Source organism: Mesorhizobium intechi (assembly GCF_002879535.1).
Classification (GTDB): Bacteria; Pseudomonadota; Alphaproteobacteria; order Rhizobiales; family Rhizobiaceae; genus Mesorhizobium; species Mesorhizobium intechi.
The window spans coordinates 1-46,035 of record NZ_PNOT02000187.1 but is presented as its reverse complement, the minus strand read 5'-3'; the positions used below and the strand labels follow the sequence as shown (position 1 = coordinate 46,035).

The following is a 46,035-nucleotide window of genomic DNA, read 5'->3' as shown; positions in this document are numbered from 1 at the left end:
ATGTCGTTCCCGCCGAGTAATTCGCGCAGTCGTTCAGCAATACGAATGGCCGGAGGCAGCGATGCCTCCGGCCATTTTCACATGGGTGACGGTGTCAGGTGGCGCGGGTCTTGCCGAACGGCGTCAGCGCTCGGCCATCGGCAGCGCCGAGATGGCAGTGGCACGGGGTCGACCTGCATGGCGATGGAGCTGTGCAACGGGTGGTGTCGGGCGTCGCGCTCGGCCACCAGCAGGCCGGCGATCTTCGGCGCAAAGCCATGTTTTCCGCTACGTTCATAAGCGGACAGAGCGCGGAGGACCGGAAACACCATGCCAACGCCGCACTCGGACGGATCGACCTCGTTGATGCGCGCCGTCGAGCATGAGGTCACCCGTTGTAGTCCCTCCTCGCTTCCGGAAACGTGCTTGGACCGACGGGCATGCGGGCTGCCAGGCTGCCATCGTCGAACAGGACAAGGCTGGCGGCGCCGACCAGCCCGGCGTGGCGGCCCAGTTGCGCCTGGACCACCGGGACGTCGCGGTAGGCGCGCATGGCGCGTTCGCGGATGGTCGCCTCGATGACCGGATGCATCAGGTCGAGCCCATTGGCGATGCCGCCGCCGACGACCAGCACGTCGGGCGAATAGAGGTGCAGCAAATTGGTGAAGCCGACGCCCAGCCAGCGTGCTTCTTCTTGGAGCAGGGCCAGAGCGAGGTCGTCCTGCAGCCGCGCCGCCTCGACCACGTGGCGGCCGGTGACCTCGGCGTTGGCCGAAAGGCGGCGCAGCGTCGACCCGTCAAAGGCCGATGTCGCGGCGTTGGCGCGACGGCCTAGTGCCGTGCCCGAGGCGATGGCCTCAAAGCAGCCGATGACACCGCACACGCAGCGCTCGCCTTCATTGGTAATGGTCATATGGCCGATCTCGGCGGCCAGCCCGCGGCGGCCATGCAAGATGCGCCCGTCGGCAACGACACCGCCGCCGATGCCGGTGGAAACCGTGACGAAGACCAGCGAGCGGGCGCCATGGCCGGCACCGAAGCGCCATTCGCCAAGTGCGGCCGCATTGGCATCGTTCTCCAGCCGCACCGGCAGGCCGAGCCGGCGCTCGAGGATGTCGGCCAGCGGCACGTCCTGCCAGCCGGCCAGCGTCGGCGGTCCGACGGCGATGCCGGCCAGCGGATCGAGCGGCCCTGGCGCGCCGACGCCGACGCCGAGAATGGCGAGGCCCGGCGCCTCCGCATGCACGGTCGCCGCCAGGGCCTCGATCTGGCCGATCACCACGTCAGGCCCGGCCTGCGCTCGCGTCGGCACGGCGGCGAAGGCCAGGATCTTGCCGTCACGATCGACCAGCGCGGCACGAAGCTCGGTGCCTCCAAGATCGATCGCGAGAGCGGCTTCAGTGCTCATGCCGCGACCTTCAGCCCATGCAGCCAGCCGATGCGGCCGGCGAGATCCTTGTCGCCGAAGGCGAGCGAACCCAGAACCACGGTCTCCGCACCCGCCGCACGCAGCAACGGCACGGTCTCGTGGCGGATGCCGCCGTCGGCGGCCAGCACCACCTCTGCCTCACGACCGGCTCCTCGCAAGATGGCACGGGCAGCGCCCAGCCTGTCGCACGCCTTTTCCGACAGACTCTGGCCCTTGACGCCGATGGCGGTGCCGAGCAGCGTGACGAAGCCGACCTCGGAGACGAAGGGCTTCACCGCCTCGACCGGCGTCTCCAGTCTCAGCACGACGCCGGCTTCGGCGCCGAGTTCGCGCGCCAGCCGCACGGCGCGCAATCCTGCCTCGCCATTCTCGGCATGGACGCTGATCATGTCGGCACCGGCCTCGATGAACTGGCGCGTCTGCGCTTCGACGATTCCCGCATCGACCATCAGATGAACATGGATAGGCTTGGCCGTCAGTCCGGCGATGCGTGCAACGAGATCGGGGAAGAATAGGAAGGACGGCGCGAAATGGCCGTCGGCCACGTCGATGTGATGCAGATCGACATGGGGTTCGATGCGCCTGAGGTCGCTCTCGAAATTGGCGAGATTGGCCGACCAGAGCGAGAATTCGGCGATCAAGCGATCGCGCGGCAATGCAGCAATGGCGGCAGGGCCTGTCAGCGGCTTGGAAGTCATGATTGGTCCTGATTGTTGAAATGTCTGTTGAGAAATCCGCCGATAGCGGCGCGGATTTCGGCGAAATGGCGATCCTTGTCGGTGGCTTTCGGCGTCGCCTCGACGAAGGCAGCGTTGGGGATGGTCTCGGCAAGCTCGCGGGCGGTCGCCAAGGGATGGACGAGATCGATGCCGCTGCCGATGACCAGCGTGGGGATTGCGAGGCCCGCGGCTGCCGCTCGTGTCACACCAGTCCCATCATTGGCGATGGCCTGCATCACTTCGGCGAAGACGGCCGCATTCTCGCGCGCGAAGAAGCCGAGCAGCGAGGCGAGATTGTCCGGGGCTTCCGCGCGAAAGCGGGCCGATGTCGCGGAGGACTCGAAGACATCGCTGGCCTCCGCCAGTGGAAGCCGGCGGATGAGTTCCGCCACTTCCGTGTAGGGACACATGTTGCGCGGCGCCGCGTCGAAGGCCCAGGCAGGACGCACCAGCACCAAGCCAAGCACGCGTTCCCGGTGGCGGGCGGCAAGCCGCAGCGCGATGGCCGCGCCCATCGAAATGCCGCCGGCAACGAAACGGTCGAGGCCGGCCGCATCGGCGGCGGCCAGCACATCGTCGGCGAACATGGCGATCGAGAACGGACGCTTGCTGCCGGCGCTGGAGCCGCCCTGCGCGCGGCATTCCACGGTCAGCCGGCGATATGATGGTTGGTCGGGAAAGTTCTGCGCCACCTGGTTGGCATCACCGCCGAGACCATGCTGAAAGACGACGGATAGCCTGCCCTGCCCCGTGTCGAAGACACGAAGCGCGGCATCGTCGCGTAATATGATCGTCGGCGCGGCGCCCATCAGAGCAGTCCCCGCAGGAAGGTCGCAACATCGACCGCCTCTTTGGCCGACAGTCCGTGCGTGACGAGCGCACCGTCGAAACCCACGGCCTTCAGCCGCGTGACGAAATCCGGAAAATCGACGATACCTTGCCCTGCCGTGGCGAAGCGGCCGTCACCATGCCGGTCCTTGGCATGCGCCATGGCGATGTGGTCGGCAGCCTCATCGATCGCGGCGGCGACGATGGCACGCGCTTCGTCCCGCGTGGCATACTCGAACAGATTTGCCGGATCGAGCACGATCTTCAATCGCTTCGAGCCCATGTCGGCGATCAGACGTGTCGCGTCCCTGGCCGAGGTGACGATGTTGGCTTGCTCGGGTTCTATGCCGAGATCGACGCCTGCATCCTCGGCCAGCGCCAGCGCCTTGCCCATTTCGGCAGCCATGTCGCACCAGGCGGAAGGCGTGGCATTTTCGGGATGATAGGCCCATAGGTCAGCGATATTGCGCGAGCCGGTGCACAGCGTGACCAGCGGGATGCCGACAGATGCCGCCGTCTCGATGACGACGCCAAGGCGTCGTAGGCCGTCGTCGCGCACCGCCCTGTCGGGATGCGCCATGTTGTAGGTGCCCGAGAGGGCTGCAAGCGAAACGCCTGATGATTGCACCGCGGCACGGATGGAAGCGATGGCATCCACCGGTACCGCATCCGGCATTGACGGCAGCCCGGCGCAAGCAAGATTGAACTGCGTCGTCTCATATCCGGTCTGCTTCACCGCAGCCAGCACGGCTGCGGTATCTGTTCCCGGGAAAGTCTTGGCGAAGATGCCGAGCCGCATCAGACCGCACCCGAAACCGAGGCGAGTTCGACCCGCTCGCCTGCCTCGACGGAGCGGGCAATGGCGATCATGGCACGGATCGAGGCGATACCGTCCTCGACATTGGCTCCGCGCATCGGCGTTCCGTTCAGCACCGTGTCGGCAAGACCTTCCAACTGGCGGCGGAAGAAATGGCCGTCGGCGCCAAGCGGCCTGCGCGAGGTCGCATCCCGCTCGTGAAAAATATCGACCTCACTGGCGCGGAAGTACCAGGGGTTGAAGGTTTTTGCGATGACGGAACCGTTCTCGCCATAGAGCTGGAACCCTTCGTGCCAGTCCATGCGCACGGCGACGGTGAGGTCGAGATGGCCGAGCGCGCCGCTGGCGAATTCGGTCTCGACGAACCAGCAATAGGCGCCGAAGCGTTCATTGAGACGGGCGCGCACGGCGGTGATCTCACCGCACAGGAAGCGCGCCGTGTCGACCAGATGCGAGCCATGCGCCAACATGAAATATTGCCGCAGGTCCGCCTTCGGATTGCCCGAAGGTTTCCTCGCCAGCTTGCTGGTGACCGGCAGCGGCTGCACGGCATCGGTGTTGGTGTAGCGATGGGTGGAATCGCAATACCAGGCCTTCAGCGCCAGAACCTCGCCCATCTCGTCACGGACGAAGTCGCGCGCGGCCTCCAGTGCCGGGTCGAAGCGCTTCATGTGTCCGACCTGCAAGACCTTGCCCGAACGCTTCACCGCCGCCGCCAGCGCCTCGCCTTCCTCCACCGAAGTGCCGATCGGCTTTTCACACAGCACATGCTTTCCGGCATCGAGCGCCTTGATCGACATCGGTACGTGGAAGGCGTCCGAAGTGGCGACGATCACCGCCTCCAGCTCAGGATCGGCGAGCATAGCGTCATAGTCGGCATACATTTTCCGCGGCTCGTAGGTAGCGCCCATGCGGGCGAGCAGGTCGGGAGCCGCGTCGCAGATGGCGTAGAGATCGGCATTGCCGGCTTTCACGCAGGATTCCAGATGCGCGAACTGCGCGATCGGGCCGCAGCCAAGCACACCGACCCTGAGGCGTCTGTCTTGTTTCTTGATCATCGTCTCGCTTCTTCAGGCGCCGTAGCTGCGCATCGTCTGGCGGTTGGTCTTGACCGCGCCGGCGGGATCGGCGGCGGCCGTTTCGGATTCCTCTTCGAGCACCAGCCAGCCGTTGAAACGCGGCGCGGCGCCGGCGATCTCGATAACGGCCCGCGTGTCGCAGACGCCCTTGCCCAGCATCGCCCAGGTGCCGTTGGCGTCGACGTCCTTCAAATGGATGTACCGGATGCGATCGCGATAGGTGCGCAGCGTGTCAGCCATGTCCTTGTGGCCGCGCAAGATATGGCCGGTGTCCGGCACCCAGCCGACGAGATCGGGGTCCAGCAAGGCAAAGATCCTGTCGTAATCGGCGCGGTCGAACAGCAGCGTGTTGTGGTGCGAGCTCGGATGCACCGCCACCTGGACGCCAGCCTTGCGGCCGAGTTCGCCGGCTCTGTTGTAAACCTCCGCCGCTATGGCGAACTTGTCCGCGCGCGGGCCGTCGGACACCACGGTTGCCGACCCCATCGACACCAGCGCGCCGGGAAAGGCGGAAACGAAATCGATCCAGCGCTGCGCCGCATCGAGGTCGGCGCCAATCTCCTCCTTGAGCGTAAAACCGCTGTTCGAACCGAAGGCGAAGGAGACGAGCGTCAGGCCGGAGGATTTCAGCGCAGCAGCGAACTGCGACGGCCGGTCGGCGTAGCGGCCGATCATGGTGTCGGTGATCTCGATGCCGGAGTAGCCGCCGTCGGCAATCGCCTTCAACAGATCGTCGGGGCCGCCGACAAAACGGTCGCCGAGCATTTCCCATGTAAAGGTCTGGCAGCCGACTTTGATGTCTTTCACGTTCATCCTTTCAATCCTTGATACTGCTTATTACTCGGTGCCACGCTGCGTCGCCCTGGGGAGGAACATCCTATTTGACCGAACCCGCGGTCATCCCGGCGAGGAAGTACCTCTGCGCGACGAGGTAGATCAGCAAGAGCGGTAGCGAGCCGAGCACGCTCATCGCCATCATTTGGTTCCATTCGAAGGCGTGCTGGCCCATCAACAGCTGGATGCCGATCGGGACGGTGCGCATGGACGTTGACTTCGTCAGCGTCAGCGCAAACAGAAATTCGTTCCAGCACAACAGGAAGGTGTAGACCGACGTCGCCACGATGCCAGGCAGTGAAATCGGGACGATTACCCGCCAAAGCGCTGTCCAACTGGTGCCGCCATCGACAGCCACGGCTTCATCCAGATCGCGTGGCAAGGTGTTCAGATATCCCGTCATCAGCAGGATCGCATATGGCAGTGTAAACACCAGATAAGTCAGGATCAGTGCGACGTAGGTATCGAAAATACCGTATGATACGACAAGCCCGAAGAAGGGGATCAAAAGCGTGATCGGCGGAATCGTCTGGGTGCTGATGATGAGTGTGTTCAGGCTGCCCTTGCCGCGGAAGTTGAAGCGGCTGAACCCGTAGGCCGCCAGCAAGGCGATCAGCACCGTCAGCACGGTCACCGCTCCCGCCACGAAATAGCTGTTGAAGAAGAAGCGCAACTTTACAGGGTCGCCGAGGATGGCTGCATACGCTTCCAGCGTGAAGGCCTTCGGCAGGATGCTTGGCGGCAGGGCAAAGATTTCGGTGTTCGATTTGAACGAACTGTTCAGCATCCAGTAGATCGGGAATGCCGCGAAAAAGAGCCCCGCCGCGAGCGCTACATGGAGCGCGGCGGTGATCAGCCTGTCTTTCGGCGTATGCCTTTTCCTCATGGGACTACCGAGCCTTTTGATAGCGAATATAGAACAGCGTCAGGCCGAGAGAGATCAACAAGATGACCACGGCGCTCGCTGAAGCCTGCGAAAGGTTGTAGCTCGAGAACGCCAGCTTGTACGTGTAGGTGCTGAGAACCTCGGTCGAGTAAATTGGGCCACCGCCCGTCGTTATCCAGATTAACGGGAAGACCTGCATGGTCCAAATGAAGTCGAGCAGCGAGATGCTGATGATGATCGGCATCAACTGCGGGATCGTGATGAAGATCAGCTTCTGGTAGGCTTTCGCACCGTCGATATCGGCGGCCTCGTAGAAATCCTTGGGAATGCCCTGCAAACCCGCGAGCAGGCTGACCATGAACAGCGGATAGCCCGCCCAGATATTGGCGAAGGTGACGGCGTGCAGCGCGGTCTCAGGCGAGGAAAACCATTCGACCTTGGAACCGATGATGCCGATTTGCATGAGAATGCTGTTCACGACACCGTTCGGCTCAAGCAGGAGGCGCCAGATCACCGCGATAATCACCGCGGTGAAGAGCCAGGGCAGTATGTAGAGCACGCGCAGAATATTGCGCAGGGTCGGATTGATGCGGTCGCTGTTCAGCATCAGCGCGAAGACCATGCCGATGGTCATGTGGAAAATGACGCTCATGCATGTGAAGTAGAGCGTGTGCCACAGCGAAGCCCAGAACACGGGGTCGTCGAAGATCGCCTGATAGTGTTTCAGTCCGGCAAAGGATGGGTCGCGACGCAGTACCGCGCTGTTCTGGAACGAATAGGCGATCACCGTCACCATCGGCAGCAGCATCAGAAGCCCGATTATGAGCAGCGAGGGCGACAGATAGAGGTAGGGTGCGACCGCTCGTTTCAGCTTGTGGTGGGAGCGTTTTTGCCGGGTCATGTGCCAACCTTGGGATAGGCCTTCAAGAGAAGGTGAGCTTCGGAAACAAGTCCATCTCAAATTGCCGATCCGTTATTGCCGGGTGGCCCGAAGTCAGGCCACCCGTAGAAACAGCAGACGAGAACGGGCCGATCAGAATTTCGCCATCCAGCCCTTCTGAGCGGCGGCAGCGGCCTGTTCCGGAGACTGCTCGCCGGCGAGCATCTTCTGGGCCTGCACGTCGAACTGGGTCATCAGGTCTTCGGCGACCGGCAGGCCCGTGAACTCATTGGCGAGGTAACCGGTCTTGAAGATTTCAAAAGCCTTGGCGAAAGCCTTGTCCGAGGTGACGAAATCGGGCTTGGCGTTGACGTTGCCCGGGAAGGCGTTCGCAAGCGACACGAGCTTGGCGTTCACCTTTTCACTCATCAGATATTGGACGAGCTTCCAGGCCTCTTCCTGATGTTTCGAAACAGCAGAAATGCCGATGCCCCAGGAGGCATAGGGAAGGCCCCGCTTGCCGGTATAGTTTTCCACGACCGGGACCGGGATGAGGTCGAAGTTCAGCTTGGGATTGCGCTTGCGGATGAGGTTCACATGCGCGAGCGAGTCGATCATCATCCCGACGCGGTCGTTGACGAATTCCTCGACCTTTTCCTGCTCGGTCTTGGTGGCGATGCCAGGCGAGATGGTGCCGGCGTCGTTGAGTGATTTGACGAAGGCGAGCATATCCACCACCGGCTTGCCCTCGAGGGCGGGCTTGCCGTTCGCCATCATCGACTGACCCGATGCCCAAACCCACGACATCATGTCGTTCTGGACGCCGGATGGCGTTTGCAGCGACAGTGGCAGCACCCAGCCATACTGGTTCTTGTCGGCGTGCGTCATCTTCTTGGCGGCTTCGAGAAACTCCGCACGAGTCGACGGCAGCTTGGTCACACCCGCCTGGGCGGCGAGGTCCAGATTGACGAAGACCGGATAGACGAAGGAAGCGACGGGAAACATCACCGCCTTGCCGTCCACCTTGATGATGTCCGCGACTTGGGCTTTGTCGAACTTGCTCGCATCCATCATCGGGTTCATGTCGGCGAGTGCGTTCTGCGCGTTCAGATTGTTCACCCAGGCGCCGTCGAGACCGACGACGTCGCTGAGCGTTCCGGTTGCAGCGCCAACCGAGATCTGGTCTCGCGTGGTCGCGTAGGGGCCGCTGACCAGCGTCACCTTGATTCCGGGGTTTGCCGCCTCGAAGTCATCCATGATTGCCCTGAGCGAGCCAGCCGGCAATTCGGGCTCCCACCATTGGGTGAATTCCAGCGTCGTGTCCGCCGCCATGGCGCCGGTTGCGCCAAGCAACCATGCGGCCGCGGCTATTTTCAACATCGCGGGTTTTATGCGAAACGTCATTTTCTCCTCCTTCTTTTGGGATCGACCGCACAATGCGGCCGATCGTCTGGTTATTCAGAAGTCTTCCTGTGCAGGCGCCTCACCTTCGCCCGCCGGTTTCGTCGCGGATATTCAGATGGCCAGATGCGTCTCGGGATCGAAGAAATGGAGCTTGGCGTCATCCAGGGCCAACCTGATTTCCGAGCCGGAGCGGACTGTGCTGACCGGCTCGAATTTCGCCACCGCATTCGACGCCAGGCCGAAATCCTGCACCGCGTCAGGGTCGCCGGAGTCCACCCGGACCGCGTCGATGCTGAGATGGACGATATGTTCGGATCCTAGTTCTTCGATCGAGGTCACCCTTGCCGGTATCGTCTGATATTTGCGGCCGGATTGGAGGCTGCTGTCATAGAGATGCTCGGGCCGGATCCCGAACACGACCTTGCGCCCCGCATATGATCTTAAACCCGGCCTGCGCACGAAGGCCGCATCCTGCAGCCGGATGGTGAAGGCGCCGGCCATAAGTTCGTCGCCCGTCAGGGTCGCTTCGAAAAGGCTCATCGAAGGAGAGCCGATGAAGCCCGCAACGAAGGCATTCACCGGTGATTCATAGAGCCTCTTGGGCGTGTCGACCTGCTGAAGCACGCCACCCTTCAACACCGCCACCCTGTCGCCCATCGTCATCGCTTCGGTCTGGTCGTGGGTCACGTATATGGTCGTGACGCCGAGCTGCTTTTGCAGGCTGGTGATTTCGGCGCGCATTTGTACGCGCAGTTTCGCGTCCAGATTGGAAAGGGGTTCGTCCATCAGAAAGGCGGCCGGCTCGCGAACCATGGCGCGGCCCATGGCAACTCGTTGACGCTGTCCGCCGGAAAGGTTGGCGGGTTTGCTGTCCAGCAGCGACGTCAGCTGAAGGGTCTTGGCGATCTCGTCGACGCGCTTCTTGCGCTCGGCCTTCGGCTTGCCTGCCAGCCGCATCGAAAAGGCGATGTTTTCGAACACCGTCATATGCGGGTAAAGCGCGTAGCTCTGGAAGACCATCGCGATGTCGCGGTCCTTGGGCGGCATGTCGACGACGTCGGTACCGCCGATGCGAAGGCTACCGCTGGTGATGTCCTCCAATCCCGCGATCATCCGTAACGCGGTGGATTTTCCACAGCCCGACGGCCCGACGAGAATCAAAAACTCACCGTCCTCGACCGACAGGTTCAATTGGTCGATTGCGCGAAAATTGTTCCCGTATGTCTTGCATATATTCTCAAGAACGACTTCTGCCATATTCCTCCCTCCACAAGTCTAAGCCACTGATTTTTATTATCCTTCTTGGCCCTTTCGCCTGTGCAGATGTTTCCTCGGATAGTTGCAGGCTATGTTCCGGTATCGAGTTGCGCATATTTCAGTTCGACCGCCGACGGCGCGTTCGTCGATGCCAGGAGTGCCTTGACTTGGTCGCTGGTCGGAAGCGCCTCGCGCCCGCCCCGCCCCGTTATCGAAAGAGCCGCGGCAGCAGCGGCGAATGCGACGCAGCCGGCGGTGTCGGCCCCGCGCGTCAATGCCTGGGCATATGCGCCATGAAAGCAATCGCCGGCGCCGGTGGAATCGACGACTTCAACCCGGTGCGGAGGCAGGTGCCAGAGCCCTGTCTTGTCGCTTCCGCGGTAGTAGACGCCCCTGCCGCCATCCGTCAGAACCACGGCGGACCGCGACGGCAACCACAATGCATCGAGTATCTCGGCCGGCGAGTGGCGGCCCGTTGCGCTCCGTGCAAAGCCGAGGGGGAGAATGAGATGATTGCAGAGCGCGATCAGCCTCTCGGTGGCTGGACCGCCGCTCCATTCGACATCGCCGAGGATCGCAAGGCCGAGACCCTGGGCCCGGGCCACGACATCGAGCGACCCGATCGCGTAACCGTCGACGATCAGCACGGTCGCGCGGTTGAGAACCTCGTCCGGGAAGTCTGGAGCGGTGCCCAGCATCGCTTCGTCGTCATACGCAATGAACCGATCTCCATCCGAACCGACGGTGATGCGTGAGCGCACCGGTCGCGCATCGGCGTGGCGCGGCGCGAACGCGGTTTCAACACCACTCGCGACGAGATCGCACAGCACGGCATCGTCGGACGCACTGCCCAGCCATCCGATGAACCCGGCGCTTCCGCCGAGCCGCGCGACGGCGGCAAGCGCCGTCGCGACATTTCCACCGAAAGCCCTGGCGGTCTGCAGAACCTTCCCCTTGCCCGCCGACAACGGCTGATCGACATAGACGATGTCGTCGATCGCGACCGCTCCGAAGCCTAGGATTGAGGGGACGGTGGGCATGGTTCAGACACCCGCCTTGGCCAAGGCGTCCTGCGCCGAAAGCCCGTCATGGATGACGCCACGGAAAGCGATCGCCGCCTTTTGCGGATCGCCGTGCCCCCAGAGATTGCGGCCGACCACGGCGCCGCGCGCTCCGGCACGGATGGCGTCCGCCGTCTGCTGAAGCGCGCCGAGCAGCGTATCGGTCTTCGGCCCACCGGCGATCACAACCGGCACCGGGCAGGTCCGGACGGTCTCTTGGAACGACTCGAAATCGCCGGTGTAGCCGATCTTGATCACGTCGACGCCGGACTCGTAGCCGATGCGCGCCGCATAGGCGATCTCGTCGGGGGTGAAGACGATTTTTGCGCCGTCGGTGAAATCGCGAGGGTAGATATGCGCCACTACCGGCATGCCGTAGCGGGCCGCCGCATTCACCGAATCGGTCAGCCAGCGAATGTATTTGCCCTCGGTCGCGCCGCGCACCGGAATGGCCACCGCCAACGCGTCGGCGCCGGCGCGCACCGCATCCTCAGGCGTTGCAATCAGTTCGCTGATGCGATCGTCCGGGGTGAAGCAGCCCGCCTGGATCACCAGGGAAGCCTTGCCCGCATATTGCGGCCACAGATGACGCGCCGTGCCGGGCTGGATGCTGACGTAGTCTGGTTTGCCGACCATGACGCGTGCCAGCGCGCCCGGCAGATCGGCAAGACCGCCTTTGCGCACGTCGCCATAGCCGACAAAGTGGTCGACCGCGCCGCCAAAAAGGTTCCCCGATGGATGTGAGAAGAGGCGCGCCAGGCGCACCTTGGTTCCGAGGCTCATGAGTCCAAAACTCTCCAATCGATTAATTTCAAAATCCCGGACCCAGTGTTTGCGAAAGAAAGGATAAATGCAATCTTTCGAAATCTTTCGAATTTGGGTATTTTCGGTAAAGTGAATCGAGGCCAGGGCGATCGCCTGGCGCATGGAGGCAAGGATAGGGCAATGTTGTCAGAGCAGAGACGCCAATCGATCCTGGGTGAAGTGCAACGCAGCGGACAGGTTCGCATCAAGGACCTGTCAGACGATTTTGGCGTGTCGGAAGTCACGGTGCGCTCCGACCTCGAGATACTGGACCGAAAGGGGCTGCTGACCAAGACCCGTGGGGGAGCGGTGACCCGCACCACAGATTCGACCACGGCCGCGTTCGCCCGGCGGATGCAAACGAACCTCGATGCAAAGAAACGCATCGCCCGGGCAGCGGTAAAACTGTTCGAGGACAACCAATCGGTCATCTTCGACGGCGGCTCGACATTGATGCAGGTTGCCATGCTGTTACCGCCGCTCAGCAATGTCGTGGTCGCGGCCACGGCGATGAATATCGTGCAGCATCTGATGCATCGGCCCGGGCTCGACGTTCACATGATCGGTGGCCGTGTCTATCCTGACACGGTGAGCACGCTGATCACCGATGCCGACACAGCTCTCGGCGGCTTGGTCGCGCATCAGGTCTTTGTTGGAGCGCATGCGATTGACTCGTCACTGGATGTGGTCGACGTGAACGAAGACATGGCGCGAACGAAGCGAAACCTCGTGCGCATGGCCCGGCGCGTTGTCCTCCTTGCGGATTCGAGCAAATGGGGTGTCAGCGGAACCTCCAAGGCATTTTCGCTGTCGAGCGTCGATGTTGTGATCACCGACGATGGCCTGTCCGGCCCGATACGCAGCCAGCTTGATAGGACCGGGGCCAAGGTGATCTATGCCTGACCTCGCCGCGGTCCCTGGCCGCGACGGAAGTATCCGATGCCCTGATGGCACGCGGAATCCGCATCGGCGGTCGGCCGTTTCTTGATGTCCGTCATTCTCTCCTCCCAGGGCTGGCCGCCTCCCGATATTGCGCCAGCATTTCCGCATGGTCTATAAAAATTTTACGCGCGTCAAGATTTAAAATGTTGTATAGCACTCGTCCACCACGATCCGTTCCCCGGCGCAGCGGATCCGGCAGAGCATGACCCTATTGGGAGGACCGACCAGAAATGCAGGCTAGATCAAAGGCGAAGCTGGGAATTGGCGTCATCGGGTGTGGCAACATCTCGATGACCTACCTGCGCAATGCCGCCCTCTTCGATGGAATCGAACTTAGCGCCTGCGCCGATATCTCCGCCGACATGGCGGCGTTGCGGGCCAAGGAATATGGCATCCGGGCGCTCGGTGTCGATGCGCTTCTGGCCGACCCAGAGATCGATCTGGTCCTGAACCTGACCATTCCCGCCGCGCATTTCGACATTTCGTTTTCAGCCCTTTCGGCGGGAAAACACGTCTTCACCGAAAAGCCGCTGGCGACGTCGGCCAGCGACGGACGCCGGCTGGTAGCGGAGGCTGCCAAGCGCGGCGTGCTGCTCGGCTCGGCGCCCGACACCTTCCTCGGCGCCGCCGGACGCCGAGCTCGCCGCCTGATGGATGAGGGCGCCATCGGTCGCCCGGTCACCGGCACCGCCTTCATGATGGGGCGTGGCATGGAGCATTGGCACCCCAATCCGCAATTCTACTATCAGCCGGGCGGCGGCCCGGTGTTCGACATGGGTCCCTATTACCTGACCATGCTGGTCAACCTGCTCGGCCCGGTCGCGCGCGTCATGGCTATGGCGACACGCGGCCAGGAGGAACGCCTGATCACTGCCGAAGGCCCGTTCAAGAACACGACATTCAAGGTCGGGACGCCGACCAACGTGCTGTCCCTGCTCGAATTCCGCTCGGGCGCCACCGTTACCTTTGGCGCCTCATGGGACGTCTTCAAGCATTCCAACCATCCGATCGAATTGCACGGTACCGAGGGCTCGCTGCGCCTGCCCGATCCCGACACGTTCGGCGGGACCGTCTCGTTGTCCGAACGTGGCGCGGGATGGAAGGATTTCGCCAGCGACGGCGAGCTCTACGGCACCCGCAACTGGCCCTATGCGGCGCCTGATCGTGCCAATTACCGCATGCTCGGCGTCGCCGATCTGGTGCGTTCGCTGAAGACAGGCGCCGCACCCCGTGCGTCCGGCAATCTGGCGCTGCATGCGCTGGAGATCATGGAGGCCATTCTCCACTCCGGCGAAACGAGAAGCTCCGTCGCCATCACCGCCGATGTCGTCCAGCCGGCGCTGTTGACCGAGCACGAGGCGAGCAGCCTCCTCGCCTAGCACGGTTCGCCGTTTCGCGGAAACGGCGAACCGCCCTGGCTCTTGTTTTCGCAATTCCCAGGGGAAAACGCTCTGCGCTTTTCCCGGGAAGCCGCTGTACACTTTTCCTGGAATTGCTTTCGATGGAGATGGCAATGACGCTTGACCCTGATGCCTTGCGCGTCCTTGAAATCGGCCGTGCGGCCGGCGGCGAGCCCTTCGAAGACGGTAGCGTGGCGGCGGCTCGGGCTGCCTATAACGCATCGTTCCCGACACTGCAGGGCGAACACGAGCCCGTCGCGGCGACCTTGCGGCAAGAGATCGATGGCCCGAACGGCCCGGTCACGATCCGCATCCATCGCGGCATCGGCGCGCCACGCACCGGCGCGCGTGCCGTGCTCTATCTGCATGGCGGCGGCTGGGTCCTGGGCAATCTCGCCTCGCATGACGAGATCTGCAGATGGCTGGCCAATCTGAGCAACGCCGTCGTGGTCTACCCCGATTACCGACTGGCGCCGGAGCATGAATTTCCCGCCGGGCTCGAGGATTGCACGGCTGTGCTCCGCTTCATGGCGCAGAATGCCGGGGCGCTCGGCATCGACCCGGCCCGTATCGCCGTAGCCGGTGACAGCGCCGGCGGCAACCTTGCCGCCGTTCTGGCGTTGCTTGCCCGCGACGGGCTGGCGCCGCCGCTTGCCGCGCAGGTCCTGATCTATCCCAACACCGATGCCCGCCAGACGGCGGACAGCTATCGGCGCTTCGGCGACGGCTTTGGACTCACCGCTGCCACCATGGCCTGGTTCCGCGACCACTATGTGCGGACGCCGGACGACATCACCGACTGGCGCGTGTCGCCGCTGCTGGCCCCAAGCCTTGCCGGCACGGCACCTGCATTCGTCGTGATCGCCGGCCATGATATTCTCGCCGACGAAGGCACGGCCTATGCCGAGCGCCTGCGGATCGAAGGCGTGCCTCTGGTCCTGCGGCCGTGGCTGGGCCAGATCCACGGTTTCGTTTCGATGGGCCGCCATATATTGGCCGCGCGGCAGGCGGTGAGCGAGGCGGCGGCCTGGCTGCAATTGCAGACGCGTGTTCAGGCAGACTGACGCATCACCAGCGTCGCGCCGAGCTTGACGTTGCGCGCCAGACCCTGGCCTGGTGAATCGGCCTCATCCAGCAAGGCCAGCAGGATCTCTACGCTGCGGCCGGCCATGGCGGCGAAATCCTGCGCCATGGTGGTCAGCGCCGGACAGGTGTAACGGCTCAGCGGATGATCGTCATGGGCGGCGACACGGAAATCGCAATCGGCCCGGCGGCCGATCTTCAGCCCGCGCGAGAAGGCGGCTGCCATGACGCCGAAAGCGAGGCGGTCATTGGCGCACAGCAGCGTGCGCGCCGGCAGGCCGCCTGTCTCGAGCGTCCTGTCCATCCATTCATGGCCGATGCGCTCAAAATCCCAGCTGTAGTCGCCTGCCGCCTTGAGCACGACGGGCTCAAGGCCGGCGGCCCGCATCGTGTCGATATAGCTCTGCAGGCGCTCGCCGGAATTGTGGTTGACGTGCGGAATGTCGACATAGGCCGGCGGTTCGCCGGACCGGCAGAGATAGTCGACAATGGTCGACGTGCTCTGGTGGTTGTCGTTGCCGACGAAAGGCGTGTCGCCCTCGATGTAGGTGTCGAAATAGACGATCGGAATGTCCTCGCTCATCCGCTCGAAGACGCCGGGTTCGGAGACCAACCCCAGCGGAGCGACGATGGCGCCGGCAACCTTCAGCGACATCAGCGTCCTGACCGATTCCGCCTCCAGCTTCGGCGAGCCGTGCGAGGAGATGACGATCGGCCAGAAACCTTCGTCGCGGCAGCGCAGTTCGATGCGGCTGACCATTTCGGCATAGAACGGATCGGTGAGCGCCGGCACGACGATGCCGACATTGCGGGTGCGCTTGCGGTTGAGATTGCGCGCGAAAACGTTCGGCTGGTAGTCCGAGGATCGCAGCGCCGCCTCGATGCGCGCCCGTGTCGCCGGCTTAACACTGGCCGGATCGTCGAAATACTTCGACAGGGTCGGCCGCGACACGCCTGACGCCCTGGCGAAATCATCCATCGTGCGGTGGGTCTTCTCCGCCATCGATCTTTCCAACCCCCTTGCCCAGGCCCGCCAACCTTCCCGGTCGGGGCCAGAATCAGCCTTGCGGCCGTTGCCATGAGGCAGCATTGCTTGACCGACTTTGTTCAGTCAAATTTCTTGCGTTTCCAGTACAACGCAAAAGAGTTGCGCGCGTCAAATTATTTATTGACGCTCCAAAAGCTGCGACTTAGGTTTTGAAACTGAACGACATGGAAGGGCGCTCGGCAACCGGCCGCCGACCATCCGGCAATGGTGAGGACATGAAGAAACTGGTTTGCGCCGGCGAGATCCTGGTCGAGATCATGGCCGAGCGGATCGGTCAGAGTTTCCTTGCCCCCGGCCCGCTCGTCGGCCCGTTTCCATCGGGCGCGCCGGCGATCTTCATCGACCAGGCGGCGCGGCTCGGCCAGCCGGCGGGCCTGATCGCTGCCGTCGGCGACGATGATTTCGGTCATTTGAACATCGAGCGCCTGCGTGCCGACGGGGCCGACATCTCGGCCATCAAGGTCCATCGGGGGGCTGCCACGGGCACGGCTTTCGTTACCTATGAAACCGATGGCAGCCGGCACTTCGTCTACAACATCAAGCACAGTGCAGCCGGCCTGATCGAGATCGGCGCCGAGGCACGCACGCTGCTGGCCGGCGCCGACCATTTTCACGTCATGGGCACCTCACTGTTCTCGCCCGAGGTGATCGAGGTCGTGCGCACCGGGATCGAGGCGGTCAAGGCTCGTGGCGGGACGGTGTCCTTCGATCCCAACATCCGCAAGGAGATGCTGGATTTGCCGGGCGTGCGCGATGCCTTGCATTTCGTGCTGTCGATGACCGACATTTTCCTGCCGAGCGGACCGGAACTGTTCATCTTCGCCCGGGCGACGGACGAAGAGAGCGCGGCACGCGAAATGCTGGACCGCGGTATCTCCGCCGTGGTCATCAAGAAAGGCGCGCAAGGTGCCGTTCACTACGAAAAGACCGGACGCACCGCATCACCCGGCTTCATCGTCGACGAAATCGATCCGACCGGCGCCGGCGACTGCTTTGCCGCGGCCTTCGTTTCCTTCTGGCTGCGCGGCGACGCGCCGGAAAAAGCACTGCGCATCGCCAATGGCTGTGGCGCGCTGGCGGTGACCAAGAAGGGACCGATGGAGGGCATCGCCTCGCTTGCCACGGTCGAGGCTTTCCTCGCGACCGCCCGGACCGGGGCGCCGGTATGAGCCAGGCGACGGACAGGCTGGCGGCCATCGCGGCGCGCCGTGCGGCCGGCGAACGCTGCGGCATCGCTTCGATCTGCTCGGCCCATCCGCTGGTCATCGAAGCGGCGCTGCGCCATGGCAAGGCGCGCGATGCCGACGTGCTGATCGAGGCCACCTGCAACCAGGTGAACCACGAGGGCGGCTACACCGGCATGACACCGGCGGATTTCCGCCGCTTCGTAGAGGCCATCGCCGGCAAGATCGGCTTTTCCCTCGACAGGCTGGTGCTCGGCGGTGACCATCTCGGCCCCAATCCGTGGAAACAACTGCCGGCGCCCGAGGCGATGGCGAAGGCTTCGCGCATGGTTGACGCCTATGCCGAGGCCGGCTTCACCAAGATCCATCTCGACGCCAGCATGGGCTGTGCCGGCGAAGGCGCCGCACCGCCCGATGCGACGATCGCCGCGCGCGCCGCCGAACTGGCCGCGGTGGCGGAGGCCGCCGCCGAACGAATGGGCGGCACAAAGCCAGTCTACGTCATCGGCACCGAAGTGCCGGTGCCGGGGGGCGCCCTGGAAGCGATGGACCATCTGGCGGTGACAACGCCCGAGGCGGCACGAGAGACGGTGCGTATCCATCGCGATGCCTTCAGCCGGCGAGGCCTCGACCAGGCCTTCTCGCGGACGCTCGGTGTCGTCGTGCAGCCGGGTGTCGAATTCGGCAATGCCGAGGTGATCACCTATAAACCGGAACGCGCCCGTGCATTGGCCGGCACGCTGCGGGATCTGCCGCAATTCGTCTTCGAGGCGCATTCGACCGACTACCAGCCGGTATCGGCACTGATCGCGCTGGTCGATGACGGCTTCGCCATCCTCAAGGTCGGGCCGTGGCTGACCTTCGCGCTGCGCGAAGCGCTCTATGGCCTGAGCCATATCGCCGACATTCTGGCCCCCGACCCGGCGAGGGAAAGCCTGCCGGTGGCCATGGAACGCGTGATGCTGGCGGCGCCGGGCAATTGGAATAACTATTATCACGGCTCGCAGGCCGAACAACGCATCGAACGCCATTTCTCCTACAGCGACCGCATCCGCTACTACTGGCCGGCGCCGTCGGCCCAGCAGGCCGCCGACGCGCTGATGCAGGCGCTCGGCGACCGCGACATCCCCCTGCCCCTCATCAGCCAGTATCTCGGCCGCCTGAACGGCGCGGTAGCGAACGGGTCGGTCGCGCCAAAAGCCGAGGCGTTGCTGATCGCCAGCGTGACGGAGGTTCTCGACATATACGCCAGCGCAACCGCCTGATCCACGGTTACAGCTGAGTTGGCGGGACCAGCGCCCCGTTGTGCGACGGGCTTCCAGATCGCGGTGCGCGTCGGGGAGGCGCCGCCTCCCCGATCCCGGGATCTCACTCGCCGCGCATTGTCGCCTGGAAGGTCGGCAGGTGCTTCTTCTGTGCTTCCAGCATGCGTTCGCGGTAGACGCCGTAGATAACGTCGGTGTCGTGCAGCGTCACGCCTGATATCGTCGGTGAGGCGAAGACCGGCAGTTCGATGCCGCGCTTGGCGAGTTGCTCGGCGGTGCGCGCGATCAGCTCATGCGCGAGGATCATGGCGAGCACCGTCGACGAGCCCGACACGGGACGGCTCCAGCCTTCGACCGGCACGATGGCGTCCTCGATCGGTGAACACGTGTCGATGACGAGGTCCGCCGCATCGGCCAGCCGCTTGCCGGAGGAATGCGTCGCCGGTTTGTCGAGATTGTTCTTGCTGGTCACCGCGACGACGAAAATGCCGCGCTTCTTGGCATAGAGCGCGGTATCGATACCGGAGGAATTGCGGCCGCTGTGGCCGAAGATGATAATCGAATCGCCCTTGTTGAGCGGCTGGTGGTCGAGGAATTTCTCGGCGTATTTCTCCGTCCGCTCCAGCCACAAGAGCTCGCGCACGCCACCGGCGCCGAGCACGTTGTGCCACATGACACGCGGGTCGGTCAGCGGGTTGAAGCCGACATAGCTGCCGTAGCGCGGGAACACTTCCTGCACCGGCAGCACCGAATGGCCCGAACCGTAGAGATGAACCAGCCCGCCGCCCTCGAGCGAGTCGGCGAAGCGGCTGGCGGCCTGGCCGAAGGCCTCTTCATTGGCTTTCGCCGCCTGGTCGATAAGAGCGGTGAGACGGTGGATGTAGAGATCGGACACTTGGGTACTCCTGTTATGTGTCGGCTTGGAAAGGATCAGCTCCTGGGGGTCGACGGGACACGACCGGCGCGCAACGTCGAGCGGATTTCATAGCGGTCGCCCCGCATGATCGAGACGGTGAATTCGAACGGGCCGCGTTCGTCGGTGGTGATGCGCTCGACGACGAAAGCGGGGCTGCCGGCCGGGAGATCGAGCAGTTCGGCATCCGCCGCGCCGACGGCGCCAACGCGGTAATTCTCCCGCGCGGCCACCGGCACGATGCCGTAATGGCGCTCCAGCGCCTCGTAGAGGGAGCCCTGCAGCAGGCCGGCGTCGAGGAAGCCCGGCACCCGCACGGCCGACAGCTGCGCCGTTTGGATGCCGATCGGCTCATTGTTGCCGAGCCGCAGGCGCCGGATGCGCACCACCGGATCGCCCTCCTCGATCTCCAGCGCGCCGGCGGCGGCGGCATTGGCCGTGGTCAGGCTGCAATCGAGAAGGCGCGAGCCGGCGACCACGCCCATATTGCCCATCTCCTGGGTGAAGCTGGTCAGCTCGCGGGTGCCGGCCACCAGCGTGGTCGAACGCACGAAGGTGCCGCGGCCATGCTCGCGGCGCAGCAACCCCGCCTCCTCGAGATTGCGCAAGGCATGGCGCAAGGTGATGCGGCTCACGCCGAACAGCGCGCACAGCCTGTCCTCGGCCGGGATCTGGTCGCCCGTCGCCCATTCGCCGCTCTTGACGATGGCGCGGATCGCTTCCTCGACCTGATACCAGAGCGGCTCCGGCCTTCTGCGGTCCGGCTGCTGAAAGCTCGCTTCGCTCATCGCACCTGCCTCCACCCTTCCCCCACACGGCCAGCCAGTGCCGCGCCGACTAGTCCCGCCCCCGGGCCGAACTGGCCGGGCCGGATCTCGATACCGCGCAAATGCGAGGGCAACTGGAGGCGCAGCGCCGCCAGCATCGGCGGGCGCATCACGTCCAGCGCCTCGGCCAGTCCGCCTGAAATCAGCACCGCCTGCGGGTCGAGCAGCGCCACCGCACCGGCAAGCGCTGTGCCGAGCTGGCGTGCCGGCGCTTCAAGCAAGGTCTGCGCGGCGAGCTCGCCGGCGCGGGCAGCGGCGATCAACTGGCGGCCGTCGGCGAGCCCGACCTGGCCAGCAAGCGCATCGAGCGCCCTGCCGGAAGCGACACGCTCCAGCCAACCGCTGCGTTCCGCGCCATGGTCGTTGATGTCGGCGCAGGCCCAGCCGAAGGAGCAGGCGCCGCCATGCGCGCCGGCAACAATGCGACCATTGGCGAGCACCGCCGAGCCGATGCCGGTGCCGATGGCCAGCAGGATCGCGTCCGACATGCCTTTCGCGCTGCCTTCGACGGCCTCCGCCAGCAGCGCGATCTGAGCGTCATTGCCAAGCGCGATGGGCAGGTCTGGAAACAGCGCCTGGAGGTCGACGCCGTCAAGGAATGGCAGGTTCGGAATCCAGCGGCAGGCCGAGGCCTGGACCAGCCCCGGCACGGCGATGCCGAGCGCCTCGACCGGGCCGGCTTCCCCGCACAGCGCGTTGATGCGAGCGACAAGAGCATCGAGGCTTGCCGGCGCCGGCTCACGGCTCAGCACCTTCAATGCGGCGATGTCGCCGGTTGAGATGGCGGCGCGCAGATTGGTGCCGCCGAGATCGATGGCCAGAACCCGCGTCATCGGCTCGACCCTTTGCCGAGGGGTGGCGAGAACAGGCCGCTGCCGGCATTCCAGGAATGCGACGCCGCCGCGAAAGCCTGAGCATGGCGCGTGCCGCGCAGGCAGCCGCGCAGCCGGTAGAGCGCGCTGTAATAGTCGACATAGGGAAAGCTGCTCAAGCCACGCGCCAGCTCGTATTCCTTGACCGCCTCATTCCAGGCTTCGAAGCCGTCGCTGACATCGACGAGATTTTCGGGGCGGAAACCGTCATCGTCCTCCCAGTTCTCGCCGAACAGCAGCAATTGCGGCGTGTGCGCAGCATGATCGCTGGCAATGGTCGGCAGGGCGGCGAAGAAGATGCCGGTCTGCGTCAGATGCGCGGCGGCGCGATGGTCCTTGTGCCAGCTGCCGTGCCAATGGGTTATGACGATCTCCGGCTTCAGCTCGCGAATGACGTCGCACACTTCCAGCGCGGCCTCGTCGTTGGAGGGCAGGAAGGCATCGCGCAGGCCAAGACCGCGCGCGGTGACGCCGAGACGCGCGGCCGCCCTGCCCGCTTCCTCTTCCTTCTGCGCGCAATAATGCTCGGGGATGAGGCAGGGGTGGCCCTGTTCGCCCATGGTCAGATGCAGGAAGGTTACCGCGGCCCCGCGCTTGACGGCGGTCGCCGCCAGCGGCCCGGCGATCACCTCTGCGTCGAAGGCATGCGCGCCGATCACCAGGATGGAGTGCGCGGCGTAGATCCTGTCCTCGATCATTTCATGCCTCCCCCGGCGCCGACGCCCTCGCGAATCTGGCGCGCCAGCAGACAATACATGATCAGGATGGGCGCCATGGAGATCGCCAGCGAAGCGAAGACCAGGCCCCAATCGGTGCGAAACTGGCCGACGAAGACGCTGATCGCCAGCGGCACCGTCTTGTAGCGGTCGTCGAAGATGAAGATCAGCGGGAAGAAGAAATCGTTCCACACGGCGATTGCCGTGAAGATGGCCACGATCGACACCGCCGGCTTCACCATCGGCAGGATGATCTGGAACAGGATGCGGACCTCGCCGGCGCCATCCATGCGCGCCGCCTCGTCGAGTTCGGAGGGTAGGACGCGCATGAAATTGGCGAAGATGAAGACGGCGAAGGGAATGCGGATCGCCGAATAGACCAGGATCAATCCGGTCAGCGAATCCAGGAGGCCGAGATTGCGCATGAGAGTGAACAGCTCGACCGAGGCCAGCCGGATCGGCAGCATGATGCCGGACAGGAACAGGCCGAGCATGACAGCGTTCCAGCCGAGCCGATAACGGCTCAGCGGATAGGCGGCCATGGCCGAGACGACGATTGTGAGGATCACCGCACCGCCGGTGACGATCAGGCTGTTGATGAAATTATGACCGAGATCGGCGCGCGTCCAGGCATTGACGAAATTGTCGAGAGCCCAGCTTTGCGGGAGGCCAAGCCGGTTGTCGTAGATTTCGGCCGTGGTCTTGAAGCAGGAGACGACGAGAATGTAGAGCGGCAGCAGCACGGCCGCCGTCCATACGGCGAGCACCGCCCAGCCCGGCAGCCGCGCCAATTGCCGCGAGATCATCGGCCGGTCTGAAATCGCCAGCGCGTTCATAGCTGCACCGTGCGGCGGTCGAAAAAGCGCAGCATCAGCAGCGTGCCGACGCCGAGGATCAGGAACAGCATGGTGCCAAGTGCCAAAGCGAGACCGATATCGGTGATGCCGACGGCGCCTTCGGCGCCGAAGGCCAGCCGGTAGAAATAGGTCACCAGCGTGTCGGTCGAATAGCTCGGATTGCCCTGCACGCCCTGCATGACATAGACGATGTCGAACTGGTTGAAGGTATTGATGAAGGACAAGGTCGTCAGCGTGCCCAGCGCCGGCATCAGCAGCGGCAGCGCGACCGAGAACAGCATGCGCGCATTGCCGGCGCCGTCGAGCTTGGCCGCCTCGAAAATCTGGCCGGAAATCTGCCGCAGACCCGCCGTGTAGATCAGCACCGGCAGGCCCATCCAGTTCCATGCGTCGACGGCGATCAGCATGCCAAGCGCGGCGTGGCTGTTGCCGAGCACGGTGAGGCTGCCCTGGTGCATTCCGAGCCCATTCAGAGCCCATTCGACGACGCCGCCCGGCGCCAACAGCAGCCGCCACAGGGCGCCGACAATGACGGGACTCAACACCGCCGGGAAGAAGAACACCGACTGGAAGAAGGCGGCTCCCTTGTCGCGCAGAAACAGCAGCCAGGCCAACAAAAGCCCGATGCCGTTCTGGAAGACCATGATGCCGAAGAACCAGGCGGTGTTGTGCCACAGCGCGCCGTAGAGCCGCGCGCCGCTGGGGAAAACGAACAGCCGCGAGAAATTCGACAGGCCGGCGAATTCCACCATGCGCAGCCCCTTCCAGATGAAGAAACTGCCCCACAGCGACATCGCCAGGGGATAGAGGACGAACAAGGCATAGACCGCCAGCGCCGGTAGGATGAACAGCACGGCCATGCGCTGCTGCGTGCGTTTCAGGCTGCTTGTGCGGCGAAGGGTGGTCATACGCTGTTTGTGTCCAGACGAGAGGCCGGCCGTGATGCGACGGGCCGGCTCCTTACTGTTTCGGCTTGAACCAGGTGGCGACGGCGGCCTGCATGTCGGCTGCCAGTTTCTCCGGCGCGATGTTGCCTTGGACCATGTCGATGATCTCCGACTGCAGCACCGAAGAGGCCGTCGGCGACTGCCAGCGAAAGCCGACCAGCGTCAGGTAAGGCGTCGAGTTCTTCGACATCGCCATCATCTCGGCCAGCACCGGATCCTTCACCGTGACATCGGCGCGGGCCGGCGGCCAGCCGAGTTCGTCGGCGAACATCTGCGCGAATTCGGCCGAGGCCATGAAGCCCAGCACCTTGGTCGCGGCCTCCTTGTTTTGGCTCTCCGACACCAGACCATAGGAGCCGTCGGAGAAGGCCGAGGTGTACAGCTTTGCCCCGGCATCGTCGGCCGGGAACGGGAAGATCGAGAATTTCAGCTTCGGGTTCTGCGCCTTGAAGCTGCCGTTCTCGAACGAACCGCCCAGGAACATCGCCGCCTTGCCGCCAATGAACTGTTGCGTGGCGGTAGTGTAGTCGATGCCGGCGAAGCCATCAGGAAAATAAGGCTTCAACTCGGCGAAGCGCTTCAGCGCCGCGACATAACGGGGATCCTCGAAGGTGGCCTTGCCTGTCATCATCTCATCGTAGAAGCCCGGGCCGTAGACGGTCGGGCCGATGACGCCGACGCCGATCTCAAGCTCCCAGGCCGAGCCATTGGCGCCGCCGGTGGCGATCGGCGTGATGCCGGCCGCCTTCAGCTTCTCGCAGGCGACGACGAAATCCTTGTAGGTCTTGGGGATTTCGATGCCCTGGGCGGCGAAAATATCCTGGTTGTAGAAGACGCCCATCATCGGCACGGAATAGGGCACGCCATAGAGCTTGCCATCTGTGCGGCCGCGCGCGCCGCCAAGCGCGGCGTCCGCCATGTTCTTCAATTCGGGGACACTGTCGTCGAGAGCGTCGAGATAGCCGGCGTCGACGAAGGGCTGCAATTCGCCATAGGCCTTGAGCTGGGCGATGTCGGGCCCGCGGCCGCCGCGCAGGGCGGTGCTCAGTCGGTTCTGGTAATCGGCGTCCGGTGTGAACTGGATGTTGACCTTAATGCCGGCGTTCTTGGCCTCGAAGGCGTCGAAGATGCGGCGCATCGCGGCCCCGTCCTCGGTGCGCCAGCTCCACAGTGTCACCGTGCTGTCGGCCCTCGCCGGCAAGGCGGTGAAGACGCCGGCACAGGCGGCGGCAAGGCCGCCGATCAGGCCAAGGGCCGCACGTCGATGAAGTGAAAGCATGCTCATTGCCCAGTCTCCCATTTTTTCTGTCCTTGGCGTCCCGCAGCGCTTCGACGCTGCGAGACAGTCATTGGCTCAAGTCATTATAACGACATAGCCGCTTTCGCAAGAGGTCTGGCACGCGCAGGGAATAGCGCCAAAGAGAGACAACTGGCAGCTATATGCCATCAGTATATTGTTTTTAACCGATAAAACTACGGTTGCCGGCAGAACGAAGAAATCTGAAACTGGTCGATACCAAGCTTTTTCGCCGACAGGCTCTTGCGTCGCCGCCTGAAGTTGTCATAACGTCATCGCGATCGACAGGGAGGATGAGGAATGTCGTTTGCCTGGACTTCGAAACTGGCGCTGGCCGCGGGCCTGGCTATCCTGCCTGCCACGGCATGGGCGCAATCGGTCAACATTTCCTATTTGACGCACTGGTCGCCGGAGACGGTCGCGCTGCTCGAAGCAGCGGCCAAGGATTATGCCAAGGCAAATCCGGACGTCAGCGTCACCGTGCGGGCCGTTCCCTTCGGCGATCTCCTGACCACGCTACGCTCGCAAGGCAGCGGCTCGGACGGCCCGACGATCGGCGGTATCTACGATTTGTGGCTGCCGGAACTCGCCCGAGACAAGCTGGTTGCGCCCGCGCCCGACGCGGTGGCAAGCGAGGTCAAGGCCGCGTGGCCGGCGGGCATCACCAGCGCTGCCTCTGTCGGCGGCGCGCTCTACGGCATTCCCAACGAGATCGACGTCTATGCGCTGAACTACAACAAGGCGCTGTTCAAGCAGGCGGGTGTCGCGGCACCACCCAAGACCTGGGACGAGTTCAAGGATGCAGCGAAGCGGCTGACCAACAAGGAGGCCGGCCAGCAAGGTTTCGGTATGATCAACAGCTGGGCGGCCGGCGTCGTCCACCCCTTCGCCTCGCTCCTTGTCTCCAACGGCGGCGAGTTGGTTAAGGACGGCAAGCCGGCGCTGGACAGCCCGCAGGCCACGCAGACCTTCCAGCTCTATGAGGACCTGATCAAGTCGGGCGCCAGCGTGCCGGCGATGGCGACGGCGGATGCCAACACAACGGGTCCGTTCCTCGACAATTTCGTCTCGGGCAAGACCGGCATGATCATCATGGCCAATTGGTGGGAGAGCGCGCTGAAGACCGGCATGGGCGATAAATTCGCGGACATCGCCACCGCGCCGATCCCGGTCGGCCCGAGCGGCGACAAGCCGCATTCGATCTCCTATTCCTGGATGACCGTGGTCAACGCCAATGCCGGCGTGGCCGAGCAAAAGGCGGCGTGGGAATTCCTGGCCTGGCTGAACAATCCGAAATCCGGCAGGAACGGCGCCTCGGCGATGTCCGACATCCTGATGTCGATGGGCATCCTGCCCTCGCGCCTGTCTGACATCGACGCACACAAGGACAAGCTCGGCTCGGAATTCCTCTCCGGCTATGTCAGCGTGCTGACCGATGCCAAGCCGTTCCCGGTGGTGCCGGGCGGTCAGGAATTCTCCGAATCCCTGCAGCAGACGCTCGAGGCGTTGCAGTATGGCCAGGTCTCGGCCAAGGATGCGCAGGCGACGGCGCAGGCCGACGCCACCTCGATCCTGGAGCGCGCCGCCAAATAATGATCCAGAGGTACCGTGCCTCGGCGGGCATCATGCTTACGCCCGCCGTGACGCTGATCGGCATCTTCATCCTGTTGCCGATGTTGCTCACCGTCTGGCTGTCCTTTCAGGACTGGTCGACGCAGACGCCGTTTTCCAGCGCCAGATTCATCGGCTTCGACAATTTCCGCGAGATTTTTGGGGCCTCCTCGGTCGGACGTGACTTCAAGGGCGCGCTCACCAACACCGCCATCTATACCGCGTTCTCGATCATCCTCATCCTGCCGCTGTCGGTCGCCTTCGGCCTGATGGTCTACCAGCACGACGTGGCCGGAGGTACGGCGCTGCGGACGGTGCTCTTCTCCACCTACATGGTGCCGATGATCGCGGTGGCGCTTGTCTGGTCGAAGCTCTATTCGCCGAGCGAGGGACCGCTCAACCAGATGCTCGGCCTCATCGGCATCGGCCCACAGCCCTTTTTGTCATCGCCGCGCTCGGCGCTCGTCTCGATCGTCCTCCTCAATGCCTGGCAGCAGGTCGGCTACTTCACCGTGCTGGCGATCGCGGGCCTCACACAGATCCCGGGCAGCCTCTACGAGGCAGCGAAGCTCGACGGCGCCAATCGCTTCGAGCAGTTCCGCTTCATCACGCTGCCGCTGATGCGGCGCACGCTTTTGTTCAGCGCCGTCATCGCCATCATCAACGCCGTGCAGGTGTTCGAGCCGGTGGCATTGATCACGCAGGGTGGGCCGGTCGGCTCGACCAATGTGCTCACCTATCACATCCGCCGCGTCGGCATCGAGCGCGCGCAGGGCGGTCTGGGTTCGGCGATGGCGGTCACGCTGATGCTGTCGCTGATCGTCGTGGTCTGCGCGCTGTTCGCCCTCGCCAACCGGAAGGATCAGGAATGAGCGGGGGATCGTCGAGCCGGCTGTCGCGCAAGCACCCGTCGGGCCGCAAGGCGGTGCTGGCGACGCTGATGCTGCTGGTCGCGGTGGCTTCCGCCTTTCCATTGGTGTGGATGGTGCTGTCGAGCCTCAAGACGCCGGCCGAGAGCATGCAGGTGCCGCCAGTGTGGATACCACACACACCGAGCCTTGATGCCTACGAGAAGGTTTCAGGCGTGGTCAATGTCGGCCGCTCGATGTGGAATTCCCTGGTCATCGCATCGATCACCACCGCCGGCATCCTGGTCACCAGCATGATGGCCGGCTATGCCTTCGCGAAATACCGCTTCCCCGCCAAATCGCTTTTGTTTTCGCTGCTGATCGCCACCATGTTCCTGCCGCCGATCGTGACGTTGATCCCGCTCTATCGCCTCGTCGGTTCGATCGGCCTCAATGCCAGCCTAGCCGGCATTATCGTGCCCAATCTGGCGAATGCCTTCGGCATCTTCCTGATGCGCCAGTTCATCGCCGGCGTGCCGGACGACCTCATCGACGCCGCGCGCATGGACGGCGCTTCGGAGTTGCTGATCCTGTTCAAGATCGTGGCGCCCAGCGTCGCTCCGGCGATCGCCGCACTCGCCCTGTTTGCCTTCGTCTATCACTGGAACAGCTATCTTTGGCCGCTGACCGTGCTGCAAGGCAATGCCGACGCCTATCCGATCGTCATCAGCCTCAGCCGCCTGCTCAGCTACAACCGTGGCGCGGTCAACACCGGGCTGGTGATGGCCGGCGCGACGCTGGCCGTGCTGCCGCCGCTCATCCTGTTCGTCTTGCTGCAGCGCTTCTTCGTCGATTCCATCGTCGGTTCGGCCATCAAGGGATAACGGCTTCAGTATGGCAAGCCGACATAGTTCTCGGCGAGCGCGGTCGAGGCCGCCCGCGAGTGCACGAGGTAGTCGAGTTCGGCTTCCTGAATGCGCTGGCCGAAGTCGCCGGTGTCGGGAAAGCGATGCAGCATGGTGGTCATCCACCAGGAAAAGCGCACCGCCTTCCACACGCGTGCCAACGCGTTTTGCGAATAGGCCTCGATGCCGGCTGGCGACTTCTCCAGGTAGAACTGGCGCAAGCCGGCGAAGAGATAGCGCACGTCGCTGGCGGCGAGGTTGAGGCCCTTGGCGCCGGTCGGCGGCACGATATGGGCGGCGTCGCCGACCAGGAACAGACGGCCGAAGCGCATGGGCTCGGCAACGAAGGAGCGCAGCGGCGCGATCGACTTTTCGAAGGATGGCCCGGTGGTGACGCTCGCCGCCGTCCGTTCCGGCAAGCGGCGGCGCAATTCGTCCCAGAACCGCTCGTCCGACCAGGCTTCCACGCGATCGTCCTGCGGGCACTGGACATAGTACCGGCTGCGATGCGTCGAACGCATCGAGCACAGCGCAAAGCCCCGCTCGTGATTGGCATAGACCAGTTCGTGATCGGCTGGCGGTACTTCGGCCAGTACGCCGAGCCAGCCGAACGGATACTGCCGCTCGAAGGTCTTCAGCGCGCGCACCGGCGCCGATTTGCGGCTGACGCCGTGATAGCCATCGCACCCAGCGATGAAGTCGCAATCGATGCGATGGCTGACGCCGTCCTTATCGTAGGTGACGAACGGTGCAGTGCCATCGAAATCGTGCAGCGCGACATCAGCGGCCTCATAGACAGTGACGACGCCAGCCGCCTCGCGCTTGTCCATCAAATCATGCGTCAGTTCAGTCTGGCCATAGACGGTGACATGCTTGCCACCGGTGAGGGCGGTAAGGTCGATGCGATGCAGGCATCCATCGAACGCCAGCGAAATGCCGGAATGCGGCAAGCCTTCGGCATGCAGCCTTGCGGCAACACCAGCCTCCTCCAGCAACTCGACGGTGCCCTGTTCGAGCACCCCTGCCCGCACGCGGCCAAGCACATGCTCGCGGCTCGATCGTTCGAGAATGACGGTCTCGACGCCGATGGCGGCCAGAAGCTGGCCAAGCAGCAGGCCGGAGGGTCCGGAGCCGATAATGGCGACCTGGGTGCGCATCAGTGGCCGAGGCTTTCGATCTGCCCGGCCAGCTCGGCGGCGAGCCGCAACGACGCGGCAGCAGCGACCACCATCTGCGGCAGCAGCAGCCATTCCAGCGTCCAGGCAGCGCCTGAGCGCTCCTGTTCATGCAGCAGCGCCTGGTGCATGCCGGAAAGCTGCGTGGCGTTGAACCGGCCCAGCGCCACCAGCGCCTCGGCCTTCACCGGGTTTTGCTTGTGCGGCATGGCCGACGAGCCGCCGCCGCCCGAGAGCGCGATCTCGGTTCCACCCTGCGCCATCAGCGCGATGTCCTGGCCGAACTTGCCAAGGCTGCCGGTCAGCAGCGACAGCCAGCCGGCGAAGTCGGCGAGCGTGTCGCGCTGGCTCTGCCATTGCGGTGCATCGGCAAGGCCGAGTTTCGCGGCAAGCGCGGCGCGCACCGCCGGCCCCTTGTCGCCGAGTTTTTCCAGCGTGCCGGCGGCGCCGCCGAACTGCACCACCAACAGACGCCCGGACTGGTCCGACAGCCTTTCCTGATGTCGCCGCAACGGTGCACGCCACGCCGAGACGCGATCCGTCACCTTGATCGGTATCGCCGGCTGCATGCGGGTCATGCCCGCCAGTGCCCTGCCGCCAAAGCGCTCCTCAAGCGAGGTGAGGCGCAAAACGGTTTCGGTCAGCAGAAGGCCGAGGTGCTCGACGATCGCTTTCAGCCGCAGCACAAGGCCAGTGTCGATGACATCCTGGCTGGTGGCACCGAAATGCACCTTGTCGCCATGCGGTTCACCTACCGTTGCCCTGATCTGGCGCACCAGTTCCGGCACCATGACGCCATCCTTGGCGACGCCTGCCCTGAGCAAAGCGGTATCCGGCCTGAACGTGCCAAGCGCCGTCACGATCGCCGCCGCGGCATCCCTGGCGATGATCCCTTTCTGGGCCTCCGCTTCGGCCAGTGCGCGCTCGAATGCCAGCGCCGCCTCGATTTCCGCCTCGACGGAGAAATGCCTCGATGCTTCCTCGTCACCGAGGAGCGCGGAGAGCAGCGGATGGTCGAAGGGTGATACGGTCATGTCTTGCTTCTCCTGACCATCAACTGTCGAAGAAGACCGTTTCGTTCTCCCCCTGGAGATGGACGTCGAAGACGTAGGTGCCGCCCTGACGCTCGGCGATCAAAGTCGGCACGCGGATGCGGTGCTCGATGCGCGCCAGGATCGGATCCTCGCCATTGGCGTTTTCCTCATCGGAGAAATAGAGCCGTGTGTGCAGGCCGAGATTGATGCCGCGCGCGACGATCCACAGTGTGATGTGTGGCGCCATCAGCCTTCCATCACGGAACGGCACGCGGCCGGGCTTGATCGTCTCGAATGCACAGACGCCGGTTTCCATGTCGGTCGGGCAGCGGCCCCAGCCGAAGAAGTTCGGATCGGCCGCTCCGCGCATCTCGGTCGGCGAATTGTAGAGCCCGTCCGCATCCGCCTGCCAGATCTCGATCAGGGCGTCCTTGAGTGGTGTGCCGGTGCCGTCGAGCACCCGGATTTTGACACCGATGCGCTCGCCCTTGGTCTTGTCGTTGACCATGATCGAGCCAAGATCGGTCGCATAGACGCCACTGATGCCGCAGACGTTCGGCGTCAGCCCGATATGGACGTATGGTCCCGCGGTCTGCGAAGGGCTTTCCCTCAGCCGGTCGAGCGACTGGGCCATCAATTGCCCTCCAGCCGGTTTTCGAACAGCGACGAGCGGCGGCCGCGCAGCACAATGTCGAACTTATAGGCGAGCGCATCCATCGGAATGGTCGCCTGCGTGTCGAGGATGGCCGTGAGCGCCTCGATGGCCGCCTTGTCGGCGATGCCGCGCACGATCGGGCACTTCCAGATCAGCGGGTCACCCTGGAAATACATCTGCGTGATCAGCCGCTGCGCGAAGCCATGGCCGAAAACCGAGAAATGGATGTGCGCCGGGCGCCAGTCATTGGGACCATTCGGCCAGGGATAGGGCCCGGGCTTGACAGTGCGGAAGCCATAGCCACCATCCTCGCCTGTAATGGTGCGGCCGCAGCCAGCGAAATTCGGGTCGAGCGGCGCCAGATAGCCGTCCTTCTTATGGCGGTAGCGGCCGCCGGCATTGGCCTGCCAGAATTCGATGAGCACGCCGGGAACGCCAACGCCGCGCTCATCGAGCACACGCCCATGGACGATGATGCGTTCGCCGATGGCGCTCTCGCCCGGCTTGGCGAAATTGTGGATCAGGTCGTTGTCGAGTTCACCCAGCATGGCGTGGCCGAAGACCGGTCCGGCAATTTCCGACAGCGTGTTGTCGAAGGACAAGAGCGCCTTTTGCGGCGAGCGCAGCACCGAACTCTTGTAGCCCGGCGTCAGCGCCGGTGGATGCCACGTCCGGTCGCGCTGGAAGAAGGCGCCGGTCTCGGGTCTCCGGTTCGAGCCGGACTCAGAGGCCATTGTCGGCTCCTTCCATTTCAGAAAACACGTCCTTGGCTATTCTGAAAGCACGGTTGGCGGCCGGCACGCCGGCATAGATGGCGACATGCAGGAACGCCTCGCAGATATCGTCGCGCGTCGCACCGGTGTTGGCGGTGGCGCGCACATGCAGGGCGACCTCCTCATCATGGCCGAGTGCCGCCAGCAGCGCCAGCGTGACGATCGAGCGCTCGCGCTTGCTGAGGCCCGGCCGGGCCCACACCGTCCCCCAGGCGGCCTCGGTGATCAGCTCCTGGAAGGGTTGGTCGAAATCGGTGGCGGCGGCCTCGGCCCGATCGACATGCCGATCGCCGAGCACGGCGCGCCGCACCGCGAGGCCAGTGCGGTGTCTGGCTGCGTTGCCGGGGACTTCATCCATGGTTCTCTGCTCCAGGGGCAAGCGATGCGACAAAATCGCGGATCAGCGCGGTGAGCGCTTCAGGCTGTTCGACGCAGGGAATATGTCCGGCGGCGCGGATGATCTCGAAACGCGAACCGGGGATCAGATCGGCCAGCGAGCGGACGAGAGCGGGAGGCGTCGAGCCGTCCTGGTCACCAACGATGCAGAGCGTCGGCACCGCAATGCGGCGTGCGGCGTCAGTGAAATCGGCGTTGCGGATAGCGGCGCAGGTTTCGACGTAGCCGGCAAGCGCTTGCCGGGTCATCATGTTCCAATAGCCGTCAAGCTCGGCCAGGCGCTCTGTGTGGAAAGCCGGTGTGAACCACACTTTGAGCACGCCATCGGCAATGGCCTGGATGCCCTTGCGTTCGACGATCGCGATGCGTGTGTTCCAGCTCTCATCGGTGCCGATCTTGTGCGCCGTGTCGCACAGGATCATGGCCTCGACGATCTCCGGCCGCCTGGCATAGAGCCCTTGCGCGATCATGCCGCCGACCGACAGGCCGCACAGCACGACCTTCTTCAGGCCGAAATGATCGATGAGCCCCGAGAGATCGTCGACATGATCGTCGATCGACTTGATGTCGCCCATGTCTGACAGCCCGTGGCCGCGCTTGTCATAGACCAGCAAGGACATTTCCCCATCGAGCGCCGAGACGATATCGTCCCAGATGCGGAAGTCGGTGCCCAGCGAATTGATGAATATGATCGCGCGCGCATTGCCGGTCGCCTTGAGGTGGCGATGGTGCAGCGTGATGCCGCCGATGGTGACGAATGACACGATTTCGATCCTCCATCTCCACATTGCACAAGGCATTTGGTTCGGTAAAATGATATTTTGCGCCATTTCATTAACTCGGGGGTTATCAAATCCATGGCCGAGAGCCGCATCCGCTTTCGTCATCTGCAGGCCTTCCTGGAGGTCGCGCGGCAGGGCAGCGTGGCCCGCGCCGCCGATTTCCTGCATGTCAGCGCGCCGGCGGTGACCAAGACGCTGCGTGAGCTGGAAGAGGCGCTCGGTGTCGCCGTTGTCGAGCGTGACGGGCGCGGCATAAGGGTTACAAGGCTTGGCGAAATCTTCCTCAGCCATGCCGGTTCGGCGATCACGGCGTTGAAGCGCGGCGTCGATTCGGTTCGCCAGGACGGCGCCATCAACCGGCATCCGATCCGCATCGGCGCGCTGCCGACCGTGTCGGCGAAGGTCATGCCCAAGGCCATCAGCCTGTTCCTTGGAGCAAATACCGGCGCGGCGATCAAGATCGTCACCGGCGAGAACGCGGTGCTGCTCGAGCAATTGCGCACCGGCGCGCTCGATCTTGTCGTCGGCCGGCTGGCGGCGCCCGAAAACATGACCGGCTTCTTCTTCGAGCATCTCTATTCCGAACAGGTGCTGTTCGTGGTGCGGGCCGGACACCCCCTGCTTGAACCGGGAGCGGATATCTTCGCCAGCCTCGACGAATTTCCGGTGCTGATGCCGACCCGGGAATCCGTCATCCGCCCCTTCGTCGATCGCCTGTTCATCACCAACGGCATGACCGCGCCGGCGACCGAGATCGAAACCGTCTCGGATTCGTTTGGCCGCTCCTTCATGCGGCAGAGCAATGCGGTATGGATCATTTCGGCCGGCGTGGTCGCCAACGAGATCGCCAGCGCCGCCTTCATCTCCCTGCCGGTCGATACCGAGGAAACCAAGGGACCGGTCGGCCTGACGATGCGCACGGATACGGCGCCGTCGCCGGCCTTCACCATCCTGCTGCAGACCATTCGCGAAGCGGCAAGGCCGGCCAAGTGAGGCGTCGGACCATTCGGACCGCGCTCTGTCTTCGCCGGAAATCCCCTAACCCAGAGGTTAATGAAACACCGCAAAATATCATTTTACCGAACCAAACCACTGGTGCACTGTGCCGATGGAGGAGCCACAGAGGGAGGAACGCATGACCCAATCTATCGGCAGCCAAATCAGCATTAGTCACATCTCGCGACGCCAATTCATCGCCACCTCGATCGCCGGCGGCGCGGCGTTCGCGCTCGGCGGCAAGAGCGCTTTCGCCCAGGCAGGCGAAACGCTCAAGGTTGGCTTCGTCAGCCCGCGCACCGGGCCGCTGGCCGGCTTCGGCCAGACCGACGGCTATGTCCTCGACCTTGCCCGCAAGGCGCTGGCCGGCGGCCTTGAGATCGGCGGCAAGAAGTACAGCGTCGAAATCCTCGACCAGGACACGCAGTCCGATCCCTCCCGCGCCGGCCAGCTCGCCAAGGACCTGATCAACAACCAGGCCATCGACCTGATGCTGGCGGTGTCGACGCCCGAGGTGATCAACCCGGTGGCCGATGCCTGCGAGGCAGCAGGGGTGCCCTGCCTGTCGACCGTCATGCCGTGGGAGGCGTGGTATTTCGGCCGCGGCGCCAAGCCGGGCGCGCCCTCGCCGTTCAAATGGACCTATCATTTCGGCTTCGGTGTCGGCGAGTTCTTCAAGACCTATATCTCGCAATGGAACCTGATCGAGACCAACAAGAAGGTCGGCGTCATGTATCCCAACGACGCCGACGGCAACGCCATCCGTGCCAATCTGGCGCCGCTCTTGGCCAAGCAAGGTTTCACCATCGTCGATCCCGGCGCCTACGAGACCGGCACCACCGACTATTCCTCGCAGATCGCGCTGTTCAAGCAGGAAGGCGTCGAGATCTTCAACTCCTTCCCGATCCCGCCCGATTTCGCCGCCTTCTGGCGCCAGGCGGCACAGCAGGGGCTGATCAAGCAGATCAAGATCGCCCAGGTCGCCAAGACCGGCCTGTTCCCGTCCGACATCGAGGCGCTCGGTGACCTCGGCATGAAAATTTCGAGCGCCGCCTATTGGCACAAGGCCTTCCCCTACAAATCGCCGCTGACCGGCGTTTCGGGCGCCGAGCTCGCCGACGGCTACGAGGCGGCGAGCGGCAAGCAGTGGACGCAGCAGCTCGGCGCCTCGATGTCGCTGCTAGACGCCGGCTTCGAAGCGCTGAAGGCCAGCACCGACGCCAAGGACAAGGCGGCGGTGGCCAAGGCGCTGAGCACGCTGAAGACCGAGACGATGATCGGCACGGTCGATTTCACCAGCGGCCCTGTCGCCAATGTCTCGCCCGGCCCGATCATCGGCACGCAGTGGGTGGCCGCCAAGGAAGGCAGCAAATTCCCGCTCGACTATGTGGTGACCGAAAACGCCACCGACCCGAAGGTGCCGATCGAAGCCAAGCTCCAGCCTTACAACGGCTGATGGACCGCAGACGAGGTGGTGACCCATCCGCAACAACAAGCAGCTCTCGTTGCCGCCGGCATCCACAAGGGCTTCGGTGCGCTTGTGGTGCTGGATGCGGTCGATTTCGCCATGGCAGCCGACGAGGCTGTCGGCATTGTCGGTCCGAACGGCGCCGGCAAGACGACGCTGCTCAGCGTGCTTTCCGGCGCCTTTCCGCCGAGTGCGGGCACGGTCAGCTTCAAAGGCGATGACGTAACGTCCTTGCCGGCGACCCAGCGCTGCCGGCTCGGCCTGGTGCGCACGCATCAGGTGCCCAAGCCATTCAGCGGCATGACCACTTTCGAGAATGTCTTCGTCGCCGCCTCGCATGGGGCCGGCCTCGGCCGCGACGAGGCCTATGAGGAAGCGCTCGGCTCGCTGAAGCTGTGCGGTATGCTTGATATTGCCAACCGCCGCGCCGAGACGCTCGGACTGCTCGACCGCAAGCGGCTGGAACTGGCGCGCGCACTGGCGGCAAGGCCGACGCTGCTGTTGCTCGACGAGATCGGCGGCGGCCTGACCGACGGCGAAGCCGGTGAGCTCGTCGGCACGATCAGGGAATTGCGCCGCCGCAAGATCGGCATCGTCTGGATCGAGCACATCGTCCACATCCTTCTGCAAGTGGCCGAACGGCTGATCTGCATGGATGCGGGAAAGATCATCGCCGATGGCGAGCCGCAAGCGGTTATGGCCGATCCGGAGGTCGTGCGCGCCTATCTCGGCGGAGGCCCGAAATGAGCCTGCTGTCGGTCGAGAACCTGGTTGTCCGCCACGGGCTGCTGCAGGCGGTGCGTGGCGTCAGTTTCAGCATCGAACGCGGCGAGACGCTCGCGCTGGTCGGCGCCAACGGCGCCGGCAAGACGACGCTACTCAGGGCAATTGCCGGCGCGCACCAGCCGGCGGCCGGCCGGGTGCTGCTGGACGGCGCCGATCTCACCAGCGTGCCGTCGCACAGGCGCGTCGGCATGGGCATCGCGCTGGTGCCGGAGGGGCGAAAACTGTTCGTGCAGATGACGGTCGAGGAGAACCTTCTGCTTGGCCGAACCGCCGGCCGGCCGGGCGAGTGGAGCGTCGACAAGGTGCTCGACATGTTCCCCAATCTGAGGCCGCGCCGCCACGCCAAGACGGGCCATCTCTCAGGCGGCGAGCAGCAAGCGACGGCGATCGGCCGGGCGCTGATGAGCAACCCGGAAGTGCTTTTGCTCGACGAGGTTTCGCTCGGCCTGTCGCCGCTGATCGTCGACCGTGTCTATGCAGCCCTTCAGGGGCTGATCGCATCCGGCACGACGATCATCCTGGTCGAGCAGGACCTCAACCGCGCGCTGTCGGTGTCCGACAGGGTGATCTGCATGCTCGAAGGGCGCGTGGCGCTCGAGGGGCCGAGCAAGGCGGTGTCGCGCGACAACGTGACGAAAGCCTATTTCGGCCTGCACCGGAAAAGTCCCGGGAGCGTTCCGGCATGAGCAACCAGATCATCCAGGGCATCCTGCTCGGCGGCTATTACGCGCTGATCGCCTGCGGCCTGTCCTTCATGTTCTCGGTGATGCGTATCATCAACCTCGCCCATGGCAGCCTTGCCGTGTTCGCGGCCTTTGCGCTGTGGTGGCTCGCCTCGCGGTACCATATTCCGCCGTTTGTCGGCCTGCTGATCGTGCTGCCGCTGATGGCGGCGATCGGCTGGGCGCTGCAGCGTTTCCTGCTCGAACGCAGCGCGCGTGGCGGTACGCTGCTGCCGATCCTGACCACGTTTGGGCTGGCCATTGTCATCGACAACATGCTGTTCGAGCAGTTCGGCGCCGACACGCGTTCGCTGGCGCCCTATATCGGCAGCCTGTCCTATGCTTCCTGGGAATGGCCCGGCAGCATCTATGTCGGCAAACTCGCCGTGATCATGTTCGCCACCGCCGTGATCCTGCTGGGCGGGCTGCAGCTGTTCCTCACCCGCACCCGGCTTGGCCGCTCGATCCGCGCCACGTCGGAAGACCCCGATACGGCAGGCCTGGTCGGCGTCGATGCGCGCCGCGCCAATGCGGTCGCCGCTTCCATCGCCATGGTCACGGTCGGCCTCGCAGGCGCGTTCCTGGGCATGCGCGCCACCTTCGATCCCTATGCCGGCGCGCCGCAACTGCTGTTCGCTTTCGAGGCGGCGGTGATCGGCGGCGCCGGTTCGCTGTGGGGAACGCTGGTCGGCGGCATCGTGCTGGCGCTGGCGCAGACACTGGGCGCGCAAGTGCATCCGCAAGGCTTTCTGATCGGCGGCCATGCCGTGTTCCTCGTCGTGCTGTTCGTGCGGCTGTCCACGTCGGGTCTTGGCCTGCGCGGCCTGCTGCGCCTTCCGTCCCGGAGCGCGTCATGAGTGCGGTTTCGTCCTCGCCGGTCATCGAGCGCGGCACGATGACGTCGCGCATCGCGGCGATCGCCGTCGCTGTCATCATCGCGCTGCTCGCTATCGCACCGCAGTTCCTCTCGGCGGGCGCGGTCGACCGCATGACGGCATTGTTCATCTATGTGATCCTAGCGGCGATGTGGAACGCTCTGGCCGGCTTCGGCGGCCTTGTTTCGGTCGGCCAGCAGGTGTTCTTCGGGCTCGGCGCCTATTTCACCATTCGACTCGCCGATGCCGGCCTCAACCCTTTCGCCTCGCTTTTCGTCTCGGCGATCGTTGTCGGCATTGTATCCTGGCCGCTGTCGTTTTTCATGCTGCGGCTGAGGAACGGCGAGTTCGCCATCGGCATGTGGGTGATCGCGGCGCTGACGCATCTCCTGGTCAATCTCGACCGGCTGGTGCAAGGCGAAACGGGCACGTCGCTCATCTCGCTCAATGTCTACGACGCCGGCACCAGGCGGGCGACGATCTACTGGCTGGCGCTGGCCTCGATGACCGCCCTGCTTGCCGTCCTGTTTGGCCTGCTGCGCGGCAGCACGGGTGCAGCGATCCGCGCCATCCGCGACAATGAGGACGCCGCCGCGTCGGTCGGCGTGCGCGTCACCGGCACCAAGCGGCTGCTGTTCGTGCTTGCCGCCTTCGGCATCGGCGTTGCCGGGGCGCTGTGGCTGGCGACCTCCATCACCTTCCAGCCGAAAACCTACTTCAACGTCCAGTGGACCGCCTACATGATCTTCATGGTGCTGGTCGGCGGCATCGGCACGTTCGAGGGCGCCATCCTCGGCGCGCTGGTGTTCTTCCTCATCGAGACTTGGTTCGGCGGCACCGGCGTCTGGTACCTTGTCGGACTCGGCGCCACGGCAGTTCTGTTCTCGCTGTTCCTGCCGCGCGGCCTTTGGGGAACGATCGAGGAGCGCTTTGGCCTGCGCTTTCTGCCGGTCGGCTACCGCGTAAGGCTTCCGGAAAATGCTCCGTCCGATGACGGCACCGCCCCCTCGCCGGTGTGAACCTCACTTGATCAGGAGAAGGCATGACCATGCTTTTTGGCAAGACGATCCTCATCACCGGTGTCGCCTCAGGCATCGGCGCGCGCACGGCGGAACTCGCCGGCCAGCTTGGAGCGGACGTGATCGGCGTCGATGTGCGCGAGCCGGCGGCAGCGGTGGGCAGTTTCGTCAAGTCCGACATCTCGTCGAAGGCCGGCGTCGATGAGCTGGTCGCACGCCTGCCGGAGCGCATCGATGCGCTCTGCAATGTCGCCGGCCTCTCCGGCAACACCGGCGCGGTGTCGACGCTGGCCGTCAATTTCTTCGGGCTGCGGGCACTCTCAGAAGGTCTCGCGCCGAAGCTTCGTGAAGGCGGCGCCATCGTCAACGTCGCCTCGATCGCCGGCTATGGCTGGCGCGCCAATCTGAACCGGGCGGCCTCGATCGTCGCCATCGAAGGCTTTCCCGATGTCGCCAAGGTGGTCGCCGACCATGCAGTCAGGAACGAGGAAGGCTATCCCGTCTCGAAGGAACTGCTCTTGCTGTGGACCTTTCGCGCGGCGCACCAGGACCTTTTCAGACGCCGTGGCATCCGCGTCAATGCGGTGAGCCCGGGACCGGTCGAGACGCCGATCCTGAAACAGTTCCGCACCGTGCTTGGCGATGCCCGTGTCGACAGCGACATTGCCAGGGTCGGACGGGCCGGCACAGCGGGCGATATAGCGCCTGCCGTGCTGTTTCTGTGCTCGGACGGCGCGCGCTGGGTCAACGGCGCCAATGTGCCCGTCGACGGCGGCCTCGAAGCATCGATCAACGCCGAAGTGCTCGGCTTCTAACCGCGAAGCTCCAGACGGAGCGAGGGAGACAATCATGGATATCGGACTTCTGATCGACGGCGACAAAAGGGATGCGTCCGGCGCGGCCGCCTACGAGCGCATGGACCCGTTCACCGGCAAACTGGCGACACGCGCCGCAGCAGCCAGCGTCGCCGACGCCAATGCCGCAGTGGAAGCCGCGGCCGCTGCCTTTACGACCTGGTCGAAGACCGGGCCTGGCGACCGCCGCGCCTTGCTGTCCAAGGCGGCCGACGTGATGGCGTCCAAGGTGGGAGAATTCACCAAATTGATGATGGAAGAGACCGGCGCCACTGGTCCCTGGGCCGGTTTCAACGTGATGCTGGCCGCCAACATGTTGCGTGAAGCGGCGGCGATGACGACGCAGATTTCGGGCGAGATCATTCCCTCCGACAAGCCGGGGACGCTCGCCATGGCGATCCGCCAGCCGGCCGGCGTGTGTCTCGGCATCGCGCCGTGGAACGCGCCGGTCATTCTCGGCGCCCGCGCCATCGCCATGCCGATCGCCTGCGGCAACACGGTGGTGCTGAAGGCCTCCGAAATGTGCCCCGGCACACACCGGTTGATCGGTCAGGTGCTGGTCGAGGCAGGCCTGCCCAAGGGCGTCATCAATGTCGTCACCAACGACCCCAAGGATGCCGCTGCGATCGTCGAGGCGCTTGTCGCGCATCCCTCGGTCAAGCGCGTCAACTTCACCGGCTCGACCAAGGTCGGCCGGATCATCGCCGAGCTCGCCGGGCGGCATTTGAAGCCGGCGCTCCTCGAACTCGGCGGCAAGGCGCCGCTGCTGGTTCTGGACGACGCCGATATCGACGCAGCGGTCAATGCGGCGACTTTCGGCGCCTTCATGCATCAGGGCCAGATCTGCATGTCGACAGAGCGACTGATCGTCGATGAGAGGATCGCGGACGAATTTGTTTCCAAGCTGGCCGCCCGCGCGTCGAGCCTGCCGGCCGGCGATCCGCGCGGCCATGTCGTGCTGGGCTCGCTGATCAGCAGCCAGGCAGCCGACAAGATGGAGGAGCTAGTCGCTGACGCGGTCGCCAAGGGCGCCAAGCTTGCCGCCGGCGGCAAGCGCACTGGCACCGTTGTCGAGGCAACGCTGCTCGACCATGTGACGCCTGCCATGCGCGTCTATGCCGAAGAATCCTTCGGGCCGGTCAAGCCGGTGATCCGGGTGAAGGGCGAGGACGAGGCGGTGCGTGTCGCCAACGACACGGAATACGGCCTGTCGTCGGCGGTGTTCAGCCGTGACATCAAGCGTGCCATGGCGGTCGCTGCGCGCATCGAGGCCGGCATCTGCCACATTAATGGCCCCACGGTCGGCGACGAGGCGCAGATGCCGTTCGGCGGCGTCAAGGGCTCGGGCTATGGCCGCTTCGGCGGCAAGGCCTCGATCGCCGAATTCACCGATTTGCGCTGGGTGACGATCGAGGATCCCGGCCAGCACTATCCATTCTGAGCCGGCCTCGTCTGGCGGTTGGCATATGGATCAAACGGCCAGGGACGGCGTGAAGCGAACGCTGGCTGATCGCATCAGACCGGGTGCCAGTACGATGCAGCCAGTGTCGATGCGGCCGCCCGTGCGGTTAAAGGCATCGGTGATGTTGCTGACCGGCTCGGCGCAAAAGAACGGCTCGCCGGGCGGCGTGTAGAGAACGAGGAAATCAAGCGGCGCCTCGGCCTCGATGTCCAGCCGTCGTCCGTGTTCAGGCCAGGATATCCGGGCGCGGCGCGCCCATCCGGTGAAGACCGTGTCGAAGTCCACTTCCGATACGTCGAAACCGATGGACGGATCGGCCCCTACGGGCGGCAGGACATGCCGGACGGGCAGGACCTCCGTGTCCGTCTCCCACATGCCGGATACCAGCGCCTGGACATGCGCCCACGGCGTCGACGGGAAATAGGGATGGAGGCCGAAGCCAGCCGGCATCGGTGCGTCCGACAGGTTGCGTACCTTGATGGTCACGCAAAGCCTGCCGTCAGCCAGCGTTATCTCTTGGTCGGCTTCATAGCTCCACGGCCAGGAATCGGCGGCGTGGCGATAGCGCAGGACGACCGTGCAGGCTTCATGTCTGACAACCACCCAAGGCCGACGCCAGCCATGACCATGCTCATGATGAGGATCGTCGGCAGTCGTCGGAAGCCGGATGGTGCGTCCCGCGAACTCGAACCGGCCGCCCCTTATGCGATTGGAGTAGGGAACGAGCGGGAAGCAGGCCATGGCGCCGGCATCGCGGCTACTGATCGCCGCTGGATCGGCCGGGCGCAGCCAATCGACCACGGCGCCATCTTGCCACCATCGATACGACGCCAGCGCACCGCCGGCGGCCGGAGCAATGTCGACCGTCGCGATGCCATCGCTGATCGAGACCAGTTCCGAGTGCCGCGGGGCAACCGCAGCGAAATTCATTGTCATCGGCGCTCCCCGTCCCTTGACTCCAATCGCCATGGCGATAAGACATATCATATGAATAGTATGAAGAATAAGAAATCTTTTAGCACTGCACGGACGTCGCGGGTTGCCGTGGCGGTTTCCAGCGGCTCCACCGCATTGCATGCGACCGTCGTCGAGCAGATAGGTTTGCGCATCGTGCAGGGCGACTTCCTGCCCGGCGAAGCGCTGCCCAATGCCGACGATTCCAGCGAGATGCTGGGGGTCAGCCGCACGGTACTGCGCGAGGCGATCAAGGTCCTGGCCGGCAAGGGGCTGGTCGAATCCCGGCCGAAGACCGGCACACGGGTGCGCCCACGCTCCGACTGGAATTTCCTTGATCCGGACGTCCTGTCATGGCGCTACGCCGGCGGTGTCAGCGCCGACGATGTGCGGGCGTTGTTCGAACTGCGCCGCGCCATCGAACCGATGTCGGCGGCACTTGCCGCCCAGCGCGCCACGCCTGCACAGATCGCCGAGATCCATGCGGCACTCGCCGAAATGGAAGCGGTGAGCGATGATGGCGACCGCTTCGCCAAACCCGATCTGGTGTTCCACCAGACCATCCTGCGCATGTCAGGCAATGAGCTGATCGGCTCGCTGGCGGCACTGGTCGAAACCGCGCTGGTGATGAGCTTTCGCCTCTCCAACGACAATCCGGAAGGCCAGCGCCACTCCTTGCCGCTGCATCGCGAGGTGGCCGAAAAGATCGCCGCCGGCGACGCCGCCGGCGCACAAAACGCACTGCTGGTTCTCATCGACAACGCCGAGGACGACGTGCGCCGCAGCGTCGAGAACCGCAACAAACGCCGTCAGGATCGGGGTCAGCAATCGTGACCGAGACCAAACGCAAACTGCGGTCCGAAGCCTGGTTCGGCGGTGAAGGCAAGAACGCCTTCATGCACCGCAGCTGGATGAAGAACCAGGGCATCCCGGCCGATGCCTTCGATGGCCGCCCGGTGATCGGCATCTGCAACACCTGGTCGGAACTGACGCCGTGCAATGCACATCTGCGGGCGCTCGCCGATCACGTCAAGCGCGGCGTCTACGAGGCCGGAGGCCTGCCGCTGGAGTTTCCGGTGATGTCGCTCGGCGAAAGCAACATGCGCCCCACCGCCATGCTGTTTCGTAATCTGGTCAGCATGGATGTCGAAGAATCCATCCGCGGCAATCCCATCGACGGCGTCATCCTGCTGGTCGGTTGCGACAAGACCACGCCGGCGCTGTTGATGGGGGCCGCCTCGTGCAATTTGCCGACCATCACCGTTTCCGGCGGGCCTATGCTCAACGGCAAGTTCCGTGGGCAGGATATCGGCTCGGGTACCCATGTCTGGAAATTCGCCGAGGAAGTGAAGGCCGGCCGCATGCCGGTCGCCGACTTCCTTGCTGCAGAACAGGGCCAGAGCCGTTCGGCCGGCAGTTGCATGACCATGGGCACGGCCTCGACCATGGCCAGCATGGTCGAGGCGCTCGGCATCGGCATGCCGGACAACGCCGCGATCCCGGCGGTGGATTCGCGCCGTGGCGTGCTCGCACAGATGGCCGGACGCCAGATCGTCGAGCTGGTCCGCCGGGACGTGAAGATTTCGGACATTCTTACAAAGCAAGCGTTCGAGAACGCCATTCGCGTCAATGGCGCCATCGGCGGCTCGACCAATGCGGTGCTGCACCTGATCGCCATCGCCAACCGGGTCGGTGTCGATCTCAGCCTCGAAGACTGGGACCGCCTTGGCCGCGACGTTCCAACCATTGTCGACCTGATGCCGTCGGGCCGGTTCCTGATGGAAGATTTCTACTATGCCGGGGGGCTGGCCGCGGTCATGGCGTCGCTTGATGAAGTGGGGCTTCTTCATCGCGACGTCATGACCGTCAGCGACAAGACGATCGGCGCGTTGATCGACGGCGCGCCCAACTACAACCGCGAGGTCATCCGGCCGCTGAGCGAACCGTTGACCGACCAAGGCGGCATCTCGATCCTGCGCGGCAATCTGGCACCGAATGGCGCGGTCATCAAGCCGTCGGCGGCAACGCCCAAACTGATGCAGCATCGCGGCAAGGCAGTCGCGTTCGAGAACATCGAGCATTACTACGCCCGCATCGACGATCCAGAGCTGGATATCGACGCCTCCTCGGTGATGGTGCTGAAGAATTGCGGACCGCGCGGCTATCCCGGCATGGCCGAGGTCGGCAACATGCCGCTGCCGGCGAAGCTGCTCAAGCAGGGCGTCTCCGACATGGTGCGCATCTCGGATGCACGCATGAGCGGCACGGCTTACGGCACAGTGGTACTGCATGTCGCGCCGGAGGCCGCGGCCGGTGGCGTGCTGGCCTTGGTGCGCGACGGCGACATCATAGAGCTCGACGTCGCCGGTCGCCGGCTTGAACTCCTGGTATCGGACGAGGAGCTGGCGATCCGCCGCCGCGACTGGAAGCCGCCGGCGTCGCCCGAAGGCGGCTATCAGAGCCTCTATGTCGAGCGGGTGCTGCAGGCCGACAAGGGCTGCGATTTCGACTTTCTCGTCGGCCGGCGCGATGCCGGCATCCCCCGGCATTCCCATTAGGAGAGGCGCGCGATGACGGATGAAATCGGCTACGCCATCTACCCAAGCCTCAAGGACCGCAGCGTCTTCATCACCGGCGGAGGCAGCGGCATCGGCGAAAGCCTGGTGCGCCATTTCTGTACGCAAGGCAGCCGCGTCGCCTTCGTCGATCGGGCGGAGGAGCCTTCCAGGCATCTGGTCGAGGCGATCGCGGCCGAAGGAAATCCCGCACCGCTGTTCATTCCCTGCGACCTGCGCGAGGTCGAGCAACTGCAGGCGGCAACCGCGCAGGCATCGCAGCGCAACGGCCCGATCCAGGTGCTCTGCAACAATGCCGGCAATGACGACCGCCACCAGACCAAGGACGTGACGGTCGCGTATTGGGACGACCGCATGGCGGTCAATCTGCGCCATCAGTTTTTTGCCGCGCAGGCGGTGCGCCCGCAGATGGCCTCGCTGGGCGGCGGCTCGATCATCAATTTCGGTTCCATCACCTGGATGGTCGGCGATCCCGATTGCCCGGCCTATGTCACCGCGAAGGCAGCCGTCTACGGCATGACGCGGGCACTGGCCCGCGAACTCGGCCCCGAGCGCATCCGCGTCAATTGCATGGTGCCGGGCTGGGTGATGACGGAGCGCCAGATGCGGCTGTGGCTGAACCCGGCCGGCGAACGCCAGATCGAGGAGAGGCAGTGCCTACCCGACCGGCTGCAGCCATCCGATATCGCGCGCATGGCGCTGTTCCTCGCCGCCGACGACAGCCGCATGTGCACGAGCCAGCAGTTCATCGTCGATGCGGGCTGGGTGTGACCGATACGGCTCCAAGGGAAGAAGGGTATTTCATGCGTCTTGTTC

Annotated in this window: 46 protein-coding genes; 19 read left to right on the top strand and 27 right to left on the bottom strand. The window is 64.2% G+C overall.

The window, feature by feature from the left end:
• Positions 1–367: 367 nt before the first annotated feature.
• From C1D09_RS15775 to C1D09_RS15720, 12 genes are all read right to left on the bottom strand, one after another.
• The gene (locus C1D09_RS15775; protein ID WP_143975182.1) at positions 368–1,387 is read right to left on the bottom strand and encodes an ROK family protein; all 1,020 of its coding nucleotides are present in this window, start codon (positions 1,385–1,387) and stop codon (positions 368–370) included.
• A complete protein-coding gene (locus C1D09_RS15770) occupies positions 1,384–2,106 on the bottom strand; it encodes a ribulose-phosphate 3-epimerase (protein ID WP_143975181.1) in 723 nt (240 codons plus the stop codon). The genes C1D09_RS15775 and C1D09_RS15770 overlap by 4 nt, the downstream gene beginning before the upstream one ends.
• Positions 2,103–2,936: an alpha/beta fold hydrolase gene (locus C1D09_RS15765; RefSeq protein WP_143975180.1), complete on the bottom strand. Its 834-nt coding sequence runs from the start codon at positions 2,934–2,936 to the stop codon at positions 2,103–2,105. Before C1D09_RS15765 ends, C1D09_RS15770 begins: the two co-directional genes overlap by 4 nt.
• Positions 2,936–3,754, bottom strand: a complete 819-nt coding sequence (locus tag C1D09_RS15760) for a sugar phosphate isomerase/epimerase family protein (RefSeq protein WP_143975179.1) — start codon at positions 3,752–3,754, stop codon at positions 2,936–2,938. Before C1D09_RS15760 ends, C1D09_RS15765 begins: the two co-directional genes overlap by 1 nt.
• Positions 3,754–4,830 (bottom strand): Gfo/Idh/MocA family protein, encoded by a 1,077-nt coding sequence (locus C1D09_RS15755; protein ID WP_143975178.1) that lies wholly within the window; start codon positions 4,828–4,830, stop codon positions 3,754–3,756. Before C1D09_RS15755 ends, C1D09_RS15760 begins: the two co-directional genes overlap by 1 nt.
• Positions 4,831–4,842: 12 nt before the next feature.
• Positions 4,843–5,664 carry a sugar phosphate isomerase/epimerase family protein gene (locus C1D09_RS15750; RefSeq protein ID WP_143975177.1) on the bottom strand — a complete coding sequence of 274 codons (822 nt, stop codon included), beginning with the start codon at positions 5,662–5,664 and terminating at the stop codon, positions 4,843–4,845.
• A 64-nt stretch (positions 5,665–5,728) separates the two neighbouring features.
• Positions 5,729–6,571, bottom strand: coding sequence for a carbohydrate ABC transporter permease (locus C1D09_RS15745; protein WP_143975176.1), 843 nt, complete (start codon positions 6,569–6,571; stop codon positions 5,729–5,731).
• A 4-nt stretch (positions 6,572–6,575) separates the two neighbouring features.
• Entirely contained in the window at positions 6,576–7,472 is an 897-nt protein-coding gene (locus tag C1D09_RS15740; RefSeq protein WP_023764771.1) for a carbohydrate ABC transporter permease, read from the bottom strand.
• Positions 7,473–7,604: 132 nt separating this feature from the next.
• Positions 7,605–8,855, bottom strand: coding sequence for an ABC transporter substrate-binding protein (locus C1D09_RS15735; protein ID WP_143975175.1), 1,251 nt, complete (start codon positions 8,853–8,855; stop codon positions 7,605–7,607).
• Between the two features lie 111 nt (positions 8,856–8,966).
• A complete protein-coding gene (locus C1D09_RS15730) occupies positions 8,967–10,112 on the bottom strand; it encodes an ABC transporter ATP-binding protein (RefSeq protein WP_143975174.1) in 1,146 nt (381 codons plus the stop codon).
• 89 nt (positions 10,113–10,201) lie between these two features.
• Positions 10,202–11,152, bottom strand: a complete 951-nt coding sequence (locus tag C1D09_RS15725; protein ID WP_143975173.1) for a PfkB family carbohydrate kinase — start codon at positions 11,150–11,152, stop codon at positions 10,202–10,204.
• Between the two features lie 3 nt (positions 11,153–11,155).
• Positions 11,156–11,956 carry a beta/alpha barrel domain-containing protein gene (locus C1D09_RS15720; RefSeq protein WP_143975184.1) on the bottom strand — a complete coding sequence of 267 codons (801 nt, stop codon included), beginning with the start codon at positions 11,954–11,956 and terminating at the stop codon, positions 11,156–11,158.
• 162 nt (positions 11,957–12,118) lie between these two features.
• Between C1D09_RS15720 and C1D09_RS15715 the strand changes: the two genes are divergently transcribed.
• The 3 genes from C1D09_RS15715 (at position 12,119) to C1D09_RS15705 (ending at position 15,383) form a co-directional block, all read left to right on the top strand.
• Entirely contained in the window at positions 12,119–12,880 is a 762-nt protein-coding gene (locus C1D09_RS15715) for a DeoR/GlpR family DNA-binding transcription regulator (RefSeq protein WP_143975172.1), read from the top strand.
• Positions 12,881–13,149: 269 nt separating this feature from the next.
• Complete coding sequence (locus C1D09_RS15710; RefSeq protein ID WP_143975171.1) at positions 13,150–14,298, top strand: Gfo/Idh/MocA family protein; 1,149 nt, start codon at positions 13,150–13,152, stop codon at positions 14,296–14,298.
• A gap of 134 nt (positions 14,299–14,432) precedes the next feature.
• The gene (locus tag C1D09_RS15705) at positions 14,433–15,383 is read left to right on the top strand and encodes an alpha/beta hydrolase (RefSeq protein WP_143975170.1); all 951 of its coding nucleotides are present in this window, start codon (positions 14,433–14,435) and stop codon (positions 15,381–15,383) included.
• Here C1D09_RS15705 and C1D09_RS15700 read toward each other — a convergent pair.
• Positions 15,371–16,405, bottom strand: a complete 1,035-nt coding sequence (locus C1D09_RS15700; RefSeq protein ID WP_143975169.1) for a LacI family DNA-binding transcriptional regulator — start codon at positions 16,403–16,405, stop codon at positions 15,371–15,373. The two genes, C1D09_RS15705 and C1D09_RS15700, sit on opposite strands and share 13 nt — an antisense overlap.
• 260 nt (positions 16,406–16,665) lie before the next feature.
• Here C1D09_RS15700 and C1D09_RS15695 point away from each other — a divergent pair, with 260 nt between their 5' ends.
• On the top strand, positions 16,666–17,619 hold the full coding sequence (locus C1D09_RS15695) for a sugar kinase (protein WP_143975168.1): 954 nt from the start codon (positions 16,666–16,668) through the stop codon (positions 17,617–17,619).
• Positions 17,616–18,899, top strand: a complete 1,284-nt coding sequence (locus tag C1D09_RS15690; RefSeq protein ID WP_143975167.1) for a D-tagatose-bisphosphate aldolase, class II, non-catalytic subunit — start codon at positions 17,616–17,618, stop codon at positions 18,897–18,899. Before C1D09_RS15695 ends, C1D09_RS15690 begins: the two co-directional genes overlap by 4 nt.
• Before the next feature lie 103 nt (positions 18,900–19,002).
• Here the strand turns inward: C1D09_RS15690 and C1D09_RS15685 are convergent, their stop codons facing one another.
• The 7 genes from C1D09_RS15685 to C1D09_RS15655 are packed head-to-tail and all read right to left on the bottom strand — an operon-like array spanning position 19,003 to position 25,316.
• Positions 19,003–19,794 (bottom strand): sugar isomerase domain-containing protein, encoded by a 792-nt coding sequence (locus tag C1D09_RS15685; protein ID WP_095771214.1) that lies wholly within the window; start codon positions 19,792–19,794, stop codon positions 19,003–19,005.
• 35 nt (positions 19,795–19,829) lie between these two features.
• Complete coding sequence (locus C1D09_RS15680; protein WP_032920989.1) at positions 19,830–20,600, bottom strand: GntR family transcriptional regulator; 771 nt, start codon at positions 20,598–20,600, stop codon at positions 19,830–19,832.
• Positions 20,597–21,472 (bottom strand): ROK family protein, encoded by an 876-nt coding sequence (locus tag C1D09_RS15675; RefSeq protein ID WP_143975166.1) that lies wholly within the window; start codon positions 21,470–21,472, stop codon positions 20,597–20,599. Before C1D09_RS15675 ends, C1D09_RS15680 begins: the two co-directional genes overlap by 4 nt.
• Entirely contained in the window at positions 21,469–22,209 is a 741-nt protein-coding gene (locus tag C1D09_RS15670) for a PIG-L deacetylase family protein (RefSeq protein WP_143975165.1), read from the bottom strand. The genes C1D09_RS15675 and C1D09_RS15670 overlap by 4 nt, the downstream gene beginning before the upstream one ends.
• On the bottom strand, positions 22,206–23,063 hold the full coding sequence (locus C1D09_RS15665; protein ID WP_143975164.1) for a carbohydrate ABC transporter permease: 858 nt from the start codon (positions 23,061–23,063) through the stop codon (positions 22,206–22,208). Before C1D09_RS15665 ends, C1D09_RS15670 begins: the two co-directional genes overlap by 4 nt.
• Complete coding sequence (locus C1D09_RS15660) at positions 23,060–23,992, bottom strand: carbohydrate ABC transporter permease (RefSeq protein ID WP_143975163.1); 933 nt, start codon at positions 23,990–23,992, stop codon at positions 23,060–23,062. Before C1D09_RS15660 ends, C1D09_RS15665 begins: the two co-directional genes overlap by 4 nt.
• A 52-nt stretch (positions 23,993–24,044) precedes the next feature.
• Entirely contained in the window at positions 24,045–25,316 is a 1,272-nt protein-coding gene (locus C1D09_RS15655) for an extracellular solute-binding protein (RefSeq protein ID WP_143975162.1), read from the bottom strand.
• Positions 25,317–25,628: 312 nt separating this feature from the next.
• Between C1D09_RS15655 and C1D09_RS15650 the strand changes: the two genes are divergently transcribed.
• The 3 genes from C1D09_RS15650 to C1D09_RS15640 are packed head-to-tail and all read left to right on the top strand — an operon-like array spanning position 25,629 to position 28,671.
• The gene (locus C1D09_RS15650) at positions 25,629–26,921 is read left to right on the top strand and encodes an ABC transporter substrate-binding protein (protein ID WP_143975161.1); all 1,293 of its coding nucleotides are present in this window, start codon (positions 25,629–25,631) and stop codon (positions 26,919–26,921) included.
• Positions 26,921–27,811 carry a carbohydrate ABC transporter permease gene (locus C1D09_RS15645; protein ID WP_143975160.1) on the top strand — a complete coding sequence of 297 codons (891 nt, stop codon included), beginning with the start codon at positions 26,921–26,923 and terminating at the stop codon, positions 27,809–27,811. The genes C1D09_RS15650 and C1D09_RS15645 overlap by 1 nt, the downstream gene beginning before the upstream one ends.
• Entirely contained in the window at positions 27,808–28,671 is an 864-nt protein-coding gene (locus tag C1D09_RS15640) for a carbohydrate ABC transporter permease (RefSeq protein ID WP_143975159.1), read from the top strand. The genes C1D09_RS15645 and C1D09_RS15640 overlap by 4 nt, the downstream gene beginning before the upstream one ends.
• Positions 28,672–28,676: 5 nt before the next feature.
• Here the strand turns inward: C1D09_RS15640 and pobA are convergent, their stop codons facing one another.
• The 6 genes from pobA to pcaD are packed head-to-tail and all read right to left on the bottom strand — an operon-like array spanning position 28,677 to position 33,489.
• Positions 28,677–29,849 carry a 4-hydroxybenzoate 3-monooxygenase gene (pobA, locus tag C1D09_RS15635; RefSeq protein ID WP_143975158.1) on the bottom strand — a complete coding sequence of 391 codons (1,173 nt, stop codon included), beginning with the start codon at positions 29,847–29,849 and terminating at the stop codon, positions 28,677–28,679.
• Positions 29,849–30,901 (bottom strand): 3-carboxy-cis,cis-muconate cycloisomerase, encoded by a 1,053-nt coding sequence (locus C1D09_RS15630; RefSeq protein ID WP_143975157.1) that lies wholly within the window; start codon positions 30,899–30,901, stop codon positions 29,849–29,851. The genes pobA and C1D09_RS15630 overlap by 1 nt, the downstream gene beginning before the upstream one ends.
• A 19-nt stretch (positions 30,902–30,920) precedes the next feature.
• Entirely contained in the window at positions 30,921–31,535 is a 615-nt protein-coding gene (pcaG, locus tag C1D09_RS15625) for a protocatechuate 3,4-dioxygenase subunit alpha (protein ID WP_143975156.1), read from the bottom strand.
• Entirely contained in the window at positions 31,535–32,290 is a 756-nt protein-coding gene (gene pcaH / locus C1D09_RS15620; protein ID WP_143975155.1) for a protocatechuate 3,4-dioxygenase subunit beta, read from the bottom strand. The genes pcaG and pcaH overlap by 1 nt, the downstream gene beginning before the upstream one ends.
• A complete protein-coding gene (gene pcaC, locus C1D09_RS15615; protein WP_143975154.1) occupies positions 32,280–32,687 on the bottom strand; it encodes a 4-carboxymuconolactone decarboxylase in 408 nt (135 codons plus the stop codon). Before pcaC ends, pcaH begins: the two co-directional genes overlap by 11 nt.
• Positions 32,680–33,489, bottom strand: coding sequence for a 3-oxoadipate enol-lactonase (gene pcaD / locus C1D09_RS15610; protein WP_143975153.1), 810 nt, complete (start codon positions 33,487–33,489; stop codon positions 32,680–32,682). Before pcaD ends, pcaC begins: the two co-directional genes overlap by 8 nt.
• 93 nt (positions 33,490–33,582) lie before the next feature.
• Between pcaD and pcaQ the strand changes: the two genes are divergently transcribed.
• The 8 genes from pcaQ to C1D09_RS15570 all read left to right on the top strand — a co-directional run bounded on the left by pcaQ (position 33,583) and on the right by C1D09_RS15570 (position 41,668).
• Positions 33,583–34,500 carry a pca operon transcription factor PcaQ gene (pcaQ, locus tag C1D09_RS15605; RefSeq protein ID WP_143975152.1) on the top strand — a complete coding sequence of 306 codons (918 nt, stop codon included), beginning with the start codon at positions 33,583–33,585 and terminating at the stop codon, positions 34,498–34,500.
• 142 nt (positions 34,501–34,642) lie between these two features.
• Positions 34,643–35,959: an ABC transporter substrate-binding protein gene (locus C1D09_RS15600; RefSeq protein WP_143975151.1), complete on the top strand. Its 1,317-nt coding sequence runs from the start codon at positions 34,643–34,645 to the stop codon at positions 35,957–35,959.
• Positions 35,960–35,974: 15 nt separating this feature from the next.
• Entirely contained in the window at positions 35,975–36,718 is a 744-nt protein-coding gene (locus C1D09_RS15595) for an ABC transporter ATP-binding protein (protein ID WP_143975150.1), read from the top strand.
• The gene (locus C1D09_RS15590) at positions 36,715–37,443 is read left to right on the top strand and encodes an ABC transporter ATP-binding protein (protein ID WP_143975149.1); all 729 of its coding nucleotides are present in this window, start codon (positions 36,715–36,717) and stop codon (positions 37,441–37,443) included. Before C1D09_RS15595 ends, C1D09_RS15590 begins: the two co-directional genes overlap by 4 nt.
• Positions 37,440–38,336 (top strand): branched-chain amino acid ABC transporter permease, encoded by an 897-nt coding sequence (locus C1D09_RS15585; protein ID WP_143975148.1) that lies wholly within the window; start codon positions 37,440–37,442, stop codon positions 38,334–38,336. The genes C1D09_RS15590 and C1D09_RS15585 overlap by 4 nt, the downstream gene beginning before the upstream one ends.
• Positions 38,333–39,373 (top strand): branched-chain amino acid ABC transporter permease, encoded by a 1,041-nt coding sequence (locus C1D09_RS15580; protein ID WP_143975147.1) that lies wholly within the window; start codon positions 38,333–38,335, stop codon positions 39,371–39,373. Before C1D09_RS15585 ends, C1D09_RS15580 begins: the two co-directional genes overlap by 4 nt.
• 29 nt (positions 39,374–39,402) lie before the next feature.
• Positions 39,403–40,188 (top strand): coniferyl-alcohol dehydrogenase, encoded by a 786-nt coding sequence (locus C1D09_RS15575; RefSeq protein ID WP_143975183.1) that lies wholly within the window; start codon positions 39,403–39,405, stop codon positions 40,186–40,188.
• A gap of 34 nt (positions 40,189–40,222) precedes the next feature.
• Entirely contained in the window at positions 40,223–41,668 is a 1,446-nt protein-coding gene (locus tag C1D09_RS15570; protein WP_143975146.1) for an aldehyde dehydrogenase, read from the top strand.
• Positions 41,669–41,698: 30 nt separating this feature from the next.
• Here the strand turns inward: C1D09_RS15570 and C1D09_RS15565 are convergent, their stop codons facing one another.
• Positions 41,699–42,619 carry an aldose 1-epimerase gene (locus tag C1D09_RS15565; protein ID WP_246135762.1) on the bottom strand — a complete coding sequence of 307 codons (921 nt, stop codon included), beginning with the start codon at positions 42,617–42,619 and terminating at the stop codon, positions 41,699–41,701.
• 114 nt (positions 42,620–42,733) lie between these two features.
• Here C1D09_RS15565 and C1D09_RS15560 point away from each other — a divergent pair, with 114 nt between their 5' ends.
• From C1D09_RS15560 to C1D09_RS15550, 3 genes are read left to right on the top strand one after another with little or no spacing between them, the layout of a single operon-like run.
• Positions 42,734–43,477, top strand: a complete 744-nt coding sequence (locus tag C1D09_RS15560; RefSeq protein ID WP_143975144.1) for a FadR/GntR family transcriptional regulator — start codon at positions 42,734–42,736, stop codon at positions 43,475–43,477.
• Complete coding sequence (locus tag C1D09_RS15555; protein WP_143975143.1) at positions 43,474–45,201, top strand: IlvD/Edd family dehydratase; 1,728 nt, start codon at positions 43,474–43,476, stop codon at positions 45,199–45,201. Before C1D09_RS15560 ends, C1D09_RS15555 begins: the two co-directional genes overlap by 4 nt.
• 12 nt (positions 45,202–45,213) lie before the next feature.
• Positions 45,214–45,990 carry an SDR family NAD(P)-dependent oxidoreductase gene (locus C1D09_RS15550; RefSeq protein ID WP_143975142.1) on the top strand — a complete coding sequence of 259 codons (777 nt, stop codon included), beginning with the start codon at positions 45,214–45,216 and terminating at the stop codon, positions 45,988–45,990.
• Positions 45,991–46,035: the final 45 nt, after the last annotated feature.

Bases quoted from the DNA above. Each gene is read 5' to 3' on its own strand.
- C1D09_RS15775 (WP_143975182.1), bottom strand. From the start codon at position 1,387: ATGAGCACTGAAGCCGCTCTCGCGATCGATCTTGGAGGCACCGAGCTT.
- C1D09_RS15770 (WP_143975181.1), bottom strand. From the start codon at position 2,106: ATGACTTCCAAGCCGCTGACAGGCCCTGCCGCCATTGCTGCATTGCCG.
- C1D09_RS15765 (WP_143975180.1), bottom strand. From the start codon at position 2,936: ATGGGCGCCGCGCCGACGATCATATTACGCGACGATGCCGCGCTTCGT.
- C1D09_RS15760 (WP_143975179.1), bottom strand. From the start codon at position 3,754: ATGCGGCTCGGCATCTTCGCCAAGACTTTCCCGGGAACAGATACCGCA.
- C1D09_RS15755 (WP_143975178.1), bottom strand. From the start codon at position 4,830: ATGATCAAGAAACAAGACAGACGCCTCAGGGTCGGTGTGCTTGGCTGC.
- C1D09_RS15750 (WP_143975177.1), bottom strand. From the start codon at position 5,664: ATGAACGTGAAAGACATCAAAGTCGGCTGCCAGACCTTTACATGGGAA.
- C1D09_RS15745 (WP_143975176.1), bottom strand. From the start codon at position 6,571: ATGAGGAAAAGGCATACGCCGAAAGACAGGCTGATCACCGCCGCGCTC.
- C1D09_RS15740 (WP_023764771.1), bottom strand. From the start codon at position 7,472: ATGACCCGGCAAAAACGCTCCCACCACAAGCTGAAACGAGCGGTCGCA.
- C1D09_RS15735 (WP_143975175.1), bottom strand. From the start codon at position 8,855: ATGACGTTTCGCATAAAACCCGCGATGTTGAAAATAGCCGCGGCCGCA.
- C1D09_RS15730 (WP_143975174.1), bottom strand. From the start codon at position 10,112: ATGGCAGAAGTCGTTCTTGAGAATATATGCAAGACATACGGGAACAAT.
- C1D09_RS15725 (WP_143975173.1), bottom strand. From the start codon at position 11,152: ATGCCCACCGTCCCCTCAATCCTAGGCTTCGGAGCGGTCGCGATCGAC.
- C1D09_RS15720 (WP_143975184.1), bottom strand. From the start codon at position 11,956: ATGAGCCTCGGAACCAAGGTGCGCCTGGCGCGCCTCTTCTCACATCCA.
- C1D09_RS15715 (WP_143975172.1), top strand. From the start codon at position 12,119: ATGTTGTCAGAGCAGAGACGCCAATCGATCCTGGGTGAAGTGCAACGC.
- C1D09_RS15710 (WP_143975171.1), top strand. From the start codon at position 13,150: ATGCAGGCTAGATCAAAGGCGAAGCTGGGAATTGGCGTCATCGGGTGT.
- C1D09_RS15705 (WP_143975170.1), top strand. From the start codon at position 14,433: ATGACGCTTGACCCTGATGCCTTGCGCGTCCTTGAAATCGGCCGTGCG.
- C1D09_RS15700 (WP_143975169.1), bottom strand. From the start codon at position 16,405: ATGGCGGAGAAGACCCACCGCACGATGGATGATTTCGCCAGGGCGTCA.
- C1D09_RS15695 (WP_143975168.1), top strand. From the start codon at position 16,666: ATGAAGAAACTGGTTTGCGCCGGCGAGATCCTGGTCGAGATCATGGCC.
- C1D09_RS15690 (WP_143975167.1), top strand. From the start codon at position 17,616: ATGAGCCAGGCGACGGACAGGCTGGCGGCCATCGCGGCGCGCCGTGCG.
- C1D09_RS15680 (WP_032920989.1), bottom strand. From the start codon at position 20,600: ATGAGCGAAGCGAGCTTTCAGCAGCCGGACCGCAGAAGGCCGGAGCCG.
- C1D09_RS15675 (WP_143975166.1), bottom strand. From the start codon at position 21,472: ATGACGCGGGTTCTGGCCATCGATCTCGGCGGCACCAATCTGCGCGCC.
- C1D09_RS15670 (WP_143975165.1), bottom strand. From the start codon at position 22,209: ATGATCGAGGACAGGATCTACGCCGCGCACTCCATCCTGGTGATCGGC.
- C1D09_RS15665 (WP_143975164.1), bottom strand. From the start codon at position 23,063: ATGAACGCGCTGGCGATTTCAGACCGGCCGATGATCTCGCGGCAATTG.
- C1D09_RS15660 (WP_143975163.1), bottom strand. From the start codon at position 23,992: ATGACCACCCTTCGCCGCACAAGCAGCCTGAAACGCACGCAGCAGCGC.
- C1D09_RS15655 (WP_143975162.1), bottom strand. From the start codon at position 25,316: ATGAGCATGCTTTCACTTCATCGACGTGCGGCCCTTGGCCTGATCGGC.
- C1D09_RS15650 (WP_143975161.1), top strand. From the start codon at position 25,629: ATGTCGTTTGCCTGGACTTCGAAACTGGCGCTGGCCGCGGGCCTGGCT.
- C1D09_RS15645 (WP_143975160.1), top strand. From the start codon at position 26,921: ATGATCCAGAGGTACCGTGCCTCGGCGGGCATCATGCTTACGCCCGCC.
- C1D09_RS15640 (WP_143975159.1), top strand. From the start codon at position 27,808: ATGAGCGGGGGATCGTCGAGCCGGCTGTCGCGCAAGCACCCGTCGGGC.
- pobA (WP_143975158.1), bottom strand. From the start codon at position 29,849: ATGCGCACCCAGGTCGCCATTATCGGCTCCGGACCCTCCGGCCTGCTG.
- C1D09_RS15630 (WP_143975157.1), bottom strand. From the start codon at position 30,901: ATGACCGTATCACCCTTCGACCATCCGCTGCTCTCCGCGCTCCTCGGT.
- pcaG (WP_143975156.1), bottom strand. From the start codon at position 31,535: ATGGCCCAGTCGCTCGACCGGCTGAGGGAAAGCCCTTCGCAGACCGCG.
- pcaH (WP_143975155.1), bottom strand. From the start codon at position 32,290: ATGGCCTCTGAGTCCGGCTCGAACCGGAGACCCGAGACCGGCGCCTTC.
- pcaC (WP_143975154.1), bottom strand. From the start codon at position 32,687: ATGGATGAAGTCCCCGGCAACGCAGCCAGACACCGCACTGGCCTCGCG.
- pcaQ (WP_143975152.1), top strand. From the start codon at position 33,583: ATGGCCGAGAGCCGCATCCGCTTTCGTCATCTGCAGGCCTTCCTGGAG.
- C1D09_RS15600 (WP_143975151.1), top strand. From the start codon at position 34,643: ATGACCCAATCTATCGGCAGCCAAATCAGCATTAGTCACATCTCGCGA.
- C1D09_RS15590 (WP_143975149.1), top strand. From the start codon at position 36,715: ATGAGCCTGCTGTCGGTCGAGAACCTGGTTGTCCGCCACGGGCTGCTG.
- C1D09_RS15585 (WP_143975148.1), top strand. From the start codon at position 37,440: ATGAGCAACCAGATCATCCAGGGCATCCTGCTCGGCGGCTATTACGCG.
- C1D09_RS15580 (WP_143975147.1), top strand. From the start codon at position 38,333: ATGAGTGCGGTTTCGTCCTCGCCGGTCATCGAGCGCGGCACGATGACG.
- C1D09_RS15575 (WP_143975183.1), top strand. From the start codon at position 39,403: ATGCTTTTTGGCAAGACGATCCTCATCACCGGTGTCGCCTCAGGCATC.
- C1D09_RS15570 (WP_143975146.1), top strand. From the start codon at position 40,223: ATGGATATCGGACTTCTGATCGACGGCGACAAAAGGGATGCGTCCGGC.
- C1D09_RS15565 (WP_246135762.1), bottom strand. From the start codon at position 42,619: ATGAATTTCGCTGCGGTTGCCCCGCGGCACTCGGAACTGGTCTCGATC.
- C1D09_RS15550 (WP_143975142.1), top strand. From the start codon at position 45,214: ATGACGGATGAAATCGGCTACGCCATCTACCCAAGCCTCAAGGACCGC.